52 protein-coding genes, 1 tRNA gene and 1 riboswitch (1 of these 54 only partly in view) are annotated in these 55,980 nt (G+C 71.2%); of the genes, 30 read left to right on the top strand and 23 right to left on the bottom strand.

What is annotated here, in order from left to right:
• The 3 genes in view from ACFY3J_RS33660 to ACFY3J_RS33650 are tightly spaced (at most 17 nt apart) and all read left to right on the top strand, a layout consistent with a single transcriptional unit that may run on beyond the window.
• On the top strand, positions 1-1,521 hold the 3' portion of the coding sequence (locus tag ACFY3J_RS33660; RefSeq protein WP_390842414.1) for a TerD family protein. It extends 183 nt beyond the left edge of the window; 1,521 of the gene's 1,704 nt are visible here — the last part of the coding sequence; its start codon lies off the left edge, out of view; the stop codon is at positions 1,519-1,521.
• 11 nt (positions 1,522-1,532) lie between these two features.
• Positions 1,533-2,213, top strand: a complete 681-nt coding sequence (locus tag ACFY3J_RS33655; RefSeq protein WP_141358583.1) for an AIM24 family protein — start codon at positions 1,533-1,535, stop codon at positions 2,211-2,213.
• A gap of 17 nt (positions 2,214-2,230) precedes the next feature.
• Positions 2,231-2,986: an AIM24 family protein gene (locus tag ACFY3J_RS33650; protein ID WP_384171623.1), complete on the top strand. Its 756-nt coding sequence runs from the start codon at positions 2,231-2,233 to the stop codon at positions 2,984-2,986.
• 61 nt (positions 2,987-3,047) lie between these two features.
• Here the strand turns inward: ACFY3J_RS33650 and ACFY3J_RS33645 are convergent, their stop codons facing one another.
• Both ACFY3J_RS33645 and ACFY3J_RS33640 read right to left on the bottom strand, forming a co-directional pair.
• Positions 3,048-3,563 (bottom strand): NUDIX hydrolase, encoded by a 516-nt coding sequence (locus ACFY3J_RS33645; RefSeq protein ID WP_384171620.1) that lies wholly within the window; start codon positions 3,561-3,563, stop codon positions 3,048-3,050.
• Entirely contained in the window at positions 3,560-5,017 is a 1,458-nt protein-coding gene (locus ACFY3J_RS33640; RefSeq protein ID WP_384171617.1) for a zinc-dependent metalloprotease, read from the bottom strand. The genes ACFY3J_RS33645 and ACFY3J_RS33640 overlap by 4 nt, the downstream gene beginning before the upstream one ends.
• A gap of 193 nt (positions 5,018-5,210) precedes the next feature.
• On the opposite strand from ACFY3J_RS33640, the gene ACFY3J_RS33635 reads away from it, so the two are divergent.
• The 4 genes from ACFY3J_RS33635 to ACFY3J_RS33620 all read left to right on the top strand — a co-directional run bounded on the left by ACFY3J_RS33635 (position 5,211) and on the right by ACFY3J_RS33620 (position 8,450).
• Positions 5,211-6,320, top strand: coding sequence for an SDR family oxidoreductase (locus ACFY3J_RS33635; RefSeq protein ID WP_384171614.1), 1,110 nt, complete (start codon positions 5,211-5,213; stop codon positions 6,318-6,320).
• 178 nt (positions 6,321-6,498) lie between these two features.
• The gene (locus tag ACFY3J_RS33630) at positions 6,499-6,957 is read left to right on the top strand and encodes a molybdenum cofactor biosynthesis protein MoaE (protein WP_384171611.1); all 459 of its coding nucleotides are present in this window, start codon (positions 6,499-6,501) and stop codon (positions 6,955-6,957) included.
• A 180-nt stretch (positions 6,958-7,137) separates the two neighbouring features.
• Positions 7,138-7,302, top strand: coding sequence for a hypothetical protein (locus ACFY3J_RS33625; protein WP_390842413.1), 165 nt, complete (start codon positions 7,138-7,140; stop codon positions 7,300-7,302).
• A 50-nt stretch (positions 7,303-7,352) separates the two neighbouring features.
• Positions 7,353-8,450: a PDZ domain-containing protein gene (locus tag ACFY3J_RS33620; protein ID WP_390842412.1), complete on the top strand. Its 1,098-nt coding sequence runs from the start codon at positions 7,353-7,355 to the stop codon at positions 8,448-8,450.
• Between the two features lie 51 nt (positions 8,451-8,501).
• Here ACFY3J_RS33620 and ACFY3J_RS33615 read toward each other — a convergent pair whose 3' ends face one another.
• Positions 8,502-9,044: a PPA1309 family protein gene (locus ACFY3J_RS33615; protein WP_384171605.1), complete on the bottom strand. Its 543-nt coding sequence runs from the start codon at positions 9,042-9,044 to the stop codon at positions 8,502-8,504.
• Between the two features lie 156 nt (positions 9,045-9,200).
• On the opposite strand from ACFY3J_RS33615, the gene ACFY3J_RS33610 reads away from it, so the two are divergent.
• From ACFY3J_RS33610 to ACFY3J_RS33600, 3 genes are all read left to right on the top strand, one after another.
• Positions 9,201-12,212: a UPF0182 family protein gene (locus ACFY3J_RS33610; protein WP_390842411.1), complete on the top strand. Its 3,012-nt coding sequence runs from the start codon at positions 9,201-9,203 to the stop codon at positions 12,210-12,212.
• A gap of 218 nt (positions 12,213-12,430) precedes the next feature.
• Positions 12,431-14,269: a tetratricopeptide repeat protein gene (locus ACFY3J_RS33605; RefSeq protein WP_384171600.1), complete on the top strand. Its 1,839-nt coding sequence runs from the start codon at positions 12,431-12,433 to the stop codon at positions 14,267-14,269.
• Between the two features lie 71 nt (positions 14,270-14,340).
• Positions 14,341-14,414, top strand: a tRNA-Met gene (locus ACFY3J_RS33600).
• Between the two features lie 139 nt (positions 14,415-14,553).
• On the opposite strand, the gene ACFY3J_RS33595 is transcribed toward ACFY3J_RS33600, so the two are convergent.
• Positions 14,554-14,970 (bottom strand): Fur family transcriptional regulator, encoded by a 417-nt coding sequence (locus ACFY3J_RS33595; protein ID WP_141358564.1) that lies wholly within the window; start codon positions 14,968-14,970, stop codon positions 14,554-14,556.
• Between the two features lie 143 nt (positions 14,971-15,113).
• On the opposite strand from ACFY3J_RS33595, the gene ACFY3J_RS33590 reads away from it, so the two are divergent.
• Positions 15,114-16,565: a catalase gene (locus ACFY3J_RS33590; RefSeq protein ID WP_384171595.1), complete on the top strand. Its 1,452-nt coding sequence runs from the start codon at positions 15,114-15,116 to the stop codon at positions 16,563-16,565.
• Between the two features lie 72 nt (positions 16,566-16,637).
• Here ACFY3J_RS33590 and ACFY3J_RS33585 read toward each other — a convergent pair whose 3' ends face one another.
• Together ACFY3J_RS33585 and hisN are read right to left on the bottom strand one after the other, a co-directional pair.
• Complete coding sequence (locus ACFY3J_RS33585; RefSeq protein ID WP_141358560.1) at positions 16,638-17,048, bottom strand: cyclic nucleotide-binding/CBS domain-containing protein; 411 nt, start codon at positions 17,046-17,048, stop codon at positions 16,638-16,640.
• 176 nt (positions 17,049-17,224) lie between these two features.
• Complete coding sequence (hisN, locus tag ACFY3J_RS33580) at positions 17,225-18,022, bottom strand: histidinol-phosphatase (RefSeq protein ID WP_384171591.1); 798 nt, start codon at positions 18,020-18,022, stop codon at positions 17,225-17,227.
• A gap of 204 nt (positions 18,023-18,226) precedes the next feature.
• Here hisN and ACFY3J_RS33575 point away from each other — a divergent pair, with 204 nt between their 5' ends.
• Positions 18,227-18,835: a TetR/AcrR family transcriptional regulator gene (locus tag ACFY3J_RS33575; protein WP_390842410.1), complete on the top strand. Its 609-nt coding sequence runs from the start codon at positions 18,227-18,229 to the stop codon at positions 18,833-18,835.
• Positions 18,836-18,860: 25 nt separating this feature from the next.
• On the opposite strand, the gene ACFY3J_RS33570 is transcribed toward ACFY3J_RS33575, so the two are convergent.
• From ACFY3J_RS33570 to ACFY3J_RS33555, 4 genes are all read right to left on the bottom strand, one after another.
• Positions 18,861-19,184: a multidrug efflux SMR transporter gene (locus tag ACFY3J_RS33570; RefSeq protein ID WP_100568156.1), complete on the bottom strand. Its 324-nt coding sequence runs from the start codon at positions 19,182-19,184 to the stop codon at positions 18,861-18,863.
• Between the two features lie 120 nt (positions 19,185-19,304).
• A complete protein-coding gene (gene rsgA, locus ACFY3J_RS33565) occupies positions 19,305-20,315 on the bottom strand; it encodes a ribosome small subunit-dependent GTPase A (RefSeq protein WP_384171585.1) in 1,011 nt (336 codons plus the stop codon).
• 18 nt (positions 20,316-20,333) lie between these two features.
• The gene (aroA, locus tag ACFY3J_RS33560) at positions 20,334-21,650 is read right to left on the bottom strand and encodes a 3-phosphoshikimate 1-carboxyvinyltransferase (protein WP_384171582.1); all 1,317 of its coding nucleotides are present in this window, start codon (positions 21,648-21,650) and stop codon (positions 20,334-20,336) included.
• A 159-nt stretch (positions 21,651-21,809) separates the two neighbouring features.
• Entirely contained in the window at positions 21,810-22,532 is a 723-nt protein-coding gene (locus ACFY3J_RS33555; protein ID WP_384171580.1) for a M50 family metallopeptidase, read from the bottom strand.
• Between the two features lie 50 nt (positions 22,533-22,582).
• On the opposite strand from ACFY3J_RS33555, the gene ACFY3J_RS33550 reads away from it, so the two are divergent.
• From ACFY3J_RS33550 to ACFY3J_RS33505, 10 genes are all read left to right on the top strand, one after another.
• A complete protein-coding gene (locus ACFY3J_RS33550) occupies positions 22,583-23,398 on the top strand; it encodes an SOS response-associated peptidase (RefSeq protein WP_384171577.1) in 816 nt (271 codons plus the stop codon).
• A gap of 28 nt (positions 23,399-23,426) precedes the next feature.
• Complete coding sequence (locus tag ACFY3J_RS33545; RefSeq protein WP_384172593.1) at positions 23,427-24,077, top strand: alpha/beta family hydrolase; 651 nt, start codon at positions 23,427-23,429, stop codon at positions 24,075-24,077.
• Between the two features lie 255 nt (positions 24,078-24,332).
• Complete coding sequence (gene sigR / locus ACFY3J_RS33540) at positions 24,333-25,028, top strand: RNA polymerase sigma factor SigR (protein WP_384171574.1); 696 nt, start codon at positions 24,333-24,335, stop codon at positions 25,026-25,028.
• Positions 25,025-25,336, top strand: a complete 312-nt coding sequence (gene rsrA / locus ACFY3J_RS33535; protein ID WP_384171571.1) for a mycothiol system anti-sigma-R factor — start codon at positions 25,025-25,027, stop codon at positions 25,334-25,336. Before sigR ends, rsrA begins: the two co-directional genes overlap by 4 nt.
• 249 nt (positions 25,337-25,585) lie before the next feature.
• Complete coding sequence (locus tag ACFY3J_RS33530; RefSeq protein ID WP_384171568.1) at positions 25,586-27,016, top strand: HD-GYP domain-containing protein; 1,431 nt, start codon at positions 25,586-25,588, stop codon at positions 27,014-27,016.
• Positions 27,013-28,251 (top strand): HD-GYP domain-containing protein, encoded by a 1,239-nt coding sequence (locus ACFY3J_RS33525; RefSeq protein ID WP_384171565.1) that lies wholly within the window; start codon positions 27,013-27,015, stop codon positions 28,249-28,251. The genes ACFY3J_RS33530 and ACFY3J_RS33525 overlap by 4 nt, the downstream gene beginning before the upstream one ends.
• Before the next feature lie 105 nt (positions 28,252-28,356).
• Positions 28,357-29,337, top strand: coding sequence for a tetratricopeptide repeat protein (locus tag ACFY3J_RS33520; RefSeq protein WP_384171562.1), 981 nt, complete (start codon positions 28,357-28,359; stop codon positions 29,335-29,337).
• A 163-nt stretch (positions 29,338-29,500) separates the two neighbouring features.
• The gene (def, locus tag ACFY3J_RS33515; protein ID WP_384171559.1) at positions 29,501-30,151 is read left to right on the top strand and encodes a peptide deformylase; all 651 of its coding nucleotides are present in this window, start codon (positions 29,501-29,503) and stop codon (positions 30,149-30,151) included.
• A gap of 290 nt (positions 30,152-30,441) precedes the next feature.
• Positions 30,442-31,527: an epi-isozizaene synthase gene (gene cyc1, locus ACFY3J_RS33510; RefSeq protein WP_384171556.1), complete on the top strand. Its 1,086-nt coding sequence runs from the start codon at positions 30,442-30,444 to the stop codon at positions 31,525-31,527.
• On the top strand, positions 31,524-32,897 hold the full coding sequence (locus ACFY3J_RS33505; protein ID WP_384171553.1) for a cytochrome P450: 1,374 nt from the start codon (positions 31,524-31,526) through the stop codon (positions 32,895-32,897). The genes cyc1 and ACFY3J_RS33505 overlap by 4 nt, the downstream gene beginning before the upstream one ends.
• A 21-nt stretch (positions 32,898-32,918) precedes the next feature.
• On the opposite strand, the gene ACFY3J_RS33500 is transcribed toward ACFY3J_RS33505, so the two are convergent.
• Positions 32,919-33,884: a helix-turn-helix domain-containing protein gene (locus ACFY3J_RS33500; protein ID WP_384171550.1), complete on the bottom strand. Its 966-nt coding sequence runs from the start codon at positions 33,882-33,884 to the stop codon at positions 32,919-32,921.
• Positions 33,885-33,977: 93 nt separating this feature from the next.
• Here ACFY3J_RS33500 and ACFY3J_RS33495 point away from each other — a divergent pair, with 93 nt between their 5' ends.
• Positions 33,978-34,232 (top strand): hypothetical protein, encoded by a 255-nt coding sequence (locus ACFY3J_RS33495; protein WP_384171547.1) that lies wholly within the window; start codon positions 33,978-33,980, stop codon positions 34,230-34,232.
• Here the strand turns inward: ACFY3J_RS33495 and ACFY3J_RS33490 are convergent.
• The 6 genes from ACFY3J_RS33490 to ACFY3J_RS33465 all read right to left on the bottom strand — a co-directional run bounded on the left by ACFY3J_RS33490 (position 34,145) and on the right by ACFY3J_RS33465 (position 41,243).
• The gene (locus tag ACFY3J_RS33490; protein ID WP_384171545.1) at positions 34,145-35,164 is read right to left on the bottom strand and encodes a ribonucleotide-diphosphate reductase subunit beta; all 1,020 of its coding nucleotides are present in this window, start codon (positions 35,162-35,164) and stop codon (positions 34,145-34,147) included. The genes ACFY3J_RS33495 and ACFY3J_RS33490 overlap by 88 nt on opposite strands.
• Complete coding sequence (locus tag ACFY3J_RS33485; RefSeq protein WP_384171542.1) at positions 35,164-37,530, bottom strand: ribonucleoside-diphosphate reductase subunit alpha; 2,367 nt, start codon at positions 37,528-37,530, stop codon at positions 35,164-35,166. The genes ACFY3J_RS33490 and ACFY3J_RS33485 overlap by 1 nt, the downstream gene beginning before the upstream one ends.
• A 122-nt stretch (positions 37,531-37,652) precedes the next feature.
• Positions 37,653-37,807: riboswitch (cobalamin riboswitch) on the bottom strand.
• 45 nt (positions 37,808-37,852) lie between these two features.
• Positions 37,853-38,359, bottom strand: a complete 507-nt coding sequence (locus tag ACFY3J_RS33480) for a GNAT family N-acetyltransferase (protein WP_384171539.1) — start codon at positions 38,357-38,359, stop codon at positions 37,853-37,855.
• 78 nt (positions 38,360-38,437) lie between these two features.
• The gene (gene mctP / locus ACFY3J_RS33475) at positions 38,438-40,048 is read right to left on the bottom strand and encodes a monocarboxylate uptake permease MctP (RefSeq protein ID WP_384171536.1); all 1,611 of its coding nucleotides are present in this window, start codon (positions 40,046-40,048) and stop codon (positions 38,438-38,440) included.
• Entirely contained in the window at positions 40,045-40,335 is a 291-nt protein-coding gene (locus ACFY3J_RS33470) for a DUF3311 domain-containing protein (RefSeq protein ID WP_384171533.1), read from the bottom strand. Before ACFY3J_RS33470 ends, mctP begins: the two co-directional genes overlap by 4 nt.
• 143 nt (positions 40,336-40,478) lie before the next feature.
• On the bottom strand, positions 40,479-41,243 hold the full coding sequence (locus ACFY3J_RS33465) for a GntR family transcriptional regulator (RefSeq protein WP_141358515.1): 765 nt from the start codon (positions 41,241-41,243) through the stop codon (positions 40,479-40,481).
• A 462-nt stretch (positions 41,244-41,705) separates the two neighbouring features.
• On the opposite strand from ACFY3J_RS33465, the gene ACFY3J_RS33460 reads away from it, so the two are divergent.
• The 4 genes from ACFY3J_RS33460 (at position 41,706) to ACFY3J_RS33445 (ending at position 46,412) form a co-directional block, all read left to right on the top strand.
• A complete protein-coding gene (locus ACFY3J_RS33460) occupies positions 41,706-42,989 on the top strand; it encodes an extracellular solute-binding protein (protein WP_384171529.1) in 1,284 nt (427 codons plus the stop codon).
• Between the two features lie 109 nt (positions 42,990-43,098).
• A complete protein-coding gene (locus tag ACFY3J_RS33455; RefSeq protein ID WP_384171526.1) occupies positions 43,099-44,085 on the top strand; it encodes a carbohydrate ABC transporter permease in 987 nt (328 codons plus the stop codon).
• Positions 44,082-44,912 (top strand): carbohydrate ABC transporter permease, encoded by an 831-nt coding sequence (locus ACFY3J_RS33450; protein WP_384171522.1) that lies wholly within the window; start codon positions 44,082-44,084, stop codon positions 44,910-44,912. The genes ACFY3J_RS33455 and ACFY3J_RS33450 overlap by 4 nt, the downstream gene beginning before the upstream one ends.
• A gap of 9 nt (positions 44,913-44,921) precedes the next feature.
• Positions 44,922-46,412 (top strand): glycoside hydrolase family 3 protein, encoded by a 1,491-nt coding sequence (locus ACFY3J_RS33445; RefSeq protein WP_390842409.1) that lies wholly within the window; start codon positions 44,922-44,924, stop codon positions 46,410-46,412.
• 1,118 nt (positions 46,413-47,530) lie between these two features.
• Here the strand turns inward: ACFY3J_RS33445 and nagB are convergent.
• On the bottom strand, positions 47,531-48,316 hold the full coding sequence (gene nagB, locus ACFY3J_RS33440) for a glucosamine-6-phosphate deaminase (protein ID WP_384171516.1): 786 nt from the start codon (positions 48,314-48,316) through the stop codon (positions 47,531-47,533).
• A gap of 698 nt (positions 48,317-49,014) precedes the next feature.
• On the opposite strand from nagB, the gene ACFY3J_RS33435 reads away from it, so the two are divergent.
• Positions 49,015-50,481, top strand: coding sequence for a sensor histidine kinase (locus tag ACFY3J_RS33435; protein WP_384172590.1), 1,467 nt, complete (start codon positions 49,015-49,017; stop codon positions 50,479-50,481).
• Positions 50,482-50,641: 160 nt separating this feature from the next.
• Here ACFY3J_RS33435 and ACFY3J_RS33430 read toward each other — a convergent pair whose 3' ends face one another.
• Together ACFY3J_RS33430 and ACFY3J_RS33425 are read right to left on the bottom strand one after the other, a co-directional pair.
• Positions 50,642-50,899, bottom strand: a complete 258-nt coding sequence (locus tag ACFY3J_RS33430; RefSeq protein WP_016639615.1) for a WhiB family transcriptional regulator — start codon at positions 50,897-50,899, stop codon at positions 50,642-50,644.
• Between the two features lie 316 nt (positions 50,900-51,215).
• On the bottom strand, positions 51,216-52,184 hold the full coding sequence (locus ACFY3J_RS33425) for a diacylglycerol/lipid kinase family protein (protein WP_384171513.1): 969 nt from the start codon (positions 52,182-52,184) through the stop codon (positions 51,216-51,218).
• Positions 52,185-52,300: 116 nt separating this feature from the next.
• Between ACFY3J_RS33425 and ACFY3J_RS33420 the strand changes: the two genes are divergently transcribed.
• Positions 52,301-52,777, top strand: a complete 477-nt coding sequence (locus ACFY3J_RS33420) for a hypothetical protein (RefSeq protein WP_384171510.1) — start codon at positions 52,301-52,303, stop codon at positions 52,775-52,777.
• A gap of 50 nt (positions 52,778-52,827) precedes the next feature.
• Here the strand turns inward: ACFY3J_RS33420 and ACFY3J_RS33415 are convergent, their stop codons facing one another.
• The 3 genes from ACFY3J_RS33415 to ACFY3J_RS33405 form a co-directional block, all read right to left on the bottom strand.
• The gene (locus ACFY3J_RS33415) at positions 52,828-54,021 is read right to left on the bottom strand and encodes an RNA polymerase sigma factor SigF (RefSeq protein ID WP_384171507.1); all 1,194 of its coding nucleotides are present in this window, start codon (positions 54,019-54,021) and stop codon (positions 52,828-52,830) included.
• Positions 54,018-54,434 (bottom strand): anti-sigma regulatory factor, encoded by a 417-nt coding sequence (locus tag ACFY3J_RS33410; protein ID WP_137301875.1) that lies wholly within the window; start codon positions 54,432-54,434, stop codon positions 54,018-54,020. Before ACFY3J_RS33410 ends, ACFY3J_RS33415 begins: the two co-directional genes overlap by 4 nt.
• A gap of 250 nt (positions 54,435-54,684) precedes the next feature.
• Positions 54,685-54,945, bottom strand: a complete 261-nt coding sequence (locus ACFY3J_RS33405; RefSeq protein WP_384171504.1) for a UBP-type zinc finger domain-containing protein — start codon at positions 54,943-54,945, stop codon at positions 54,685-54,687.
• Positions 54,946-55,022: 77 nt separating this feature from the next.
• Here ACFY3J_RS33405 and ACFY3J_RS33400 point away from each other — a divergent pair.
• Positions 55,023-55,980: cation:proton antiporter (locus ACFY3J_RS33400; RefSeq protein WP_390842408.1), on the top strand; the 958-nt coding region annotated here is incomplete at its 3' end.

Below are 55,980 nucleotides of genomic sequence, written 5' to 3'. Positions count from 1 at the left end.
TCCCCCGAGGAGGCCATCCAGCTGCTGGGCGCTCAGGCAGGCGACACGGAGTCCTTCCGGGTCACGCTGGAGAAGATCCCGCCGCGCATCCGGAAGCTGTCGTTCACGGCCGCCATCGACGGTGCCGGGCAGATGTCGCAGCTCGACTCCGGGTACCTGCGCATCGTGGCGGGCGGGGAGGAGGTGGCCCGGTACGCGTTCGACGGCTCGGAGTTCTCCACCGAACGGGCCGTGATGCTGGGCGACTTCTACCTCAAGGACGTGTGGCGTTTCGCGGCTGTCGGCCAGGGCTTCGACGGGGGCCTCGAGGCGTTGCTGAAGAACTTCGGCGGCGAGGTCCTGGAAGAGGAGGAGGACACCGCCGCGGGCCAGGACCCGCAGCCCGGTGCCGCTCCGGGCTTCGCCCCGCCCGCCCAGGCCACCGCGCCCCCGGAATTCGCCGTCCCCTCCGGGCCGGCCGCACCGGCCCCTGCCACTGCCGCGCCCGCCGCCCCTGCTCCACCCCCGGCCGCCCCCGCGCCGCCACCCGCCGCGCACGGCTTCACACCGCCCCCGGGAGCCACGCCGCCGCCCCCGCCCCCGGCGCCGGGCCCTGCGCCCTCGGTGCACGCGGCGCCGACCATCATCGCCCCCCTGACCCCGCCCGGTGGCCCGGTCCCGCCGCCCGCCCCGGCGCCCGCGCCCTACGGGCAGCCGTCGTACGGCCAGGCGCACGGTCGGACCCCGCCCCCGCCGCCCGCCCAGTACCAGGCGCCGCAGGCGCCGCCCCCGCCTCCCGGCTACGGTCATCAGCCGCCGTTCGGCCAGGTCCCCGGCCAGTCCGCGCCGTACGCGGCGCCGCAGGCCGCTCCCCAGGCCGCCGGGGTGTCCGCCGCGCTGAACCTGTACAAGGAGGCGCCCACCGGCCGGCGCTGGACCCTGCAGAACAGCAAGCTGATCCGCGCCGACCTCGGCACGGAGGGGGGCCGGCCCGTGCTGGCCCGGCAGGGCAGCATGGTGCTCTACCAGGGCAAGGTCGACTTCACCTACAAGGGCGCCGGTTTCGCGGGCCGGATCACGGGCAACGTCACGGGCCAGGAGATGCAGCTGATGCGCTGCACCGGCCAGGGCCAGGTGTTCTTCGCCGAGAACTCCACCCACCTGCACCCCGTCGAGCTCCAGGGCGACGCGATCTGCGTCTCCGCCGAGAACGTGCTCGCCTTCGACGAGAGCCTGGAGTACGAGGTCCGTCGCGTCGAGGGGCACGGCATCCCCGGCGGCGCCCTGTTCACGATGCAGTTCCAGGGCACCGGCACGATCGTCGTCAAGACGCACGGCACACCGGTCGTCCTGCCCGTGACGCCGACGACGTTCGTCGACTCCAACGCCGTGGTCGCCTGGTCGGCCGCAGCCCAGGTGATCGTCTCCAGCCAGGTGCGGATGCGCCGCAACGCCTACCCGGGCGACACCGGAGAGGGCGTCAACCTCCAGTTCCGCGCCGCCCCCGGCAACTTCGTCGTCGTCCAGCCCTACGAGGTCTGAGGGAGCCCGTCATGAACCAGCCGCTCGCGGGTTACGCCCCCGCACCCGTCACCGCCCGTATGGAGAACCACGGCAGCCACATGCTGAAGGTCGCCATGCAGACCGGGAACGACCTCTTCGCGCGCGTGGGGTCGATGGTCGCCTACGAAGGCTTCATCCAGTACGAGCCCAGCCCGTCGGCCGTGCGCCAGATCGCGCGCGACTGGGTCACCGGCGAGGGCGCCCCCCTGATGAAGTGCACCGGCGACGGGCTGCTCTACCTCGCCGACTACGGCGCCAACGTCGTCGTCATCAACCTCGGCGGTGACGCGATCTCCGTCAACGCCACCAACCTGCTGGCCTTCGACGCCGGCCTGACCTGGGGCGTCGAGCGGGTCAAGGGGCTGGCGAAGTTCGCCGGGCAGGGCCTGTGGAACACCAGGATCTCCGGACAGGGCTGGGTGGCGCTGACCTCCCGGGGCGAGCCGATCGTCGTCGACTGCGGCGAGGGCGAGAACGAGACCTACGTCGACCCGGACGCGCTCGTCGCCTGGTCGCCGAACCTGAAGGTCAAGGGAAAGCGCAGCTTCAGGGCGCAGTCCCTGATCGGCCGGGGCAGCGGAGAGGCCTACCAGATGGCCTTCTCCGGTCAGGGCATCGTCGTCGTACAGCCCAGCGAGGACAGCACCGACCGCCTGCGGATGCGCGGCTGAGGGGGAGACAGGAGACCATGCAGAGCCCGCTTTTCGCCTTCAACGAAGCTCAGACGCAGGAGCGCTGGAGCCTGCAGAACAAGCAGATGCTGCGCGTCACCCTGGAGGGCCACGACGACATCCTCGCCCGCAAGGGCACGATGGTCGCCTACCAGGGCATGATCGAGTTCGAGGCCGAGTACCAGACCGGCAGCCAGGCACGCACGCGCGCGTACACCGGCGAGGGCCTGGACCTGATGCGCTGCCACGGACAGGGCACGGTCTACCTCGCCAACCTCGCCCAGTACGTGCACATCATGGACGTCGAACAGGACGGCCTGACCGTCGACAGCAGCTATGTGCTGGCGATGGACTCCTCGCTGTACCACGAGGCCGTCGCCGTCGACAGCATGTACGGCATCTCCGGCTCGGGGAAGTACCAGCTGAACATCACCGGCCGCGGCAGGGTCGCCCTGATGACCTCCGGCGCGCCGCTGCTGATGCAGGTGACGCCGGACAAGTACGTCAACTGCGACGCCGACGCGATCGTCGCCTGGTCCACCGGACTGCGCGTACAGATGCAGGCCCAGACGCACTCCTCCGGCGTGTGGAGGCGCCGCGGCAACACCGGCGAGGGCTGGGAGCTCAGCTTCATGGGCAGCGGTTACGCGCTCGTCCAGCCCAGCGAGTTGCTGCCGCCGCAGAACGCGGTGATCGGGCAGGGCCTCGCCGCACAGTTCGGCATGGGGCAGCAGGGGGCGCGGGGACAGAACCAGGGGAACGTCTGGGGCTGAGCCGAGGCCATGGGCAGGGGCGACCACCACGGTGGTCGCCCCTCGCACGGTCGGAGCACGGTCAGAGCCTGGCGCGCGTCGCCTCCAGCAGGCGGACGACCGACTTGTCCGCCACGTCCGGTACGTCGTCGTAGGCGAACCAGCGCAGGTCCAGGGACTCGTCGCTGATGGCCGCCACCGCCCCGCTCGGCGCGAGCGCGGCGTACTGGACGTCGAGATGCCAGGCGCACGGCGTGTGGTGGCGGTCGAGGCGGACGGGACCGCCGGGCAGCAGGGTCAGCCCCTCGATGCCCGACTCCTCGGTCGCCTCGCGCAGCGCGGCGTCCGCCAGTGTGGCGTCCTCCGGTTCGCAGTGGCCGCCCATCTGGAGCCACATGCGCAGCTTCCTGTGGAGGGTCAGCAGCACCCGGCCGTGCTCCGGGTCGATCACCAGGGCGCTCGCCGTGATGTGCCCGTCCGCGCAGGCCTTCCACATGCCGTCCGGACGCGTCCGGAGGTGCTCCAGGTAGAGCGGGCGCAGATCCTCCTGGTCCCCGTACTCCCGCAGGACGAGGACCGCGTCGTCATGGAGGCTCACTCGGCGTCGTCGCCCTTGTCGGCCTGGTCGTCCTTGTCGTTCTCGGCCTTCTTGCGCAGGTCCGGCTTCGGCGCGGAACCGCCCGCCGCCTCGCCGAGCATCCTGTCCAGCTCGGAGAAGTCCATCTGCTCGCGGTGCACGAAGCCGTCCGGGTCGTCCAGGTCGGCGGCGGTGGGCAGCATGTCCGGGTGCGCCCACAGGCCGTCGCGGCCCTCCACCCCGCGCGCGTCGGTGAGCGAGGCCCACAGACGGGAGGCGTCCCGCAGCCGGCGCGGGCGCAGCTCCAGGCCGATCAGCGTGGCGAACGTCTGCTCGGCCGGGCCGCCCGAGGCCCGGCGGCGGCGCAGCGTCTCGCGCAGCGCGTCGGCGGACGACAGGCGCGGCTTGGCCGCCGCGTGCACCACGGCGTCCACCCAGCCCTCGACGAGGGCCAGAGCGGTCTCCAGGCGGGCCAGGGCGGCCTTCTGCTCCGGGGTGTCCTCCGGCTGGAACATGCCCTGCTGGAGGGCGTCCTGCAACTGCTCGGGGTTCTGCGGGTCGAACTGGCCGACCACGTCCTCCAGCTTGGCGGTGTCGACCTTGATCCCGCGCGCGTACCCGTCGACCGCGCCGAACAGGTGCGAGCGCAGCCACGGCACGTGCGAGAACAGGCGCTGGTGGGCGGCCTCGCGCAGGGCCAGGTACAGCCGCACCTCCTCCTTGGGCACACCCAGGTCCTTGCCGAACGCCTCGATGTTCACCGGCAGCAGCGCGGCCTTGCCGGCCGGGCCGAGCGGCAGACCGATGTCGGTCGAGCCGACGACCTCGCCGGCCAGCACGCCGACGGCCTGGCCGATCTGCGTGCCGAACATGGCGCCGCCCATGGACCGCATCATGCCGATCAGTGGGCCGGCCATGGCCTGCATCTCCTCCGGCAGCACGTCGCCCATGGCGGTGCCGACCCGCTCGGCGACCGGGTCGACGAGCTCCTGCCACGCCGGCAGGGTGGCCTCGACCCACTCCGCGCGGGACCACGCCACCGCGGAGCCGGCGCCCGACGGCAGGGACGTCACGTCGTCCAGCCACAGGTCGGCGAGCCGGACGGCGTCCTGCACCGCGGTGCGCTCGGTGGGGCCGACGCTGGCGTCCTTGGTGCCGTCGGAGGTGCCCTGGGAGACCGTCTGGCGGGCGATCTGCTTGGCCATGTCCCAGTTCACCGGCCCGCCCTCGTAGGAGAGCATCTGGCCGAGCTGCTGGAACGCCGCGCCCAGGTCGGTGGGGTTCAGCGAACCGAACATGGCTGCGAGCGGATTGTCGGCGCCGGGCCCGCCAAAGCCTCCGGCTCCGGGCAGTCCGAAACCGAACGGGTTGGCCGGTCCCTGCTCACCGCCGCTCTGCTGGTCCTTCTTCTTGCCCTCGTCGCCGTCGTCCGGCTCCTCCGGCGGAAGGCCGAATCCGAATGGGGTGTCACTCACGGGGTTCCTCGGCTGGTAAGGCCACCGGTTCTCTCCGGCGGCGCGGCTGCCCGACAACACCACCCAGCGTAGACACCGTGAGCGGTTCGGGCCTCGGTGCTTCGCCGACAGAACGCCTGCGGCAGGATGGATGCCACCTGGTACGTACGCGTCATTCGCGCCCGTATGTGAAAACAACCGCTGGAGACGCCCGGTGAGTTCCCCAGATCCACAGGTTCGCGCAGCGCGAAACCACGAGAGCACTCCCGCCGTGCGCGGGCCGGTCGTCGCGGTCACCGGAGCCGCCCGCGGGGTCGGCGCGCTGCTCACCGAGCGGCTGGCCGAGTCCGCCGAGGTCAGGCAGGTCATCGCCATCGACGAGCGGCGCGGGGAGTGCGCGGCGGCGCAGTGGCACATCCTCGACGTGCGGGATCCGGCGATCGCGGAGAAGCTGCGCGGCGCGGACGTCGTGGTGCACCTGGCGCTCGACCTCGACCTGGAGACCGATTCGGCCGCCCGGACGGCGTACAACGTACGGGGGACGCAGACCGTGCTGACCGCGGCGGCCGCGGCCGGGGTGCACCGCGTGGTGCTGTGCACCTCCGCGATGGTCTACGGAGCGCTGCCGGACAACGAACTGCCGCTGTCGGAGGACGCGGAGCTGCGGGCGACCGCCGAGGCGACCGGGGTCGGTGACCTGCTGGAGATCGAGCGGCTGGCGCGGCGCGCGCCGCGGGCGCACCCCGGGCTGAACGTCTCCGTGGTCCGGCCCGCGGTGCTGGTCGGGGGTACGGACACCGCGCTGACCAGGTACTTCGAGTCGCCGCGCCTGTTGGTCGTGGCCGGGTCGCGGCCCGCGTGGCAGTTCTGCCACGTGGAGGACCTGTGCAGCGCCCTGGAGTACGCCGTGCTGGAGAAGGTCGACGGGGAGCTGGCCGTCGGGTGCGACGGGTGGCTGGAGCAGGAGGAGGTCGAGGAGCTCAGCGGGATCCGCCGGATGGAACTGCCGTCGGCGGTCGCGCTGGGGGCGGCGGCCCGGCTGCACCGGATCGGGCTCACGCCGTCTCCGGCGGGGGACCTGGCGTACACGATGTACCCGTGGGTGGTGAGCGGCAGCCGGCTGCACGACGCCGGGTGGCGGCCGCGGTGGACCAACGAGGAGGTCCTCGAGGCGCTGCTGGAGGAGGTGTCCGGGCGGCACACGGTCGCCGGGCGGCGCCTGGGCCGCAAGGACGCGACGGCGGCGGGGGCGGCCGGAGCGACGGTGGCCCTGCTGGGCGCGGCGGCGGTGGTGCGGCGGGCCCGGAAGGCACGCCGGCGCTGAGAGGCGGGCCGCGGGGCACTTCGGACGCGGCACGTCCCTGTCCGAGGCGGTGCCTGTACGAGGGGCCGAGGCAGTCCCTGGACGAGGCACCCCCTGTACGAGACTCCGAACCCGCACGCGCGCGTGCCGGGTGATCGCGCTATTCCCCGGCCTTCCGCGTGTGCGGCACGATGGACACATGGCAGCCACCAACGATCATCCCGGCGAGTACGCCGCCGAGGACCCCATCAAGCTGATCGGCGTCAGGGAGACCCCGCTCTCCCTGGACGAGGTGTTCGAGGCGCTCGGGGACGACGCCGCCGGCGGGACCGCGCTGTTCGTGGGGACCGTGCGGAACCACGACGGGGGCGCCGGTGTCGACGCGCTCGGGTACTCCTGCCATCCCAGCGCGGAGGCGGAGATGCGCCGGGTCGCCGAGAAGGTCGCCGCCGGGTACCCCGTCCGGGCGCTGGCGGCCGTCCACCGTGTGGGGGACCTGAGGGTGGGGGACCTCGCCGTCGTCGTCGGGGTGTCGTGTCCGCACCGGGGCGAGGCCTTCGAGGCCTGCCGGAAGCTGATCGACGACCTCAAGCACGAGGTGCCGATCTGGAAGCACCAGAGGTTCTCGGACGGCACCGAGGAGTGGGTCGGCGCCTAGTGCCCCGACAGGCAACGTTCGCCCCGTCGCGACGCCAGTCTCGCCGGCGCCCAGCGCTTGGAACCTCATGGCCGCAGCTCCGGTTGCGTAACCGAACCCCTGGCGTGAGCGTTGTCAGTGCGGATGGTTAATCTGCTGATCAGTCAGTTGCGGTCGCTCATTTGGGGTTGGGAGGTCGGCATGGCGGCGCTCGCCTGGTTGCTGATTCCGTTGATGGCTGCGATAGGCGCCGGACTGTGGGGGAGCTGGGCGAACCGGACCCGCAGGGCGCGCAGCGACGGACCCGAGCTGGACGGTTACGCCCGTTTCCGTGAGGCCATGGAGAGGTCCCACTCCGGTACGTGAGCGTTCCGCCCTGACGGTGCGCCGACAGAACCGTCCCGTACTGTCGAGTCATGCCACGCCGCACCGCGACGATGCTCGCCTCCACCCTGATGCTGATCGCGCTCCTGTGCGCGGGAGTCCTGTTCCCCGTGCCCTATTCGGAGATGTCACCGGGGCCGACGGTCAACACCCTGGGCGAGCACGGCGGCGAGCCGGTGCTGCAGATCTCCGGCCGCAAGACCTACCCGGCGGACGGCCACCTCAACATGACCACCGTCCGGGTCACCAGTGCCGGCTACCGCATGAACCTCGTCGAGGCCGTCTACGGCTGGCTGGCGCACGACAGCAAGATCGTCCCGCACGACACGCTCTACCCCGACGGCAAGACGGAGGAGCAGTCGACCCAGGAGAACGCCGAGGAGTTCACCCTCTCCCAGGAGAGCGCCAAGGTCGCCGCCCTGAAGGAACTCCGTATCCCGGTGCGGTCCTGGGTGATCGTCTCCACGGTCGTCAAGGACACCCCGGCGCAGGGCAAGCTGCACGCGGGCGACGTCATCAGGGCCGTCGACGGCACGCTGGTCAAGCAGCCCTCCGACGTCTCCAAGCTGGTCACCAAGCACGAGCCCGGGCAGAACGTGGTCTTCACGATCGTGCCGGCCAAGGAGCAGGCCGACGCCGCGAAGCGGCACAGGACGGCGACCGTCACCAAGGACGTCACCATCACCACCACGCAGTCCGCCGACACCGGGGCCAAGCGGGCCATCGTCGGGATCTCCGCCGGGACCGATCACACGTTCCCGTTCACGATCGACATCAAGCTCGCCGACGTCGGCGGCCCGAGCGCGGGGCTGATGTTCGCGCTCGGCATCTACGACAAGCTCACGCCGGGCAGCCTGACCGGCGGGAAGTTCGTGGCCGGCACCGGGACGATAGACGACGACGGCAAGGTCGGCCCCATCGGCGGGATCGAGATGAAGACCGTCGGCGCGCGCAGCAAGGGTGCCCGGTTCTTCCTCACCCCCGCCGAGAACTGCGCGGCCGCCGCCAAGGACACCCCCTCGGGACTCACCCTCGTCAAGGTGCACACGCTCGGTGACGCGCTCACCGCACTGACGGACATCCGCGGCGGCAAGACCGCCGATCTGCCGAAGTGCACGGCCAAGGGCTGACGGGCAGCGCCCCGGCCGTGTACCGGACGGGTACCGAAGGGTGGGCGGAACTCAGTCCTCGAAGGTCGCGGCCAGGGCCTCGGCGAGCCCCGGCACCAGGTCGGCGCCGGTGAGGACCTCCGTGGCGGAGTCCTTCTCACGCAGGCGAAGGGCCGACTCCCGGGCGCCGTCGCGCAGGACCGCGACCGTCATGCGGACCTCCTGGCGCTCGGGGTGGCCGGCCACCCACTTCGCCAGCTTCGGCCCGTCCAGACCCTGCGGGACCTGCGCCTCGGCGGACGGGGGCAGCATCAGGCGCTCCACGGTCAGCGCGCAGCCGGCCACCGCCCCGGGCCAGGCGATCGTGGCGAGGAACTCGTCGAGGGGCCGGTCGGCCGGGACCTCGTCCTGCTCGACCGGGGTGAGACCGGAGGTCTCCTGCTCGTCCTCCAGGCCGAGCTGGGCCGCGAGGGCGGGTTCCTGGGCCCGCAGCTGCGCGGTGTCTACGAGGGCGAAGAGGCGAGCGGGCTGGTCCCAGCCGAGGCCGGAGGCGTACTCGTCGATTTCGAGTACCGCCCGGGTGAGCGGGTTCGCTGCCATGGGAGTGTTGGACATGGTCACAATCCTGCCTCGTTCCTGGGCGGAATCGGGAACCGAGTAAACGGTGAGTAAGTTGCATAGGTGTGGGCCCACGATTTCCGGGGGCCCACCGTACGGTCCACGGACTCGGGGGCCTGACGCAACGAAACCGAATCAACAGCGATTTTCGAGGTGCACACCTTGGCTTTCCAGATGCCGGACCGCGGCGGAGGCCCGACAGGGCCGCGGATGAGAGTGGGCCGTCCGTCCCGGCGTGCCAGGACCCTGCTCATGACACTGGGCGTCCTCGCCGTCCTCGGCATGGTCTTCGCCATGTTCGCGGGCTTCTGGACGGACTGGCTGTGGTACCGGTCGGTGCACTACTCGTCCGTGTTCACCACCACACTGTGGACCAAGATCGGACTGTTCTTCGTCTTCGGCCTGCTGATGGCGGCCGCGGTCGGCCTGAACATCTGGCTGGCGCACCGGCTGCGGCCGCCGCTGAGCGCCATGTCGATGGAGCAGCAGAGCCTGGACCGCTACCGGATGAGCATCGCGCCGTACAAGAAGTGGCTGCTGTGCGGCATCACGGCGCTCGTCGGGCTGATCGCCGGTGCCTCCGCCGCGAGCGAGTGGCGGACCTGGCTGATGTGGGTCAACGGCGTGCCGTTCGGCAAGCAGGACCCGCAGTTCCACCTGGACGTCTCCTTCTACGCCTTCGACCTGCCCTGGTACCGCTTCCTGCTGGGCTTCGGCTTCGCCGCCACGATCCTGTCCCTGATCGCCGCGGTGCTCACGCACTACCTGTACGGCGGGCTGCGCGTCACCAGCCCCGGCGCGCGTGCCACGGCCGCGGCGACCGGGCACCTGTCGGTGCTCCTCGGCGTCTTCGTGACGCTGAAGGCGGTGGCCTACTGGCTCGACCGGTACGGACTGGCGGTGAAGTCGAGCGACTTCAAGGCGACCGGCAACTGGACGGGCCTGAGGTACGTCGACGCCAACGCCTATCTGCCGGCCAAGACGATCCTGTTCTGCATCGCGGTCATCTGCGCGCTGCTGTTCTTCGCCACCCTGTGGCGGCGCACCTGGCAGCTGCCGGTCATCGGCTTCGGCCTGATGGTGCTCTCGGCCATACTCATCGGCGGCCTGTACCCGGCGATCGTGCAGAAGTTCCAGGTCGAGCCCAACGAGCAGGCCAAGGAAGCCCCGTACGTCCAGAAGAACCTCAAGGCGACCCGTGAGGCGTACGGCATCGACGACTCCAAGGTCGCCGACTACGCGGGCACGAGCAGTACCCAGGACAAGGCGAAGCTGCGGGACGCGGCCGCCGACGCGGCCAGTTACCGGCTGATGGACCCGAACATCGTCTCGCCGACGTTCGAGCAGCTCCAGCAGGTGCGCAACTACTACGGGTTCCCGTCCAACCTGGCCGTCGACCGGTACAGGACCAAGGACGGCAAGGTCCAGGACACTGTCATCGGCCTGCGCGAGCTGAACCTCGCCGGGATCCCGAAGAACAACTGGATCAACGACCACTTCCGCTACACCCACGGCTACGGCGTGGTCGCGGCCAAGGGCACCGAGGCCGACTCCGAGGGCCGCCCGGTGTTCACCGAGTACAACCTGCCGTCCACGGGCGACCTCCCGCGGTACCAGCAGCGGATCTACTACGGCGAGAAGACCACCACCTACTCCATCGTCGGCGGTCCCCAGAAGGAGATCGACTACTCCGACGACAGCGGTGAGAAGACCACCAGCTACAAGGGGAACAGCGGTGTCAGCCTCTCCAACCCGCTGAACAGGGCCGCGTACGCGATGGCGTTCAGCGAGCCGCAGATCCTCTACTCCGGCGCGATCGGCGACGGTTCGCGGATCCTGTACAACCGCACGCCCAAGCAGCGCGTCGAGGCGGTCGCCCCGTGGCTGACGATCGACGGCGTCTCGTACCCGGCGGTGGTCGACGGGCGCGTCCAGTGGATCGTCGACGCCTACACGACCACCAACGGCTATCCGTACTCCTCGCGCACCACCCTCGGGGACACGACGCTGGACTCGCTGACCGCCGCCAACAACCAGCGGGTGGTGGCTCAGCAGAACCAGGTCAACTACATCCGCAACTCGGTCAAGGCGACCGTCGACGCCTACACGGGCGAGGTCAGGCTGTACCAGTGGGACACCAAGGACCCGGTCCTGAAGACCTGGATGAAGGCGTTCCCGGGCACGGTCGAGCCGAAGAAGGACATCTCTCCGGAGCTGATGTCCCACATCCGGTATCCGCAGGACCTGTTCAAGGTGCAGCGCGAGCTGCTCACGCGCTACCACGTCACGGACGCGCAGACCTTCCTCAGCGGCAGCGAGGTGTGGCAGATCCCCAACGACCCGACCAACAAGTCGGGCGACGCGGTGCCGCCGTACTACCTGAGCCTCAAGATGCCCGGTGAGTCGTCCCAGACGTTCTCGCTGACGACGACGATGACGCCGAACGGCCGTGACAACCTGAGCGCGTTCATGACGGTCAACGCCGACGCGAACACGAGCGACTACGGCAAGATCAGCATCCTGAAGCTGCCCACGGGCAAGACGATCGACGGCCCCAAGCGGGTGCAGAGCCAGTTCAACTCCGAGCCCTCCATCGCCGAGTCCATCCGGCTGCTGAAGGGCGGCGACTCGGAGGTCGAGTACGGCAACCTGCTGACGGTGCCGCTCGACGGCGGACTGCTCTACGTGGAGCCGGTCTACCTGCGCGGTGGCGGCCTCAAGTACCCGTTGCTGCGCAAGGTCCTGGTGACGTACGGCGGGAACACCGCGTTCGAGGACACGCTCGACAAGGCGCTCAACAAGGTCTTCGGCACGGAGGGTTCGACCACCGAGCCACCCGGCTCCGAGACCGGCGGCGGTGGCACCGGCAGCGGCAAGACCAACCCGCCGCCGTCGAACAACCCGACGGTCCAGGAGGCGTTGAAGGACGCCCAGAAGGCCTTCGACGACGGTCAGACCGCCCTGAAGAACGGCGACTGGCAGGCGTACGGCCAGGCGCAGAAGGACCTTCAGGACGCGCTGAAGCGGGCCGAGGACGCGCAGGCGCAGGCGGAGAAGGCCGGCGGCAGCGGCAAGAACGGCGACGGCAAGGGCGGCGCGAGCCCGGGTGCGAGCGCCAGTCCGACACCGGACAGCAGTCCGAGCGGTAGCCCGAGCGGGGGCTGATCGCTCCCCGTCGAGCCCAAGGGCCCGGATCCGTACCGCGGATCCGGGCCCTTCGCCGTGGGCGAACGCATGTGCCGACATGCCCGGCGGCCGTGCCGCCGTGGGGAGTTGGGCGATCTGTGTTTGACTTGTCTCTCTGTGGGCATGTCGACAAAACGCTGAAGTGACCTCACTGGCTGGGGTATTACAGATGTACCCGGGTTGCAGGTGGTGCGACGATGGACGTTATGGGGGACAAGGCAACTCTGTTCGAGACGGGGCGATTTGTGCAGGCTTCCGACTCCGAGGAGACCGGAGGCGAAGCCCGGGACGAGACCCGGGACGAGTCGGTGGCGGCCGCCGACGAGGCCGCGGAGCTGGCGCGCCGTCGCCTCGCCGCGGAGGCGGGCGACGTCGAGGCCATGAGCGTCCTCGGGGCCATGCTGCTGCGCCGCGGCGACCTCGACGGAGCCGAACCCCATCTGCGCTCCGCCACCGCGGGCGGTGACCGCGCCGCGGCCAACAACCTGGGAGTCCTGCTCCACCAGCGCGGATACGCCGACGAGGCCGCCGGGTGGTGGCGTATCGCCGCCGTCGCCGGATCCGCGGCGGCCGCGCACGCGCTCGGGCGGCACCACCGCGAGCGCGGCGACGAGCCCGCCGCCGAATACTGGCTGCGCCAGTCCGCCGAGCAGGGGCACGTCCTCGGCGCCTACGTCCTCGCCGACCTCCTGGAGCACCGCGGGGACACCGGGGCCGAGCGCTGGATGCGGGTCGCCGCGGAGCGGGGGCACCGGGAGGCGGAGTACCGGCTGGCGCGGGCGCTGGACCGGCGGGCCGGGAGGCCCGGCGGTGACGGTGCCGGGCTGATGGCGGAGGCCGAGCAGTGGTACCGCCAGGCCGCGGCGCGCGGACACCGGCGGGCCGCCCTGCACCTGGGCGCCATCCTGGAGCGGCGCGGCGACCTCAAGGAGGCCGGCCGCTGGTACCTGACGTCCGCCAAGGACGGCGAGGCCAGGGCCGCCTGCGCCCTCGGGTTCCTGCTGCGGGACGCCGGAGACGCGGAGAGCGCCGCCCTGTGGTGGCTGAGAGCCGCGCAGGACGGCGACGGCAACGCGGCGAACGCGCTGGGCGCGCTGCACGCCGAGCGCGGTGAGACGCAGACCGCCGAGCGGTGGTACCGGGCGGCGATGGACGCGGGCGACATCAACGGCGCCTACAACCTCGGGCTGCTCTGCGCCGAGCAGGGCCGTACCGCGCAGGCCGAGCAGTGGTACCGGCGCGCGGCCTACGCCGGGCACCGGGAGGCGTCGAACGCGCTGGCCGTCCTGCTGCTCCAGGGCGGGGACACCGGCGGGGCCGAGCCGTGGTTCTCCAAGGCGGCGGAGGCCGGGAGCGTCGACGCCGCGTTCAACCTGGGGATCCTCTACGCCGGGCGGAACCTGGACGCCCAGGCCCTGCGGTGGTACGAGCGGGCGGCGGCGGCCGGGCACACGGAGGCCGCGTTGCAGGTGGGGATCGCCCGGCTGCGGGCGGGCGACGAGCGGGCGGCCGAGCGGCACCTGCGGTGCGCGGCCGGCGGCGGGAGCGCGGAGGCCGCGTACCGGCTGGCCACCGTGCTCGACGCCCGGCGGCCGCCGGCGCCCGCGCACGGGCTCGGGGAGCCGGCGATCCAGGAGAAGACCGAGTGCGAGGAGTGGTACGAGCGGGCGGCCGGCCAGGGGCACCGGCGGGCGCAGGTGCGGGTCGGGATGCTGGCCGCGGCCCGTGGGGACGCGGTCGAGGCGGCGCGGTGGTACCGCAGGGCGGCGGAGTCCGGGTCCCGCAACGGCGCCTTCAACCTGGGACTGCTGCTCGCCCGGGAGGGCAGTGAGCCCGAGGCGGCCGTGTGGTGGGCGCGGGCGGCCGACGCCGGGCACGGGCGGGCGGCGCTGCGGCTCGCCCTGGTGCACGCGCGGCGCGGCGAGCTGGCCGAGGGGCAGGGGTGGGCCGACCGGGCCGTGGCGCTGGGACCGGCGGAGGTCGCCCAGCGGGCCGCCCGACTGCGGGACGCGCTGCGCGAGGAACTGTCGGCCTGACGTGGATCACCGTCGTCCCTGTAAACGATTTGCTTCTCGGTCCGCCGTTCACGTAATGTTGCATTCACCGACGCGGGGTGGAGCAGCTCGGTAGCTCGCTGGGCTCATAACCCAGAGGTCGCAGGTTCAAATCCTGTCCCCGCTACTGAAGGCCGAGGGCCGGAATCCGATCAAGGATTCCGGCCCTCGGTGTTTCCGGAGGCGCGCTTCCCGGGACGGATCACGAAAGAAGGACCCCCGGCACCGTCGAGGTGCCGGGGGTCCTTCTTTCACGAGTGTGACCGTCAGGCCGCCGCGCAGTTCGGGCAGAGGCCGCGGTAGGTGACCTCCACGTCCGAGACCGTGAAGCCGAAGCGCTCCGAGTCGGGCAGGTCGGCCAGCGGGTTGCCGCTCGGATGGACGTCGCGGATCGCGCCGCAGCCGGCGCAGACCAGGTGGTGGTGCGGCTGGTGCGCGTTGGGGTCGTACCGCTTGGCGCGCTTGTCCGTGGCGACTTCCAGGACCTCACCGAGGGAGACCAACTCGCCCAGCGTGTTGTAGACGGTCGCCCGGGAGATCTCGGGCAGCTTGGCGACAGCCCGGGCGTGGACCTCGTCGGCCGTCAGGTGAACGTGTTCGCCGTCGAGGACCTCGGCCACCACACGCCGCTGCGCGGTCATCCGCCATCCGCGTCCGCGCAGCCGTTCCAGAAGGTCACTCATACCGACCAGCCTAACAGCAAGGGGAAATAGTTCCCGAACCAGTGTGACTTTGGAGCTCCACTTGACTTGGACTAAGTCCATTGTAGGATCGAGACTGGCTTTGGCCAAGAGACAGGCGCGATGGAAATGACCCAGGAGGCGACGTGACCCAGGGGCCGCTCACGACGGAGGCCGGTGCTCCGGTTGCCGACAACCAGAACAGCGAGACGGCGGGCGTCGGCGGCCCGGTGCTCGTCCAGGACCAGCTCCTGCTGGAGAAGCTCGCCCACTTCAACCGCGAGCGCATCCCGGAGCGCGTGGTGCACGCCCGTGGCGCCGGCGCCTACGGCACCTTCACGGTCACGGCCGACGTCACCCAGTACACGCGCGCCAAGTTCCTCTCCGAGGTCGGCAAGCAGACGGAGACCTTCCTCCGCTTCTCGACCGTGGCGGGCAACCTCGGCGCCGCCGACGCGGTCCGCGACCCCCGCGGTTTCGCGCTGAAGTTCTACACCGAGGAGGGCAACTACGACCTCGTCGGCAACAACACCCCGGTGTTCTTCATCAAGGACGCCATCAAGTTCCCCGACTTCATCCACACCCAGAAGCGCGACCCCTACACGGGCAGCCAGGAGGCGGACAACGTCTGGGACTTCTGGGGCCTGTCTCCGGAGTCGACGCACCAGGTGACCTGGCTGTTCGGCGACCGCGGCATCCCGGCGTCGTACCGGCACATGAACGGCTACGGCTCCCACACCTACCAGTGGAGCAACGGGGCCGGCGAGGTCTTCTGGGTCAAGTACCACTTCAAGACCGACCAAGGGATCAAGAGCCTCACCGCCGAGGAGGCCGCCCGGCTCGCCGGTGAGGACCCCGACTCCCACCAGCGCGACCTGCGTGAGGCCATCGAGCGCGGCGAGTACCCGACCTGGACCGTGCAGGTGCAGATCATGCCGGCGGCCGACGCGGCGACCTACCGCTTCAACCCGTTCGACCTCACCAAGGTGTGGCCGCACGAGGACTACCCGCCGATCGAGATCGGCAAGCTGGAGCTCAACCGCAACCCGGAGAACATCTTCGCCGAGGTCGAGCAGTCGATCTTCAGCCCCGCCCACTTCGTGCCGGGCATCGGTCCCTCCCCGGACAAGATGCTCCAGGGCCGCCTCTTCGCGTACGGCGACGCTCACCGCTACCGCGTCGGCATCAACGCCGACCACCTGCCGGTGAACCGTCCGCACGCCACCGAGGCGCGCACCAACTCCCGTGACGGCTACCTGTACGACGGCCGCCACAAGGGTGCGAAGAACTACGAGCCGAACAGCTTCGGCGGGCCGTTCCAGACGGACCGGCCGCTGTGGCAGCCCGTGACGGTCTCCGGCGTCACCGGTGACCACGAGGCGGCGGTCCACGCCGAGGACAACGACTTCGTCCAGGCCGGCAACCTCTACCGTCTGATGTCGGACGAGGAGAAGGAGCGCCTGATCGGCAACCTGGCGGGCGCGATCTCGCAGGTCTCGCGCGAGGACATCGCCGAGCGCGCGATCGGCAACTTCCGTCAGGCGGACGAGGACTTCGGCAAGCGGCTGGAGGCCGCGGTCCAGGCCCTGCGCGGCTGATCTCCAGCACTGGAACGCTTGTCGTGGACGGCGGGCCGGGTCCCTTCGGGGGTGCGGCCCGCCGGCGTGCGCTCAGGCCGTGCCCGCACCCGCGGCCGCAGCGTGCTGCCGGACCGGCGCCCAGCAGCGGATGATGTCGCGGACCGAGACGATGCCCGCAGGCTCGTCGTGGTCCAGGACGATGAGGTGCCGGAAGCCGCCGCGGGTCATGGCCCGGGCCGCCTCCTCCAGGGTCCAGGACGGCGCGGCGAACACGACGTCGGTGGTGGTGTGCGCGTGTACGCGCTCCGTGTCCGGGTTCTGTCCCAGGCCCACGGAGTTGAGGACGTCGCGTTCGGTGAGGATGCCGATGCCGCCTGCGTCCGGGTCGTGGACGACGGCGGCGCCGACGTGGCGCGCGGACATCAGGGCCGCCGCCTGTCGGAGGGTGTGTGCGGGACCGATGGTGAGGACCACCGTGCTCATGGCGTCGCGGACGAGCATGGGATGGAGCCACCTCCTCGGGGAATCCGGCTGATGCGTGCCAGGCGCCGAAGGCGTCTGTTGAGCACTGCACAAGTTCACAAGTGGGGGAACTCCCAGAGTCTCAGGCAAAACGGGGGTCAACAAGGGGGCGTGCGCGGCCGGCCGGGGGCGTGCGCAGGCGTTCCCCCCTCGCGTCAGCGCTGGTTGAGATACCCCAGCATCTCGTCGTGCAGCAGACCGTTGGACGCGGCGGCGTTGCCGCTGTGCGGGCCGGGGCGGCCGTCGAGGCCGGTGAAGGTGCCGCCGGCCTCGGTCACGATGATCGCGTTCGCGGCCATGTCCCACAGGGACAGCTCCGGCTCGGCGCAGAAGTCGACCGAGCCCTCGGCGACCATCATGTACGGCCAGAAGTCGCCGTAGGCACGGGTACGCCAGACCGCGCGGGTCAGGTCGAGGAAGCCGTCCAGGCGGCCCTGCTCCTCCCAGCCGCCGAGCGAGGAGTACGCGAAGGAGGCGTCCGCGAGTTCCCCCACGCGGGACACCTGGAGCCTGCTCGCCTGCGCCAGGCTGCGGCCCGTGAAGGCGCCGTGGCCCTTGGCGGCCCACCAGCGGCGGCCCAGGGCGGGGGCGGAGACGACGCCCACGACGGGCTGGTAGCCGCCCGCGCCGGCCTCCATCAGGGAGATGAGCGTGGCCCAGACCGGGACGCCGCGCACGTAGTTCTTGGTGCCGTCGATGGGGTCGACGACCCAGCGGCGGGGGCCGGTGCCCTCGATGCCGTACTCCTCGCCGAGGACCGCGTCGCGGGGGCGGGCGCGTTGCAACTGGCCGCGGATGAGTTCTTCCGCCGCCTTGTCCGCTTCGCTGACCGGGGTCATGTCCGGCTTCGTCTCGACCTTGAGGTCGAGGGCCTTGAAACGGTCCATGGTGGCGGCGTCGGCGGCGTCCGCGAGGACGTGGGCCAGGCGCAGATCGTCCAGGTAGTCCGGCATGCGAGAACCGTATCCGCCTGGGGCGACACGGGGCTACGGGGGGCGGGGTGGCCCGGTGTGCGGAAGTGCCGCGCGACCCGGGAGAGGCCCAAAGGTCGCGGTGGCGCGTGCGCCCGCGGTGGCGCGCACATGCTGTCACGGACCCTTGACAGTGCGTTCCGGGGCGTCAAATCTGGGCGCAGAGCCGCTCGCCCCGGGGAGGCGATGATGTCTGCAGCGCGGGAATCCCTGCTGGACGCCGCCTACACGGCGCTGACACGGCGGCCGTGGGCCGCGGTACGGATGATCGACGTGGCCGCGGCGGCCGGGGTCTCCCGGCAGACGCTGTACAACGAGTTCGGCAGCAAGGAGGGGTTCGCGCGGGCCCTGGTCAGGCGGGAGGCGGACGGCTATCTCATCGGCGTCGAACGAGCCCTGACCACCCCCGCCGACCCGCGCGAGCGGCTCACCGCCGCCGCCGAGTGGACCGTGTCCGCCGCGCGGGGCAACGCGCTGGTGAAGGCGATGCTCACCGGCTGCTGGAGCGACCGGCTGCCCTCGCCGACGCTGTCGGCGGTGCCGTCCTCCAGCGCGGTTCCGGCCCAGCGCCGGGCCGACGGCCCGCTGCCCTCGCCCGGCGACTTCGTGGCGATCGTCCGCGACCGCGCCGTGACCCTGCTCTCCGCCCCCGGCGCACCCAGGGCGGACACCGCCGAGCTGGCCCGCGCCTGCGAGCTGGTGATCCGCCTCGCCCTGTCGTGCGTGGCGGCGCCGCCGGGCCGGGGCGGGGTCGCCGAACTGGTACGCGGCGCACTCTCGCGCCAACCGGGCTGACCCGTCCGCCCTCCGCACCGCCGCGTCAGTGCGCGGAACCGGACAGCTGGAGCCCGATCACCCCGATGATCACCAGGCTGATCGACACGATCTTCAGCGTGGAGACCAGGTCGCCGAGGAAGACCATGCCGTAGATCGCGGTGCCCGCCGCGCCGATGCCGGTCCACACCGCGTACGCGGGGCCGACGTCGAGCTTCTTCAGGGACAGGGTGAGCAGACCGAAACTGCCCAGGGCGAAGCAGCAGAAGGCGATGGTCGGCCAGAGCCGGGTGAAGCCGTGCGACAGCTTCAGGCACACGGCGAAGCCGGTCTCGAGCAACCCGGCAACGATGACCAGCAGCCACGCCATGTGCTGTCCTCCCGTGGGTCCGCATGCCGTGACCGCTTGGTCGTGCTTGGGGCAGGTCATGATCCGGCTCCGTGCGATTATGCACTTGCCGGACCGCACCGCACCCAAACAACGCGGAGGTCAGTCGCCTTCCTTGCGCTCCCGCGTGGCCAGCAGCCGGCGCAGCGAGTACAGCCGGGCCGGGTCCGCGTGCCCCTCGGCGACCCACGCGTCCAGCGCGCAGTCCGGCTCGTCGTGGCTGCACGCGCGCGGGCAGCCCTCGGTGCCCTGTTCCAGCTCGGGGAAGGCGTGGATGACCCGGAACGGATCGATGTGCGCGAGCCCGAACGACCGTACGCCCGGGGTGTCCACGACCCAGCCGGCCGCGCCCGCCAGCGGCAGCGCGAGCGCGGAGGTGGTGGTGTGCCGGCCCCGGCCGGTCACCGCGTTCACACGTCCCGTCACCCGCCGCCGCTCCGCCGGCACCAGCGCGTTGACGAGTGTCGTCTTGCCCACGCCGGAGTGGCCGACGAACGCCGTGACCTTCCCGTCGAGTTGCTCGCGCACCCGGTCCGCGGCGGCGCCGGCGTCCAGCTCCGCACGGCTGGTGACGACGTAGGGGATGTCCAGATCCCCGTACAGCTCCAGGAGTTTGTCCGGCGGGGCCAGGTCCGACTTCGTCAGGACCAGCAGCGGCTCCAGACCGCCGTCGTACGCCGCGACCAGGCAGCGGTCGATCAGCCGGGGGCGCGGTTCGGGATCGGCGAGCGCGGTGACGATGGCCAGTTGGTCGGCGTTCGCGACGACCACGCGCTCGTAGGGGTCGTCGTCGTCCGCGGTGCGGCGCAGGACCGAGCCGCGCTCCTCGATGCGGACGATGCGCGCGAGGGTGTCCTTCGCCCCGGACAGGTCACCGACGAGGGCCACCCGGTCGCCCACGACGGCGGCCTTGCGGCCGAGCTCGCGGGCCTTCATGGCGACGACCGCGCGGCCGTCGACGAGGCACGTCAGCCGTCCCCGGTCGACGGTGAGGACCATGCCCTCGGCGGCGTCCTCGTGCTTGGGGCGGATGTTCGTGCGCGGCCGGTTGCCCCTGCGGTTGGGGCGGCTGCGGATGTCGTCCTCGTCGGTGTGCTTGCCGTAGCGGCGCATGGCGTGATCCCCGCGTCCCTACGCCCCGAGCATCCCGGTCCACAGATCGGGGAAGTCCGGCAGTGTCTTCGCCGTCGTCGCCACGTCCTCGATCTGCACGCCCTCGACCGCCAGGCCGATGATCGCGCCGGCCGTCGCCATGCGGTGGTCCTCGTAGGTGTGGAAGACCCCGCCGTGCAGGCGGCGCGGGCGGATGCTCAGGCCGTCGGCCGTCTCGGTCACGTCACCGCCGAGTTCGTTGATCTCCTTGGTCAGCGCGGCCAGACGGTCGGTCTCGTGCAGCCGCAGATGGGCCACGCCCCGCAGGGTCGAGGGCGAGTCCGCGAGCGCGGCGACGGCCGCGATGCCCGGGGTCAGCTCGCCGACCTCGCCGAGGTCCACGTCGATGCCGTGCACGGCACCCGAACCGGTGAACACCAGGCCGTAGTCCGTGAGTTCGCAGGAACCCCCCATCTCGGTGAAGATCTGCCGCAGCCGGTCACCCGGCTGGGTCGTCCGGGCCGGCCAGTCCGGGATGACGACCTTGCCGCCGGTCACCAGCGCCGCCGCGAGGAAGGGCTGGGCGTTGGACAGGTCGGGCTCCACGACCAGGTCCCGGCCGAGCAGGGCGCCCGGGGTGACCCGCCAGACGTTCGGCTCGCCGCCCGACTCGGGGGTGTCCACCTGCGCGCCGACCGCCCGCAGCATGTCGACCGTCATCCGGATGTGCGGCAGCGACGGCAGCGACGACCCGGTGTGCCGGACCTCCACGCCCTGGTTGAAGCGCGGTCCGGACAGCAGCAGGGCGCTGACGAACTGGGACGAGGAGGAGGCGTCGATCTCCACCGGCCCGCCGTCCAGCGCGCCGCTGCCGTGCACGGTCATCGGCAGCGCGCCGCGGCCGTCGTCGTCGATCCGGGCGCCGAGGACGCGCAGCGCGTCGATGACGCCGTCCAGCGGACGCTCGTACGACCGCGGGTCGCCGTCGAAGCGGATGGGGCCGTCTGCCAGCGCGGCGACCGGCGGCAGGAAGCGCATCACCGTGCCGGCGTTGCCGACGTCGACCGTGGCCGGGCCGTGCAGCCCGGCGGGGATCACGCGCCAGGCCTCCCCGGTGCCGTCCGGCCCCACGCCCTCGTCGATGCCGACGCCCATGGCCCGCAGCGCGCCGGCCATCAGCAGCGTGTCGCGGGAGCGCAGCGGGCGGCGCAGCCAGCCCGGCTCGGAGGCGAGGGCGGCGAGCACCAGGGCGCGGTTGGTGACGGACTTCGACCCCGGCACGTGGACCGTCGCGTCGACGGCTCCGCTCGCGTGCGGGGCGGGCCAGAGGGCGGTGTGCGTGGGGTTCGGGGCCATGGTCCCCACCTTAGGGCCTGTTCCGAGTTCCCTGCCTGCGCCCCGACGCCCTGGCACGCACGCTCGGCGCACGGCACCGCAGGACAGTGGCTCCGCCACGTGACCTGCGACACCGCGCCCGGCGACGAGGGACGGACGAGGGAGAGCGGAGGGACCGCCTCACCCCGTCAGCAGCCACCGCCCGCCGCCGATCAGCGAGCACAGCGACACCGCGTGGAACAGGAACAGCCACAGCGCCGCCGGGACGTGCGTCAGCCGCGACAACTGGTCCGCGTCCGAGTCACCGGCGCCCCCGCGCGCCCGCTTGGCCTGGAGCTCGAAGGCCGGGCGCACCCCGCCGAGCAGCAGGAACCACACCACCGCGTACGCGAACGCGGCCTGTACCTGGGGCCCGGTCAGCCAGGACACCAGCAGGAACGTGCCGCCGGTGAGGAGCACGGTGAGCGCCCCGTAGGCGTTGCGGATCATCACCAGCATCGCGACCAGCAGCGCCGTGGCCACCCACAGCAGCAGCGTGATGCGACCGGTGGCGAGCAGGGCCGCGCCGCCCAGGCCCAGCAGCGGGGGAGCGGTGTAGCCGGCCGCCGCCGTGAGGATCATGCCGATGCCGTGCGGCTTGCCCCGGCTGACGGTCAGGCCGCTGGTGTCGGAGTGCAGGCGTATGCCGGTCAGCGTGCGTCCGGTGAGCAGCGCCACCAGCCCGTGACCGCCCTCGTGCGCGATGGTGATCGCGTTGCGCGAGACGCGCCACAGGCCGTGCGGGACGACCACCGCGAGCGCGGCGGCCGCGGTGGCGAGCACCACCCACACGTCGGGATCGGGCTGGGTGCCGACGAGCCGGTCCCAGAGATCGGGCAGCGCGGTGGCGGCGAGGCTGTCCATGTTTCCGAGTGGCTCCCTGTCCGTGTGCGCGGTCTGGCAGTGTTGCACGTATGTGTGGACGGTATGCAGCGAGTCGCGGCCCCGAGGACCTCGCGGGAGTCTTCGAGATCCAGAAGTGGGACCCGGAGGAGACCCTGGAGCCCGACTACAACGTGGCCCCGACCAAGGAGGTCCACGTCGTCCTGGACCGTCCCTTGAAGGACGCCGACGACCGTCGCCCGGTTCGCCAGTTGCGGAAGCTGAGGTGGGGACTCGTCCCGTCCTGGTCGAAGTCCCCCGAGGGCGCCGCCCGGATGATCAACGCGCGCGCGGAGACCGTGCACGAGAAGCCGTCGTACCGCCGCGCCTTCGCCACCCGGCGCTGTGTCGTGCCCGCCGACGGCTACTACGAGTGGGTCACCGGCACCCAGGAGCGGGATCTGGAGGTCGAGGGCAGGCGCAAGCGGCCGCGCAAGCAGCCCTACTTCGTGACCCCGGCCGACGGATCGGTCTTCGCGATGGCCGGGCTCTACGAGTTCTGGCGGGACCGGACACTGCCCGACGACCACCCGCGGGCCTGGTGGGCGACCTGCTCGGTGATCACCACGGACGCCGAGCAGACCCCGCTGGCGGTGGCCCCGGCCGAGGGCCCGCGCTCGCTGGCCGACATCCACCCCCGGATGCCGCTGATGCTGACCCCCGACCGCTGGGACGCCTGGCTGGACCCGGCCCGCACCGACCCGGACGACCTGCGCGCGCTGCTCACCCCGCCGGCCCCCGGCCTGATGCGCGCCTACCCGGTGTCCACGGCCGTCAGCAACGTCCGCAACAACGGACCGGAGCTGCTCGAGGAGCTCGCGGCACCGGAAGAGGGCACACTCTTCTGACTTCGGCGGCGTGGGCGGCGTGAGCAACATGAACGACATGGACATGAGCGACGTGAGCGAGATCGTCGAGACGGAAGCGGGCGCGGCGCGGATCACCTGGCACCGGGCCCACGGGGCACGCCTGGTGCTCGCCGTGGGCCACGGAGCCGGCGGCGGTGTGGAGGCCCGCGACCTCCAGGCCCTGGCGCGCGCACTCCCGGCGCACGGGGTCACCGTCGCACTGGTCGAGCAGCCCTGGCGGGTGGCCGGCCGGAAGGTGGCACCCGCGCCGCGGACGCTGGACGCCGGCTGGCGCGGCCTGTGGCCCGCCCTCACCGGGCCGGGGCTGCCGGTGGTCGCGGGCGGCCGGAGCGCCGGGGCGCGCGTCGCCTGCCGTACGGCGGCCGAGCTGGGCGGGCACGCCGTGCTCGCCCTCAGCTTCCCGCTGCACCCGCCGGGCAGGCCCGAGAAGTCCCGCGCCGACGAGCTGCTCGGCGCGGGGGTGCCCACGCTCGTCGTCCAGGGCGGCAACGACCCGTTCGGCAGGCCCGGGGAGTTCCCGGAGGGTTCCTACCGGCTCGTCGAGGTGCCGTACGGCGATCACGGCTTCGCCGTGCCGAAGCGGGCGGGGATCACGCAGGAGCAGGTCCTGGAGATCATCACCGAGGGCGTCGCCCAGTGGACCGCGTCACTCCCGTGACCCCCGGGAATGCCTGGCGGACCGCCGCTGTTGAGCCGGACAGTAGTGCCGCTCAGCGGCGCCGACGTCACACGAGAGGAAGTCCGCCGCATGGGTTCGACCGTTTGCCCGAGCCGCAGCAGCCGCACTGACCTGGACTGGACGGTGCTGCACGCGGCGAGGACCGCTCCAGTTCGAGCGGCGGCAGGCACGGGTCGTCGTCTATCCTCCGATTCGAGTGGAACCGCATTCGGTGCCACGACATCGCTTGAGGAGGTGGGTCCGGTTCCCGGTACCGACGCAGGGACCGACAACGGCCAGGCGGAGCAGCCCGAGGGCCGGGGCACGGGCGTGGGCGCATCCGCGGAGTCGACGGCCCAGCGCAGCGCGCGCTTCGAGCGGGACGCGCTGGAATTCCTCGACCAGATGTACTCGGCCGCCCTGCGCATGACGCGCAACCCGGCCGACGCCGAGGACCTGGTGCAGGAGACGTACGCCAAGGCGTACGCGTCCTTCCACCAGTTCCGTGAGGGCACCAACCTCAAGGCGTGGCTGTACCGGATCCTCACCAACACCTTCATCAACTCCTACCGCAAGAAGCAGCGCGAGCCGCAGCGCAGTGCCGCCGAGGAGATCGAGGACTGGCAGCTCGCGCGTGCCGAGTCGCACATGTCGACCGGTCTGCGCTCCGCCGAGTCGCAGGCGCTCGACCACCTGCCCGACTCGGACGTGAAGGAAGCGCTTCAGGCGATCCCCGAGGAATTCCGCATCGCCGTCTACCTCGCGGACGTAGAAGGCTTTGCGTACAAGGAGATCGCGGACATCATGGGGACACCCATCGGGACGGTGATGTCCCGGCTGCACCGGGGCCGCCGTCAACTGCGCGGCATGCTCGAGGACTACGCCCGCGAGCGCGGACTGGTCCCGGCCGGCGCCGGAGAGTCGAACGAAGCGAAAGGCTCGGGCTCATGAGCTGCGGAGACCCGCACGAGACGGACTGCAGTGAGGTACTCGACCACCTCTACGAGTTCCTCGACAGTGAGATGCCGGACATCGATCGCACCAAGTTCGAGCACCACTTCGAGGAGTGCTCGCCGTGCCTTGAGAAGTACGGCCTGGAGCAGGCCGTGAAGAAGCTGGTCAAGCGGTGCTGCGGACATGACGACGTCCCCGCCGACCTGCGCGCCAAGGTCATGGGGCGGCTCGATCTGATCCGCTCCGGCCAGGCCGTCCCCGAGCACGACGTGACCGCGGCACCGGTGACTCAGCAGGAGTCCTGACCCGCCGCGCGCGGACACCCGCGCGTCGCCCCGTCGGCTCCCTTCGCGCCTGCCGCCCGCACCCGGCACCGCCCGCACCCGGCGCTCGCACAGACGTCGGACGCGCCTCGGAGATGCTTGCGGACCCGTTTCGGGCACCCACCCGGACGCTCTTCACCCGAACGTGCTAATCCCCGGGTCTTCGGCCCGTGGACTCCCGGCTGTGCGCCCTACGCTCCCAGGGGAGAGGCATGACGGGGGAGGGGCGGCATGGAGGCGGTTCCACCGCGGGCCCGTGCGTACGTCGCCTGTGCCGCCCTTGGTGCCGTGGCCTGTCTGCTGCCGCTGCCGGTGACGCACACCCCCTGGTGGGCGGTCGCCCTGCTCACCGCGGTGTACGCCGGGTGCAGGCAGTTCGCCCGGTGCGGCTTCGCCGGACCCTTCTACCCCGTACTGCTCGCGGCGGCCTTCCTGCTGCCGCCGCCCGTCGCCGCGCTCGTCCCGCTGCCCGGCGTCCTGCTCGCCCGCGCCGGACGGCGGCCCGAGGGGCTGCGCCGGATCTGGCGCGCCGCGCAGCTCGCCCTCGCGGTGTGGGCGGCCGCCCGGGTGCACGGGGCGCTGGGCGGCCGGGACGCCGTCGACGGGTGCGACTTCCCCTACGTCCTCCTCCCCGCGGGTGCCGCCGTGCTCGCCTTCTGCCTGGCGCTGACGGCGCTGGACGGCGGGGTCCTCGCGCTCGCCGAGCACGTGCCGGTACGGCGGGCCTGGCAGGGGCTGTTCGCCCGGTCGCCGGCGCCCATCGCGGTGCACGGGCTCGCGGGACTGATGATGGCCGTGCTGTGGCGCAGCCCCTACGGGCCGGTCGCCGCGCTGCTCGTGCTGCTGCCGATGTGCGTGTCCGGCTGGGTGTACGCCCAGTACCACCGGGAGCGGTCCGCGCACCGGGCCACCATCCGCGCGCTGGTGCAGGCCGTCGACATCAAGGACGGCTACACGCGTGGGCACAGCGAGCGGGTGGGCCAGGCCTCCATGATGATCGCGCGCGAGCTCGGCATGGACGACGAGCGGGTCGAGGTGCTGCGGTTCGCCGGCATCCTGCACGACGTGGGCAAGCTGGGCGTCCCCACCCGGCTGCTGCGCAAGGACGGGCCGCTGACCCCCGAGGAGCGGCGCGTGATCGAGCTGCACCCCGAGTACGGGCACGAGATGGTGCGCGGGATCTCCTTCCTGGGCGAGGCGCGCTCGGCGATCCTGCACCACCACGAACGGCTCGACGGAGGCGGCTACCCGTACGGACTGATGGGTGGTCAGATCCCGGAGAGCGCACGTGTGGTGGCCGTCGCGGACGCCTTCGACGCGATGACGTCCACCCGGTCCTACCGGCGGGCCCGGCCGGTGCCCGCCGCGCTGGCGGAGCTGGAGCGCTGCGCGGGGAGCCAGTTCGACCCGCGGATGGTCACGGCGCTGGTCCGGGCCCTGGACCGGTACGGCTGGCACCCGGCGGTCACCGCGCAGGACGGTACGCCCGTCGCCCCGCCGGCACCGTTTTGTGCCGTCCCCGGCACCACGGGCCCGGCGGCGGCTCCCGGCGGCGCGGAGGACACGCCCGTCGTTCCGGCGGCGGGCGCCGCCGCCGGGGACGGCGGCCCCGGCGGTGCGCCGGAGCGGTCCGCGGGCGGCCGGCCGGAAGCCCGTCGATGAGCCGGTCCCTCCTGCTGCTCCTCATCCGCGGCTCGGCGGTCCTGGTCGCCCTGCTGTCCCTCGCCGTCACCCTGTGGACCGGCCTCGAGGAACGCGGGGCCGCCCTCGCCTTCGGGCTGCTGGTCCTCGTCGGTGAACTCGCCCGGTGGACCGGGTCGGAGGCCCGGGAGGCCGCGCCGCTCGGCGCCGCCGGGGCGCTGTCGTACGCCCTGCTGGGCGAGGACGCCGGCCGATCCAGCCACCACGGCGCCTTCCAGGTCGTCGCCGTGGTGCTCGCCGCCTGCCTCCTGGGCGGTGTGCCGCACATCGCGCGCGGGTGCGGGCGGACGCTCGACCACCTCGTGCGGCGGATCCTCACCGTCGCCTTCGCCGCCGTCTGCTTCCAACCCCTCTACGGCAAAGGGGTGTTCCGGGGGTGGGTCGGTCCGGCGTACGCCCTGCTGCTGCTCGCGCTCCTGGTGCTCACCGCGCTGTGCGGCGCCGTTCTCGCCGCCGCGCAGGCGCACTGCCGCACCCGGTGGCCGTTCGGCCCGCTGCTGCGGGAGGAGCTGCGAAGCCTGCTCGGGATCGGCTCGGCGGTGTGCGCGACCGGCGCGGTCATGGCCCTCGCCGTCGCCGTGGCCGGACTGTGGGCGCTGCCCGTGTTCTCGCTGCCGCTGCTGCTCACCCAGCTGTCCCTCCGACGGTACGCGGCGGTGCGGAGGACCTACCGGCAGACCATCGCCTCCCTGGCCCGGGCCACCGAGGTCGCCGGGTACACCCCGGCCGGGCACGCCCGGCGGGTGGCCGCGCTCAGCCGGGCCGTGGGCCGGGACCTGGGCCTGATCGAACCGGAGCTGACCGTGCTGGAGCACGCGGCCCTGATGCACGACATCGGGCAGCTCAGCCTGGTCGACCCGGTGCCCGCCGGGGCCACCGCGGGGCTGCCCGCCGAGGAGCAGCGGCGGATCGCGCTGCTCGGCGGGGCCGTGGTGCGGCAGACCGGGGTCGACTCCCGGGTCGCGGTGGTGGTGGAGCGGCAGGCCGACCCCTGCCGGGAGCAGCCACTGCCCGCGCGGATCGTGCGGGCGGTCAACGCCTACGAGGAGAAGGCGCGCGACGCCGGGCCCGGCGGCCCGCTCAGGGCGCTGGAGGAACTGCGGCTGGCGGGGGCCGGCGCATACGCCCCCGAGGTGGTGGAGTCACTGGGCCGGGTACTGTCGCGGGACCGCCTGACGCTTCCCGCCGGGGGGTAACCCATGGGTAATGAGCGTCCCTCCAGTCGTACGTGGTTGGATGCGAATGAGAGGGTGTCCGGGGGCAGAAGCCGACCCACTCGACGGAACTGGCAGGCGGGAATCGTGAGGATCTTCGGCAAGGGACGGCACCGGCCCTCCGCCTCCTGGCGGCAGGCCACCGACCGGGCGTTCACGCTGATAGGCGACGGCCGGTACGAGGACGCGGGCGCGCTGCTGACACGCGCCGCCGACCTGGAGCCCTGGCTGGCCGAGTCCTGGTTCAACCTCGCCCTGCTGCACAAGTTCCGGCACGACTGGGAGCAGGCGAGGGCGGCGGGCCTGCGGGCCGTGGCCCTGCTGGAGAAGGAGACCGGCGCGCCCGACTGGTGGAACGTCGGCATCGCCGCCACCGCCCTCCAGGACTGGCCTCTGGCCCGGCGGGCCTGGCAGGCGTACGGACTGAAGGTGCCCGGAGGCGCGGCCGCCGCCGGGGAGCCGATGGGCATGGAACTGGGCAGCGCGGCCGTGCGGCTGTCGCCGGAGGGCGAGGCCGAGGTGGTCTGGGGCCGGCGCCTGGATCCGGCCCGGATCGAGGTGCTGTCCATCCCGCTGCCCTCCTCGGGGCGGCGCTGGGGCGAGGTCGTACTGCACGACGGCGTGCCCCACGGGGAGCGGACCACCGCGGCCGGCCACACCTACCCCGTGTTCGACGAGATCGAGTTGTGGGCGCCCTCGCCGGTGCCCACCTGGGTGGTCCTGCTGGAGGCCGCCACCGAGGCCGACCGGGACGCGCTGGAGCAGCTCGCCGCCGACGCCGGCTTCGCTGCCGAGGACTGGTCGTCGTCCGTACGGCTGCTGTGCCGGATGTGCTCGGAGTCGCGGATGCCGTCCGACGAGGGCGACGGCGTGCACCTCGACCCGCACGACCACAGCGAGCCGGGGCACCCCGGACCGCTCGGGCACCGCACCGACGGGCAGCTGTGGGTGCCGGAGCGGGAGTGCGGAGTGGCCGCTCCGGCCGCCCTGGTCCGCGGGCTGCTGGACGGGTGGGTGGCCGACAGCCCGGACTCGCGGGACTGGCGGGATCTGGAAGAGGTCTGTTGAGGACGCCGGTCCGCCTCGGGCCCGCCGGCGGACCCGTTGTGGCCGGCCGTGTCCTCCCGGCACAGTCGCATATCGGACACTCCTGGGCCGGGTCGGGGGCGCGGGCCCCGTACCCTGTATCAGAATTCACTCCCCGTTCTTGTCAGGAAGGCGTACGTCGGTCATGGCGCAGCAGGACACCGATCAGCAGCACGCGGGCGTGCTCCCCGTCGACGACGAGGGATACGTCGTCGACACGGAGGACTGCGAGGAGCGCGAGACGGCCTGGCGTGAGCGCGGCACCTCCCGGCCCATCACGGTCGTCGGGAACCCCGTGCTGCACAAGGAGTGCAAGGACGTCACCGACTTCGGCGAGGAGCTCCAGCAGCTGGTCGCCGACATGTTCGCCAGCCAGCACACCGCCGAGGGCGTGGGCCTGGCCGCCAACCAGATCGGCGTGGACCTGAAGGTCTTCGTCTACGACTGCCCGGACGACGAGGGCGCCCGGCACGTCGGGGTCGTCTGCAACCCCCGGCTGGTCGAACTGCCCGCCGAGCGGCGCCGGCTGGACGACAGCAACGAGGGCTGCCTGTCCGTGCCCACCGCCTACGCTCCGCTCGCCCGCCCCGACTACGCCGAGGTGACCGGGCAGGACGAGCAGGGCAACCCGATCAAGGTGCGGGGCACCGGCTACTTCGCGCGGTGCCTCCAGCACGAGACGGACCACCTCTACGGCTACCTCTACATCGACCGGCTCTCCAAGCGTGAGCGCAAGGACGCGCTGCGGCAGATGGCCGAGAACGAGCCGCGCTACCCCGTGGTCGCCAACGACTGATCCTCTGCCGCCCGTTGGGGCGCCAGTGGCCCGTGCGCACGGCGCCCGACCGGAACGTCCGGTCGGGCGCCGTACTTGTGTCCGTCACACATTCGATCCCTTGTGCGCTTCTGGTGATTCGTAATCAGTCACACAAGGGGAGATTCTCGGCATCCCGAAGTGATGAATGGAGCAAATCCATTCCCAGAACGGTCAGTTGTGGTGCTGAATGGGGGTGCGGGGATACGCGACGGCGTGCGCCCGGCACGGCGGAAGGGCGTGCGCCACCGGCGGCTGAGAGGGGTTTCTTCGTGCCAGCTTTCCCATACAGCACCACACCGACAACGACAGCGGTCGCAGTCCCACCAACGCTCGCGCTTCCGGTGATCGAGGCCGAGTTTCCCAGGCAGTTGCACGGGTATTGGCCCCAACCCCAGGAGAAGACACGCAGCTGGCTGCTGGAAAAGCGGCTCATGTCCGCGGACAAGGTGGAGGAACACGCCGACAGCCTCGGCTACACGGACCTCATGGCGGGGTACTTCATCGGCGCCCCCGACGAGGTGCTCCAGGCGATAGCGGACTTCAGCGCGTGGTTCTTCCTCTGGGACGACCGTCAGGACCGCGACGTCGTCCACGGCCGGCCCGCCGCCTGGGAGCGGCTGTGCCGCGCGCTGCACACGGCCCTGGACTCCCCCCAGGACCACCTGCACCACCAGGACCCCCTGGTCGCGGGGTTCGCGGACACTGTGCTGCGCTTCTACTCGTTCCTGTCGGCGCGATGGAACGCCCGCTTCGCGCGGCACTTCCACGCGGTGATCGACGCCTACGACCGGGAATTCCAGAACCGCATCGCGGACGTTGTGCCCACGGTCGAGGAATACCTCGCGCTACGCCGGTTCACCTTCGCCCACTGGATCTGGACCGACCTGCTGGAGCCGAGCGCCGGCTGTGAACTCCCGGACGCCGTCCGCAAGAATCCCGCGTACCGGCGTCCGGCGCTGCTCAGTCAGGAATTCGCCGCCTGGTACAACGATCTGTGTTCACTGCCCAAGGAAATAGCGGGTGGCGAGGTGCACAATCTCGGTATCAGTCTCGTCAAACACGACGGGCTGAGCCTGGAGGAGGCGACAGCGGAAATGCGCGGGCGCCTCGAGGGATGCGTCTCCGAATTCCTGATCGCGGAACAGGAGGGATTGCGTTTCGCCGACGGCCTCGCGGACGACACGGTACGGGGAAAGGAACTGAGCGCCGCCGTGAGGGCCTGCCTCGGCAATATGCGGAACTGGTTCAGTTCCGTCTACTGGTTCCACCTCGAGTCCGGCCGGTACATGGTCGACAGCTGGGAGGACCCGGCCACACCCCCGTACGTCGACAACGAAGGGGCAGGTGGGAAATGACCGCCGAATCGGTGCGGTCGACAGCCCGGCACAACGCCCCGGGCCCGCAGGAGCCACCGGTGGCCGGGGGCGGGGTGCCGCTTCTCGGCCACGGTCTGAAACTGGTCCGCGATCCGCTGGCCTTCATGTCCCAGCTGCGCGACCACGGCGACGTCGTCCGGCTCAAGCTCGGCCCGAAGACGGTGTACGCCGTCACCACGCCCGCCCTCACCGGCGCGGTGGCCCTCAGCCCCGACTACATCATCTCCGGCCCGCTGTGGGAGTCCTTGGAGGGCCTGGTCGGCAAGGAGGGGGTGGCCACCTCCAACGGCGCGCTGCACCGGCGCCAGCGCCGCACCATCCAGCCCGCCTTCCGGCTCGACGCCATCCCCGCCTACGGGCCGGTCATGGAGGAGGAGGCGCACGCGCTCACCGAGCGCTGGCGGCCCGGGGAGACGATCGACTGCGCCTCGGAGGCCTTCCGGATCGCCGTGCGCATCGCGGCCCGCTGCCTGCTGCGCGGCCAGTACATGGACGAGTGCGCCGACCGGCTGTGCGACGCGCTGGCCACCGTCTTCCGCGGGATGTACCAGCGGATGGTGGTGCCGCTCGGGCCGCTGTACCGGCTGCCGCTGCCGGCCAACCGCGAATTCAACCGCGCGCTGGCCGATCTGCATCTCCTCGTCGACGAGATCATCGCCGAGCGCCGGGCGTCCGGCCGGAATCCGGACGATTTGCTGACGGCATTGCTGACGGCGAAGGACGACAATGGCGAGCCCATCGGGGAACAGGAGATCCACGACCAGGTGGTCGCGATACTCACCCCGGGCAGCGAAACGGTGGGCGCCACGATCATGTGGCTGCTCCGGGTGCTCGCGATACACCCGGAACACGGTGACCGGATCCGTGCGGAGGTCGAATCCGTCACCGGCGGCCGTCCCGTCGGATTCGACGACGTCCGCAAGCTCACGCACACCAACAATGTCATCGTGGAGACGATGCGTTTGCGGCCCGCCGTATGGGTATTGACGCGGCGGGCGGTGACCGAGACCGAACTCGGTGGCTATCGCATTCCGGCCGGGGCGGACATCATCTACAGCCCGTACGCCGTCCAGCGCGATCGGCGCTCGTATCCGGACAACCTGGAGTTCGACCCCGACCGCTGGCTTCCGGAACGCGCCAAGGACGTACCGAAATACGCCATGAGCCCGTTCAGTGTGGGCAACCGCAAGTGTCCCAGCGACCACTTCTCGATGGCGCTTTTGAGCCTGTTCACCGCCGCGGTGGCGACGAAGTTCCGCTTCGAGGAGGTTCCCGGGTCGGACGGCACGCCCCGGGTCGGTATCACCCTGCGCCCGCAGAAGATGCTGGTGCGCCCGGTGCTCAGGTGACGTGAGCGGCACGGCGCGCGTTCAGGCGGCCTGCGGGCCCCGGAACGCGCGCCGGTAGGAGTTCGGGGTGGTGCCCAGCGCGCGGACGAACTGGTGCCGCAGCGCCGCCGCGGTCCCGAACCCCGTACGGTCCGCGATCGTGTCCATGGTCTCGTCCGTCGCCTCCAGCAACCGCTGTGCCAGCAGCACGCGTTGGCGCAGCAGCCAGCGGTACGGAGTGGTTCCCGTCTCCTGCTGGAAGCGGCGGGCGAAGGTCCGCGGCGACATATGGGCGCGGGCGGCGAGCTGTTCGACGGTGACCTCCTGGTCCAGGTGCTCCTCCATCCAGACCAGCACCTCGCCGACCGTGTCGCAGGAGGACTTCGGCAGCGGCCGCTCGATGTACTGGGCCTGCCCGCCGTCGCGGTGCGGGGGCACCACCATCCGCCGGGCGATCTTGTTGGCGACCTCCGGGCCCTGTTCCTTGCGCACGATGTGCAGACAGGCGTCGATACCGGAGGCGGTGCCGGCCGAGGTGATCACCGGGTCCGCGTCCACGTACAGCACGTCCGGCTCGACCATCGCCCGGGGGAAGCGCCGGGCCAGTTCGTCCGCGTGCCTCCAGTGCGCCGCGCAGCGCCGCCCGTCCAGCAGACCGGCGGCACCCAGCACGAAGACGCCCGAGCAGACGCTGAGCACCCGCGCGCCCCGGTCCACCGCCCGGCGCAGCGCGTCCAGCAGCTCGGGCGGGTAGTCGCGCGAGGTGGCGGCGTCGGCGGCCGGCACCGTGATCAGATCGGCCTCCTCCAGCCGGTCCAGGCCGTGCGGTGTCGAGATCGTGAGGCCCGGGACGTGGGTGCTCAGCGCCGGGCCCTCCACGGAGACGACCGCGAAGTCGTACACGGGCAGCCCCTCGTCACTGCGGTCGAGTCCGAACACCTCGCAGACCACGCCGAGCTCGAAGGGGTGCACTCCGTCCAGCAGCACGGTGGCCACGTTCTTCAGCATGGCTCCAGTGTGCCCCCGCGATGGCAGGATTTTGAAGATGTACGGCAGTCCTGCCACTCACGGTAAGGAGCGTCCGGCGCCACAGTGGTGTCCATGACTACGACACAGCTGCAAGGCCTGATCTCGACGCTCGCCGTCCTGGGACTCCTGGTCCTCATGGTCCTGCCGTCGGTGATCGGCATCGTCCACGACCGACGTGCCGACCGCCGGATCCGTCAGGCCCACGAGGACCGGGAGGCCCGCGAGAGCCGCGACGAGGCTCAGAAGTCCTCGTCCAGGTCGACGGTGCCCTCAACCGCCACCTGGTACGCCGACGGGCGCCGCTCGAAGAAGTTGGTCAGCTCCTGAACGCCCTGGAGCTCCATGAAGGAGAAGGGGTTCTCGGAGCCGTACACCGGAGCGAAGCCGAGGCGCGTCAGGCGCTGATCGGCGACGCACTCCAGGTACTGCCGCATCGAGGCGGTGTTCATCCCCGGGAGGCCGTCACCGCACAGGTCGCGCGCGAACTGCAGTTCGGCCTCGACGGCCTCCCGCAGCATGTCGGTGACCTGCCGCTGGAGCTCGTCGTCGAAGAGGTCCGGCTCCTCCTTGCGCACGGTGTCGACCACGTCGAAGGCGAAGGACATGTGCATCGTCTCGTCGCGGAACACCCAGTTGGTGCCGGTGGCCAGACCGTGCAGCAGACCGCGGCTGCGGAACCAGTAGACGTAGGCGAAGGCACCGTAGAAGAACAGGCCCTCGATGCACGCGGCGAAGCAGACGAGGTTGAGCAGGAAGCGCCGGCGGTCCGCCTTCGTCTCCAGCCGGTCCAGCTTCTCCACCGAGTCCATCCACTTGAAGCAGAACTCGGCCTTCTCCCGGATGGAGGGGATGTTCTCCACCGCGTCGAAGGCGGCGGCGCGGTCCTCCGGGTCGGGGAGGTAGGTGTCCAGCAGCGTCAGATAGAACTGGACGTGCACGGCCTCCTCGAACAGCTGCCTGCTCAAGTACAGGCGCGCTTCGGGGGAGTTGATGTGCTTGTAGAGCGTGAGCACCAGGTTGTTGGCGACGATCGAGTCGCCCGTCGCGAAGAACGCGACCAGCCGGCCGATGAGGTGCTGCTCGCCCGGGCTCAGCTTGGCGAGGTCGGCGACGTCCGAGTGGAGGTCGACCTCCTCCACGGTCCAGGTGTTCTTGATGGCGTCCCGGTAGCGCTCGTAGAAGTCGGGGTAGCGCATCGGGCGCAGGGTCAGCTCGAAGCCCGGGTCGAGCAGGTTCTGGCGTCGGTTGGTGCTGGTCATCACTGGCAGGCCTCGCAGGACTCGGGGTTCTCAAGGGAGCAGGCGATCGCGTCGGCGTCCGGTGCCGTCTGCTGGACGGGGACGGTGGCGGGAGCCTGGGCCCGGGCGGCGCGGGCGATGCGGGTCGCCGGGCGGGAACGCAGGTAGTACGTCGTCTTCAGGCCCTGCTTCCAGGCGTAGGCGTACATCGAGGAGAGCTTGCCGATGGTCGGCGTCTCCATGAACAGGTTCAGGGACTGGGACTGGTCCAGGAACGCGGTGCGGGCCGCGGCCATGTCGATCAGGCCGCGCTGCGGGATCTCCCACGCCGTGCGGTACAGCGTCCGCACGTCCTCGGGGATCCAGGCGAAGTCCTGCACCGAGCCGTTCGCCTCGCGCAGCGCCTCGCGGGTGCGGGCGTCCCAGACGCCGAGCGCCTTCAGATCGTTCACCAGGTACGAGTTGACCTGCAAGAACTCCCCGGAGAGCGTCTCACGCTTGAAGAGGTTGGAGACCTGCGGCTCGATGCACTCGTACACGCCCGCGATCGAGGCGATGGTGGCGGTCGGGGCGATGGCGAGCAGCAGCGAGTTGCGCATGCCGACGGCGGCGATCCGCTCGCGCAGGGCCGCCCAGCGCTCCGGCCAGGTCACCTCGACGTCGTAGTGGTCGGGGTGCAGCACCCCCTGGGCCGTACGGGTCTTCTCCCAGGCGGGCAGCGGGCCGTCACGCTCGGCGAGGTCGGCGGACGCCTCGTACGCGGCGAGCATGATCCGCTCGGCGATACGGGTGGACAGGGCCTTCGCCTCCAGGGAGTCGAAGGGCAGCCGCAGCTTGAAGAAGACGTCCTGAAGACCCATGGCGCCCAGGCCCACCGGCCGCCAGCGGGCGTTGGAGCGGCCCGCCTGCTCGGTCGGGTAGAAGTTGATGTCCACCACGCGGTCGAGGAAGGTGACGGCGGTGCGGACGGTCTCGTCCAGCCGCTCCCAGTCGATGTCACCGCCGGCCACGAACGCGCCGAGGTTGACCGAACCCAGGTTGCACACCGCCGTCTCGCCGTCGTCGGTGACCTCCAGGATCTCCGTGCAGAGGTTGGAGGAGTGGACGACGTGGCCCGGCTGCGCGGTCTGGTTGGCGGTGCGGTTGGCGGCGTCCTTGAAGGTCATCCAGCCGTTGCCGGTCTGCGCGAGGGTGCGCATCATGCGGCCGTACAGGTCGCGGGCCGGCATGGTCTTCCTGGCCAGGCCACGCGCCTCCGCGGCGCGGTACGCGGCGTCGAACTCCTCGCCCCACAGGTCGGTCAGCTCCGGCACGTCCGCGGGGGAGAACAGCGACCACTGCCCGTCGGCGTTCACACGGCGCATGAACTCGTCCGGAACCCAGTGCGCGAGGTTGAGGTTGTGCGTCCGGCGGGCGTCCTCACCGGTGTTGTCGCGCAGCTCCAGGAACTCCTCGATGTCCGAGTGCCAGGTCTCCAGGTAGACCGCGGCGGCACCCTTGCGCCGGCCGCCCTGGTTCACGGCGGCCACCGAGGCGTCCAGGGTCTTCAGGAACGGCACGATGCCGTTGGAGTGCCCGTTGGTGCCGCGGATCAGCGAACCGCGGGAGCGGATGCGGGAGTAGGCGATGCCGATGCCGCCGGCGTGCTTGGACAGCCTGGCGACCTGGAGGTAGCGCTCGTAGATCGAGTCCAGCTCGTCCCTGGGGGAGTCGAGCAGGTAGCAGGACGACATCTGGGGGTGGCGCGTACCGGAGTTGAAGAGCGTGGGGGAGGAGGGCAGGTAGTCGAGGCGGCTCATCAGCCCGTAGAGCGCCTCGACCTCGTCGACCGACCGCGCGGTGTCGTCCTGCGCGAGACCCGCCGCGACCCGCAGCATGAAGTGCTGCGGCGTCTCGATCACCTTGCGGGTGATCGGGTGCCGCAGCAGGTACCGGCTGTGCAGGGTGCGCAGGCCGAAGTAGCCGAAGCGGTCGTCGGCGGCCGGGTCGATCAGCGCGTCGAGGCGGTCGGCGTACCGGCGCGCGAACTCGGCGGTCCGGTCGGCGAGAAGGCCCTCGCGGTGGCTGACGGCGACGGAGTCGGTGAAGGACACGACGCCCTGGGAGGCGGCCTCGGCGCGGATGGCGAGGGTCAGCAGCCTGGCCGCGAGCCGGGAGTAGGCGGGGTCCTCGGAGATGAGCCCGGCGGCCGCCTCCGTGGCCAGCTCGCGCAACTCGGCCTCGTCGGCCCGCGCCGACCGGCCGCGCAGCGCGGCGGCGGCGACCCGGCCGGGGTCGGCGTCGGGGAGGTCGGCGGTCAGCTCGGTCAGGGTCCGCAGCAGTACGGCACCTGGACCGTCGGTTTCCGGAGCTGTGGCTGAAACCGGGTCTGCTGGCGCGATGGTCACGTGGAGCTCTCCCTCGCTCGGCACGGGGCCTCGCCGAGGGCAGGGGGCAGCACACGAGCGCACGCGGCGCCGCGTCCACCGGCCCATTCCACGAAGCCCGGACGTCAGGGCACCCGGACCGGACGGCCGGGCGCACTGTCGGCAGGTCCTCGGACTGACGCTCGTGGCGGCCCATGGGGGCATACGCGCACGAGTACACCGTTGCGGGACAGTTCCGGATTCGCACCGGATTCCCCTGCGGCGACAGTGAGCACGAGCATACATCTTGTGCTGAGTGAGTCGGGCACCCCCATATGTTGTGCCGTGTCGCTTCAGGAACGTGTCAGAATGTCAACTCGTAGGTGAGCAGCATGATGTCGTCCAGGTGCGGGAGGGGGTTCCAGTCCCGGCCCGGCGTGCGGACGAAGCCCAGGCGCTCGTAGATGCGGTGGGCGGTGTGCATGGCGCTCTGGGTGGACAGCACCACGCGGACACAGCCCTCCACGGCCCGTGCCCGGTCCAGACAGGCCCGTACGAGGGCCTCGCCGACGCCTCGGCCTCGCGCCGTGTGCGCGACCGCGAGCATCCGTATCTCGGTCTCCCCGGGACCGGCTAGGTCGGCCATGGGGCCCGTGCCGGGGACGAAGGTCACGCCGCCGAGCACCTTCCCGTCCGCCACCGCCACCAGTACCTCGGCCGCGGCCGCCCGCTTGGCCACGTCCCGCAGCTCGCCGAGATACTCGTCGCTCTCACCGAAGTCGAGGAGCCCGTCCCGGAGGTAGGCCTGGGCGGTGATCTCACCGAGGGTGCCGTACTCGCCGGGTTCCACCGGCCGGATCACGATGTCCATGCGCCAGAGTGTGCCGCACGGGCACGGCGGCGGGCCGCCGGATTTCTCCGGCGGCCCGTGGGGTGCCCCTCCCGGTTGTCAGCGCGGGGCCGCCGCCGTGGCCGGCGGGAGTTCCACCTCGACGTCCGGGTCGCCGGCGTCCGCCGTGTAGTCATCCGGCCGGGTCTCGTCCACGCCCTCAGGCGCCTTGACCGCCCTCAGCACGAAGGTCAGGACCACCGCGACGGCCGCGTTGAGCACGAACGCCGTCAGACCGATGTAGCCGATCTCGCCGATGCCCGGGATCTCCTTCGCCGAGCCGCCGAAGTGCTTCTGCGTCGGCGAGGCGACCCCGTAGGCGGCGACCGTGCCGTAGACCATGCCGACCGCCCAGCCCGCCAGCAGCGCCCAGCGGTGGAACCAGCGGGTGAACAGGCCGCCGACCAGGGCCGGGAAGGTCTGCAGGATCCAGATGCCGCCGAGCAGCTGGAAGTTGATGGCGACCGTCTTGTCCATGGTCAGGACGAAGACCAGCGCGCCCACCTTCACCAGCAGCGACACGATCTTGGATACCCGGGTCTCCTCCTTCGGCGTCGCGTGCGGGCGGAGGAAGTCCTTGTAGATGTTGCGGGTGAACAGGTTCGCGGCGGCGATCGACATGATGGCCGCCGGTACCAGCGCGCCGATGGCGATCGCCGCGAACGCCACCCCCGCGAACCAGTCCGGGAACATGTTCTCGAACAGCTGCGGAATGGCCAGCTGGCCGTTCTTCACCTGCACGCCCGCCGCGATCGCCATGAAGCCCAGCAGGGCGAGCAGGCCCAGCATCAGCGAGTACAGCGGCAGGATCGTGGTGTTGCGGCGGATCACCTCGCGGCTGCGCGAGGACAGCGTCGCGGTGATCGAGTGCGGGTACATGAACAGCGCGAGCGCGGAGCCCAGGGCCAGTGTGGCGTACGTCCACTGGCCGGCCGCCGCCGGCACCAGACCGCCCGTCCCCGACTCGCTGAACTTCTGGTCCGCCTTGGCGAACACCTCGCCGAAGCCGCCCAGCTTGATCGGGATGTAGATGATGGCCACCGCGATCACGATGTAGATCAGGGTGTCCTTCACGAACGCGATCAGCGCGGGCGCGCGCAGCCCCGACGAGTAGGTGTACGCCGCCAGCACACCGAAGGCGATCAGCAGCGGCAGGTCCTTCACGAACCAGTGGGTGCTGTCGCCGCCCCCGACGCCCATCACGTCCAGCACGGCCTGGATGCCGACCAGCTGGAGCGCGATGTACGGCATGGTCGCGAGGATGCCGGTGAGCGCCACCGCCAGCGACAGGCTCTTGGAGCCGAACCGGCCGCGGACGAAGTCCGAGGTGGTCACGTATCCGTGCCGGTGGGACACCGACCACAGCCGCGGCAGGAACGTGAAGATCAGCGGGTAGACCAGGATCGTGTACGGCACCGCGAAGAAGCCGGCCGCGCCCGTGGCGTAGACGGCGGCCGGCACGGCCACGAAGGTGTAGGCGGTGTACAGGTCGCCGCCGAGCAGGAACCAGGTCACCCAGGTGCCGAACGACCGGCCGCCCAGGCCCCATTCGTCGAGGCTGTGCTCGTTCTCGGCACGGCGCCAGCGCGCGGCCAGGAAGCCCATGACGGTGACGAGCAGGAAGAAGAAGACACAGACGCCGAGCGCGACGCCGTTGACGCCGTCCTTCACTTCACCGCACCCCCGTCCTCGGCCGTGGCGGTACGGGCCGTCCGGGCGGCTCGGGCGGTGCGCCGGTCACGCAGCCACAGCCGGTACGCGGTCATCGTCAGGGCCGCGGAGACGACCACCCACAGCATCTGGTACCAGTAGAAGAACGGGATCCCGATGAACGCCGGATCCGTCTTCGCGTACGACCCCACCCATAACAGCGCCACGAAGGGGGCGACGAGGCAGAGGGCGATGACGACCCGTAAGGGTGTCACCACCGCTCTGGTGGCTTCCGGGGCATTCGACATGTGGCGACTCCGTCCCCTAGCTGATCACCGGCGAGCGTCCGTGCGGTGCGCAGGCAATCTAGGTCACGGTGTCACACGTGCGGAATCCCTCGTGCGCATCACGCCGCGGACCGCCACGAGATTCTTACGCCATCACAAGACCCTTACTCCTGCGGGCGCTTGAGGCGGGCCACGAACTTGTAGCGGTCCCCGCGGTACACCGACCGCACCCACTCCACCGGCCGGCCCTCGCGGTCCAGGGAGTGCCGGGACAGCAGCAGCATCGGCAGGCCCACGTCGGTGCCGAGCAGGCCTGCCTCGCGCGGAGTGGCCAGCGAGGTCTCGATGGTCTCCTCGGCCTCGGCGAGATGGACGTCGTAGACCTCGGCGAGGGCGGTGTAGAGGGAGGTGTACTTCACCAGGCTGCGCCGCAGCGCCGGGAAGCGCTTGGCCGAAAGATGGGTGGTCTCGATGGCCATCGGCTCGCCGTTGGCCATGCGCAGCCGCTCGATGCGCAGCACGCGCCCCCCGGCGGTGATGTCGAGCAGCTCGGCCAGGCGGTCGTCGGCGGTCACGTAGCCGATGTCCAGCAGCTGCGAGGTCGGCTCCAGGCCCTGGGCGCGCATGTCCTCGGTGTAGGAGGTCAGTTGCAGCGCCTGGGAGACCTTCGGCTTGGCGACGAAGGTGCCCTTGCCCTGGATGCGCTCCAGCCGTCCCTCGACGACGAGTTCCTGGAGTGCCTGCCGCACCGTGGTGCGCGAGGTGTCGAACTCGGCCGCCAGGGTCCGCTCCGGCGGGACCGGAGTGCCGGGCGGCAGCGTCTGGGTGATGTCGAGCAGGTGCTTCTTCAGGCGGTAGTACTTGGGCACGCGCGCGGTACGGACGGTCGCCCCACCCTCGTTCTCCGCACTGCTGACGTCGGTGCTCATGCTCCGCCTTCCCGGCTCCAGTGCCGAAGCGGCCGACGTCCCGTCGGCCCCGGCTCACATCGTGGCACGGCTTCGCGTGCCGGGTGGTCACCCGTACGCTCCGTGATCTCCTCTGTATACCGTCGTGACTCCCGCTGGTCTAGTCCATCACCCCGGCCAGGGTCGGTGGTCCACCTGGCCGGCGCGACCGGCGGGTGACGTACGGTCGCCACTGGTCCAGTGGAACGCGAGCGTCCATTTTGCCGGACGAACAATGAAAGGTCCCTGCATATCGCGGTCCCATAACGGACCACCTGAGCGGGTCGGCGCACTCTTGACAGCCCTATTGGTCTGGGCCAAGCTCCCCGTACTGGTCTACACCATTGGTCCAGGTCCCGGCCCCACGGGCGGTTACGCCGACGCTCGGATGTCGCTCAACCGCGGGGAGGCAGGGGGGTTTGTGGCATCCCTGAGGAGGGTGGCGTGAAGCGCAAGCTGGTAGCCGCGATCGGTATCGCGGGCATGATGGTCTCCATCGCGGCGTGTGGGGGCGGCAAGGGCGACGACGGGGACAAGGCCAAGAGCGGCAAGGACGGCTACGCCGGTCAGACGCTCACCGTGTGGGTGATGGACGGCTCCTCCCCGGACCAGTGGCAGAAGGACGTCGCCGCGGCCTTCGAGGCCAAGACCAAGGCGAAGGTCAAGTTCGAGATCCAGCAGTGGGACGGCATTCAGCAGAAGCTGACCACCGCCCTGTCCGAGGAGAACCCGCCGGACGTCTTCGAGATCGGCAACACCCAGACCCCGGCCTACGCCAAGACCGGCGGCCTCGCCGACCTCGCGGACCTGAAGTCCTCGATCGGCGGCGACTGGACCGAGTCTCTCAACAACTCGTCCGTCTTCGACGGCAAGCAGTACGCGGCACCGTGGTACTTCGCCAACCGCGTCGTCCTCTACAACAAGAAGCTCTGGGCCGACGCCGGCATCAAGGACACCCCCAAGACCCGCGACGAGTTCTACGCCGACCTCAAGAAGGTCGGTGACAAGACCGGCGCCGAGCCGATCTACCTGCCCGGCCAGAACTGGTACCACTTCGTCGGCCTGGTGATCGGAGAGGGCGGCGAACTGGTGAAGAAGGACGGCGACAAGTACGTCTCCAACCTGGCCGACCCGAAGGTCGCCGCCGCCATGGAGACCTACAAGAAGTTCCAGGCCCTGTCCAAGGCGCCCAAGGACAAGGACGAGGCCCACCCGCAGCAGGGCGAGGTCTTCGCCAAGGGCAAGGTCGGCGCCTTCATCGGCATGGGCTGGGAGGCCGGCATCGCGATCAAGGCCAACCCGCAGATCGAGAAGGAGATCGGTTACTTCACGATCCCGGGCGCCACGGCCGACAAGCCCGAGGGTGTCTTCCTCGGCGGTTCCAACCTCGCAGTCGCCGCGGGCAGCAAGAAGCAGGAGCTGGCCAGGGAGTTCCTGAAGATCGCCCTGTCCGACCAGTACGAGGGCCAGCTGGCCAAGGAGAACGGCGTCATCCCGAACAAGGAGTCGCTGCAGAGCAACCTCCAGGGCAACGCCGTCGCCGAGGCCGCCGCCCCGGCCGCCGCGGGCGGTGGCACCACGCCGCTGATCCCGGAGTGGGCCGCGGTGGAGAACGACCCGAACCCGGTCAAGGCCTACATGACCGCCGTGCTGAACGGAAAGTCCACGGCCGAGGCCGCCAAGCAGGTCGAGGGCGAGTTCAACAAGCGCCTGGCGCAGAAGCAGTAGCACCGGGTGGGCCGGGGCGGGGCAGCCGTACGACGGGCGGCCCCGCCCCGGCACCTGTACGCGGGTCGACGTACCTAGGGCCCCTCGGCCGAGAAGAGAGATCGCGAGCATGACCGTGCAGACCGAACGGCCGCCCTCCGGCCCGGTGGACGCCCGCAGGGCGGCCGGCCGGGCATCCGGCGGTCCGACACCGCGAGCCGCCTCGCGCAGCGGCGGGTTCGCCCCCTATCTGTTGCTGCTGCCCGCCTGCGCGGCCACCGTGCTGCTGCTCGGCTGGCCGCTGCTGAAGGACTTCCTGCTGTCGTTCCAGAACCTCAATATGACGCAGCTGATCCAGCACGTCACCGAGTGGAACGGCATCGACAACTACAAGGAGGTCCTCACCGGCGAGGACTTCTGGCGGGTCACCCTCCGCTCGATCCTGTTCACCGCGGTCAACGTCGTCCTGATCATGGTCCTGGGAACGCTGGTCGGCCTGCTGCTCGCCCGTCTCGGCAAGCGCATGCGGGTCACCCTGCTGATCGGCCTCGTGCTGGCCTGGGCGATGCCCGTGGTGGCCGCGACCACCGTGTACCAGTGGCTGTTCGCCCAGCGCTTCGGCGTCGTCAACTGGGTGCTGGACAAGCTCGGCTGGCACTCGATGGCCGACTACAGCTGGACCAGCAGCCAGATGTCGACGTTCTTCGTCGTCACCGTGCTGATCGTGTGGATGTCCATTCCGTTCGTCGCGATCAACCTGTACGCGGCGACCACCACCATCCCCGGCGAGCTGTACGAGGCCGTGTCCCTGGACGGCGCCGGCGTCTGGCGGAGCTTCACCACGGTCACCCTGCCGTTCCTGCGGCCCTTCCTCTACGCCACGACCTTCCTGGAGATCATCTGGGTCTTCAAGGCGTTCGTGCAGGTCTTCACCATCAACGGCGGCGGCCCGGACCGGCTCACCGAGACCCTGCCCGTCTACGCCTACGTCGAGGGCGTGGGCAACCAGCACTACGGCATGGGTGCGGCGATCGCCGTCCTGACCATCCTGATCATGCTCGGCCTGACCGCCCACTACCTCAGGATCGTGCTCAAGCAAGAGGAGGACGAGCTGTGAAGCGCTCGCTCTTCGGCCGCCTGTGGCCCAACGCCACGGCCGTCGTCCTGTTCATCGGCTTCGTCTTCCCCGTGTACTGGATGTTCTCCACGGCCTTCAAGCCGACCGGCGACATCATCTCCGAGGACCCGGTCTGGTTCCCGGTCGACGTCACCTTCGAGCACTTCAGAACGGCGACGGAGGTCGACCTCTTCTGGACGTACGTGGCCAACTCGCTGACCGTCACCGTCCTCGCGGTCGTCTTCTCGCTGATCGTCGCGCTGGCCGGCTCCTTCGCCCTGGCACGGATGCGGTTCAAGGGGCGGCGCGGCTTCGTCATCGGCTTCATGCTGGCCCAGATGGCGCCCTGGGAAGTCATGGTCATCGCCATCTACATGATCGTGCGGGACGCGTCGATGCTGAACAGCCTCGTACCGCTGACGCTCTTCTACACGATGATGATCCTGCCCTTCACCATCCTGACGCTGCGCGGCTTCGTCGCCGCCGTGCCGAAGGAACTGGAGGAGGCGGCCATGGTGGACGGCTGCTCCCGTATGACGGCCTTCCGCCGGGTCATCCTGCCGCTGCTCGCCCCGGGCCTGATGTCGACCTCGATGTTCGGCTTCATCACCGCCTGGAACGAGTTCCCGCTCGTCCTGGTATTGAACAAGAACGCCGAGGCCAAGACGCTGCCGCTGTGGCTGTCGAGCTTCCAGACCCAGTTCGGCGACGACTGGGGCGCGACCATGGCGGCCTCCTCCCTCTTCGCCGTCCCGATCCTGATCCTTTTCCTCTTCCTCCAGCGCAAGGCCGTCGGCGGCCTCACCGCGGGCGCCGTGAAGGGATAACGCCACCCGATGACGACAATCGCCAGCGGCACCGACACACTCACCCGCGACGCGCTGACGGTCCTCCAGCCCGGCTTCACCGGGACCACGGCCCCCGACTGGCTGCTCCGGCGCCTCGGTGAGGGCCTGTCCTCGGTCGGCCTGTTCGGCCGGAACATCGCCTCGCCCGAACAGCTGGCCGCCCTCACCGCCCAGTTGCGCGCCGAACGCGAGGACGTTCTGGTCGCCATCGACGAGGAGGGCGGCGACGTCACCCGTCTGGAGGTGCGCACCGGCTCCAGCTTCCCCGGCAACCACGCGCTGGGCGCGGTGGACGACGTGGAACTGACCCAGGCCGTCGCCCGTGAACTCGGCAGGAGGCTGGCCGAGTGCGGAGTGAACTTCAACTGGGCACCCTCCGCGGACGTCAACTCCAACCCCGGCAACCCGGTCATCGGCGTACGGTCCTTCGGGGCCTCCACCGACCTGGTCGCCCGGCACACCGCCGCCTACGTCACCGGCCTCCAGTCCGCGGGGGTCGCCGCCTGCACCAAGCACTTCCCCGGGCACGGCGACACCGCCGTGGACTCCCACCACGCGATGCCCCGCATCGACGTGGGCGCCGAGGTGCTCCAGGAGCGCGAACTGGCCCCGTTCCGCGCGGCGATCGCCGCCGGCAGCAAGGCCGTGATGAGCGCCCACATCCTGGTGCCGGCCCTGGATCCGGAGCTTCCGGCAACGTTGTCCCGCCGGGTGCTGACCGACCTGCTGCGCGGCGAACTGGGCTACGAGGGCCTGATCGTCACCGACGGCATGGAGATGCGGGCCATCGCGGACAACTACGGCATCCGGCGCGGCAGCGTCCTGGCCATCGCCGCCGGAGCCGACGCGATCTGCGTGGGCGGCGGACTGGCCGACGACGAGACTGTGACCGGTCTGCGCGACGCCCTGGTCGCCGCGGTCCGCTCCGGCGAACTGCCCGAGGAACGGCTGGCGGACGCCGCCGACCGGGTCCGTGCCCTCGCCCGCTGGACCGCCGCGGCCGCGGGCCCGGCCGGGACACGCGGCGACGCCGATCTGGTGGTCGGGCTGCGAGCGGCCCGGCGCGCGCTGCGCGTCACCGCCGCGGAGGGCTTCACGCCGCTCACGGATCCGCCCTACGTCGCCGCCCTCACCCCCGTCGCCAACATCGCCGTCGGCGAGGAGACCCCGTGGGGCGTGGCCGCCGAGCTCTGCCGCCTCCTGCCGGGCACCCGGACGGGCAGCTTCGCCGGCGAGGACGCGGGCCGCGCGGCCCTTCAGGAGGCCGGCACCCGGCGTGTGGTGGCCGTCGTCCGCGACGAGCACCGCCACGCCTGGATGGCGGCCGCCCTGGACACCCTGCTCGCGGCCCGGCCGGACACGGTGATCGTCGAGATGGGCGTCCCCCAGGCGCCCCCGCGAGGCGCCCTCCACCTCGCCACCCACGGCGCGGCCCGCGTCTGCGGCCGGGCAGCGGCGGAGATCATCACGGGCAAGTAGACGCCGACGACCGCCGAGGCCCAGGCCCGGACACCTCCCGGAGGGCCGGGCCCCGCGGGAGGTGTCCGCCCCGGCGGCCCCGGGCGGTCGCCGCTCGGGAGCGGGCCCGGCAGGTGTCCCATGGGGCCATGAGCGGGGAGACGTTCCTGGGGCGGACCCGGGTGGTCGCCGCCTGGGACCAGGTCCGTGCGGCGTCCCGTAGGTCCCGGAGCCGGCAGGGGTTCCTCCGGGCGGTCCCGGGCGGTGGGTGCCTGGGACCGGGTTCGTGATGCTTTCCGCGGGGGCGGGGGCGGGGGCGGGGGCGGGGTGGTGGTCCCGGCGGCCCCGAGTGGTCGCCGCCTGGCGCCAGGCTCGCGTGGCTTCCCGTGGGCCAGGAGCGGGGATGCGTTCGTGTCGGCCGCCCCGGGTGGTCGCCGCTTGGGAGAGCAGGTTCGTGAGGCCTGCCGCAGGGCCAGGAGCGGGGTGGTGTTGGTCCCGGCAAGCCGGGGCGGTCGCCGCCTGGGACCAGGTCCGGGAGGCGACTCCCGCAGAGTCAGGAGTCGGCGGGTGTTCGTCCCGGGCGGTGCCTGGGAGCAGGCCGGGGAGGCGTCCCACAGGGCTGGGAGCAGGGAGGCGTCCTCCCGGCGGACCTGAGTGGTTGCAGCGTGGGACCAGTTCTACGGGGCGTTTCGCGGGGCCGGGAGCCGGGAGGGGGCGTCCTGGCCGAGTCGGGGGCGGGGCGGCGTAGGCCCCGCGGACAGGCATCCACTCGTCGCCACCCGACGGGACGGTTGTCCGGCGCAGCCGCGCCTCGGGGCTGCCTGCCGGCGTCGCCGGCCCGCCGCCACCGGCGCCGCGGCGGCGACGCGCGTGCGTGGCCGGGTTCCGTGTGGAGTCCCACGGCTGTCGACGCGGCGACGCCGGCCGCCCCGTGCGGGGTGGCCGGCGTCGCCGTGGATCGAGCCGCGCGAGTGGCTAGTGCTGTGACCGGAAAGGTTTGCCGGGAAGCTCGCGGCGTCCGGTGCGGTACATCGCAACGCGGAGCATGACCCGCGTACTGGATGTACTCGGGTGATGCGACAACGCGGCGAGGTGCCGTGCCGGGCGTCGCGAGCCGGTGAACCTTTCCGGTCACAGCACTAGATGCCCTGCCAGTCCGGCTTGTTGGTGTACGCGTGGCGGAAGTAGTCGGCGAGCTTCAGCTTGGACGCCGCGGCCTCATCGACGACGACCGTCGCGTGCGGGTGGAGCTGGAGTGCCGAGGCCGGGCAGACGGCCGCCAGCGGGCCCTCGACGGTCGCCGCGATCGCGTCCGCCTTGCCCTCGCCCGTCGCCAGCAGCACCAGGTGCCGCGCCTCCAGGATCGTCCCGATGCCCTGCGTGATGACGTGGTGGGGGACCTGGTCGACGTCGCCGTCGAAGAAGCGGGCGTTGTCGGCGCGGGTCTGCTCGGTCAGGGTCTTGATCCGGGTGCGCGAGGCGAGCGACGAGCACGGCTCGTTGAACCCGATGTGCCCGTCGGTCCCGATCCCGAGCAGTTGCAGGTCGACACCGCCGGCCTCGGCCAGGGCCCGGTCGTAGGCCGCGCAGGCAGACCGGACGTCCTCGGCGGTGCCGTCGGGCCCGAGGAAGGCGTCCATCCCGATGCCGAGGGGCCCCAGCACCTCCCGGCGCAGCACCGAGCGGTAGGACTCGGGGTGGTCGGCGGGCAGCCCCACGTACTCGTCGAGCTGGGCGATCCGCACCCGTGAGATGTCCGCGGCGCCTGAGCGCGCCTTGGCCGCCAGCGCCTCGTACACGGGCAGGGGAGTCGAGCCCGTGGCCACGCCGAGCAGGGCGTCGGGCTTGCGCCGGAGCAGCCGCGCCATCGCCTCGGCGATGAGTTCGCCGCCCGCTCTGGCATCCGGAACGATGACAACTTCCACGCTGGGCCTGCCGATCTGAGGAGGATCTGAAGGGGACGGACCCGGTAACGGGGGTCGTGTGGTTTAGACCAATCCAAGCCCAATCTAACAGAGTCGAGCCCGTCCGTGCGGTGCTCCCCCGCCCACGTGCCCGAAGCGGTGGGGACGCTCGCCCGGGGCGGATCGCGACCGGCCGCGACGGCGTGAGCCGGGGGAAGTCGAGGCGCTCACGGAAATCCGCCTCGCCATCCGGCCCCGCCGCCGAGCCGGGCGGGCTAGGCTGCGGTGAGCGCGCCGGGAGATCCGGTCGGCAGGCCGGCCCGGCTCCGCCCGACCGGTCGTTCGGTGAAGAAAACACAACAACCGCCGTCCCGCACATGGACAGGGCAAGTGGTCTAGTCCAGAATGCTGTGAGACGTCTCGAAGAGCGCACGCGCGCGGCACCGTCCGCGCACGACAGGTGAACGCACGAGCCTCCGTCTTCCCCGCACAGGAAGGCGGACCGAGGACCCGGAGCTCTCTGCCCTGACTGCCCCGGTTCCTCATCCTTCGGCCGACCGGGACCGCACGCCCGAGGCCGATACTGCTCCGGGCTGCGGTGCCGGGAGGGTTGAGGGTCCCTCTCAGGCGCCGCGGCCCGCGGGTGTCCCCGGGGCCCCGCGCCTCCGCTTATTTCAGGACCGTACAAATGCCCGGGTACGCTCGCAGACGTGCCCTCCATGAACGAACTCGTACGCCAGCACACCGCGCTCGACGACTCCGATCTCGAGTGGCTGCACATGCTGGTCTCGGAGTGGCAGCTGCTCTCCGACCTCTCCTTCGCCGACCTGGTCCTGTGGGTCCCCACCCTGGACGGCACCCGGTACGTCTCGGTCGCCCAGATGCGGCCCAACACCGGGCCCACCTCCTACCAGAACGACATGGTCGGCCACCTCGTCCCGCGCGGCCGCCGCCCGATGCTGGACGTCGCCCTCGACGAGGGCCGGATCGTGCGGGAGGGTGACCCCGAGTGGCGCGAGGAGGTCCCGGTCCGCGTCGAGTCCATCCCGGTGCGGCGGGAGGGGCGCGTCCTCGGCGTCATCGCGCGCAACACCAACCTGCTGACCGTGCGCACCCCGAGCCGGCTGGAGCTGACGTATCTGCAGAGCGCCTCGGACCTGGCGCAGATGATCGCGGCCGGTTCGTTCCCGTTCCCGGACCAGCAGGTCGACATGGACGCCTCGCCGCGCGTCGGCGACGGCCTGATCCGGCTGGACGCGGACGGCATCGTCCAGTACGCCTCGCCCAACGCGCTCTCCGCCTACCACCGCCTCGGCCTCGCCGCCGACCTCGTCGGCCATCACCTGGGCGAGACCACCGCCGAACTCGCCCCCTCCCGGGCGCCGGTGGACGAGGCGCTGGTGAAGCTGGCGAGTGGCTGGGCGCCCCGGGAGTTCGAGATCGAGGCCCACGACGGGGTGATCCAGTTCCGGGCGATCCCGCTCAAACCCAAGGGCACGCGCATAGGTTCGCTGGTACTGCTCCGGGATGTGACCGAACTGCGCCGACGTGAGCGGGAGTTGATCACCAAGGACGCGACGATCCGGGAGATCCACCACCGGGTCAAGAACAACCTCCAGACGGTGGCGGCCCTGCTCAGGCTCCAGGCCCGGCGCATCGAGTCGGAGCGCGGCCGGGAGGCCCTGGAGGAGGCGGTTCGCCGGGTCGGGTCGATCGCCATCGTGCATGAGACGCTGTCCCAGAACCTGGACGAGCGCGTGGAGTTCGACGAGATCGCCGACCGGGTGCTGGCGATGGTCGCCGAGATCTCGCCGGGCAAGGTGACCGGGCGGCGCAGCGGCCGCTTCGGGATCCTGGACGCCGAGGTCGCCACCCCGCTGTCGATGGTGCTGACCGAGGTTCTGCAGAACGCCCTGGAACACGGCTTCGGCGAGGGCGAGACGGGGACGGTGGAGGTCTCCGCGGTCCGCGGCGGCACCTCGCGCGAGGCCCGACTCCTCGTCACCGTCCAGGACGACGGCGTGGGTCTGCCCGACGACTTCGACCCGCACAGCTCGGGCAACCTCGGCCTCCAGATCGTACGGACCCTGGTCGAGGGGGAGTTGGGCGGCACCTTCGACATGGTGCCGGCCCCGGAGCGCGGCACCCGGGTAATCCTCGACATTCCCGTGCAAGCGCACAAGTAGCCCGCACAGCAAAGAGCCTCGGACCGAAATCGGTCCGAGGCCAGTCGCTCGTTGCGGCTTGTGTGCGCATCGGGGGTACTGCGCGCTGCGGCTCGGGGGCGGGAGATGCGTACTCGCTGTACGCGCCGCCAAGCTCAGGCTGTCAGCGGGGTGGCTGTGGTCAGGCGGAGGCCTGACGAGCCCGGTTGCGGGCGGCGCGGCGCTTCATCGCGCGGCGCTCGTCCTCGCTGAGACCACCCCAGACGCCGGAGTCCTGACCGGACTCGAGCGCCCACTGCAGGCACTGCTCCATAACCGGGCAGCGACGGCAGACGGCCTTGGCTTCCTCGATCTGCAGCAGCGCAGGACCGGTGTTGCCGATGGGGAAGAACAGCTCGGGGTCTTCCTCGCGGCAAACGGCGTTGTGACGCCAGTCCATGGCTGCTACCTCTCTTGGTGTTACGTGCGGTTGCTTGTGAATGTGAACGCTTTCACGAATCCCTCAACAAGGGAAGGGCCGACTGCCAGGTTCCCTGGCGTGGTCCTGTGATTTGGAGAGGGGTTCCGGTGATCTCTGGGGCCCGTGTGGTGGGCCGCCCCGATCGCCACGTAGAGACTCGCAAACCTCAGCGGCGGATACAACCCCTTCCGGAAAGTTTTTTTTGATTCCTCGGTGTCGACTAGGTCACAGCCGTACTTCCATGGGGTGGATCCTGGCCTAAACGTTCGAGTGAAAGGACTTTGGGCCCTTCTACTCACACAATCACACGCAGTGCACGGCGTACGCCTGTGAACGTCACGCTTCTACGCAGCCCCAGGTGGTCACCGTCCATCTGGAGGGGGAGCGGCACCTTCGAATGCAAGGTGAAGTGGCTCAGATCGTGCAGGGAGGCCGCATGCCTGCCGTAGGGGCCGCGCTCGGGGGACGAAGTGAGCAACTGGGTGCCATACCGGGCAACCGCGGCGGTGGACAGACGGCTGAGACCGAGCACGTCGAGCCCGGTATCGAACGAGGCCTTAGGCGACGTGTACATCGGGCGATTGCCGAGATACGTCCACGGCGAGGTGTTCGAGACTATCGCCACGACCAGTTCGGTGAGCGGGTCCTCCCCGGGCCGCTCCAGGGTGATCGTCCCGTGCCGGCGGCTCGGCTCCCCGAGGAACTGGCGGACCACCTGCCGTACGTACAGGGCGTGCGTGGACTTCTTGCCGCGCTCGCGCTGTTGTTCCACCCGGCCGACCACGCCGGCGTCGAAGCCGAGCCCGGCATTGAAGGTGAACCAGCGCTCCGGCACCGCCGCGTCGTCGGTGCCGGGCGTGCCCGAGGCCAGCCCCAGGCCGACCGTGCGCTCGCCGCCCCGGCGCAGGGCGTCCAGGATCGCGCCGGTGGCCTCCACGGCGTCGTTGGGCAGGCCCAGGGCGCGGGCGAAGACGTTGGTGGAACCGCCGGGCACCACCGCCAGGCGCGGCAGGCGCTCGGGATCCGGGCCGCGGTGCAGCAGGCCGTTGACGACCTCGTTGACCGTGCCGTCGCCGCCGAGGGCCACCACCATGTCGATGTCGTCGCTGTCCGCGGCCTGCCGGCCCAGGTCGCGGGCGTGGCCGCGGTACTCGGTGGTGACCGCGTCCAGCTTCATCTCGCTGGCGAGCGCGTGGATCAGGACGTCGCGCGTACGTGCGCTTGTGGTGGTTGCCGCCGGGTTGACCACGAGTAGTGCACGCATGAGGTGCAGCGTACCTACCGGACAGTACCCGCCCCACCCCGAGGTAGGGATCGGGTAAGAGATGGGGACGTGAGCCTGCACACGGTGATCCGTACCGCGAAGGTTACGCTGCTGGGGTGAGCAGTGACCGCAACCCCACCCCCAGGACCACGGACGGCACGGACGCCCCGGACACAGCGGGTCCGCGCCCGCGGCGGCTGACGTACGCGGCGGCGCTTGCCGCGCTGGAAGGGCTCGTGCTGGCGGCCGGCGGGATCTGGATGCTCGTCGCGGGCATCACCGGCCACGAGGGCGACCGGCAGACCGGAGTCACCGGCGGCATCACGGTGATCGTGCTCGCGCTGCTGCCGCTGCTCGCCACCCGTGGACTGCTGCTGCGCCGCAGCTGGAGCCGGGGACCCGCGGTCATCACGCAGATCATGGCGCTGCCCGTCGCCTACACCCTGCTGCGGACCGACGGCGTGGCCATCCCGGCCGGCATCGCGCTCGCCGTGGTGGCCGTGACGTCGCTGGTGCTGCTCGTGAACCCGGAGACGACCAGGGCCCTCGGCATCAAGGGCCCGGGCCGGGCCGGGGAGACCGGGCAGCGATAGCCCTGCGGCCGGCCTCCGCCCCGGCCGTCCCGGTCCTCGCGGCCCTTCCGCTACTCCTCCACCAGCAGCTTCTCCCGCAGCTGGGCCAGTGTGCGGGCCAGCAGCCGGGAGACGTGCATCTGCGAGATGCCGACCTCCTGCGCGATCTGCGACTGGGTCATGTTGCCGAAGAAGCGCAGCAGCAGGATCCGCTTCTCGCGCGGCGGGAGATCCTCCAGCAGCGGCTTCAGCGACTCCCGGTACTCCACGCCCTCCAGCGCCTCGTCCTCGGCGCCGAGGGTGTCCGCGACCGCGGGGGACTCGTCGTCCGTGTCGGGGACGTCCAGCGACAGCGTGGAGTAGGCGTTGGCCGACTCCAGGCCCTCCAGGACCTCCTCCTCGGAGATGGCGAGCTTCTCGGCCAGTTCGTGCACCGTCGGGGAGCGGCCGTGCAGCTGGGACAGTTCGGCCGTGGCGGTGGTCAGCGCCAGGCGCAGCTCCTGGAGCCGGCGCGGCACGCGCACCGCCCAGCCCTTGTCCCGGAAGTGCCGCTTGATCTCGCCGACGACCGTCGGAGTCGCGTACGTGGAGAACTCCACGCCGCGGTCCGGGTCGAAGCGGTCGACGGACTTGATCAGACCGATGGTGGCGACCTGCGTGAGGTCGTCCAGAGGCTCGCCGCGGTTGCGGAAGCGGCGCGCGAGGTGCTCCACGAGCGGCAGGTGCATGCGGACCAGCTGGTTGCGCAGCTCGGCGTACTGCGGGCTGCCCTCCTTCAGGGAGCGCAGTTCGACGAACATGGCACGCGCGCCACTGCGGTCCTGAGGGTCGTGTCGCGCGTTGCGCACGATCGGTGCGGCCCGCGACCCGTCCTCGGGGTATCGCTCGTGCTCGCTCATCGTCCCGCCCGTTGCCCTTCCCCGAGCCCTCGCCTCCTTCCCCGAGTTCTCGCCGGTCCCGCCGGTCCCGCCGGTCTCGCCGGTCCCGCCGGTCTCACCGTTCTCGCCTTCGCTCGAACAGGGGGAGTCCCCGTGAGGGGGAGGACCGCCGTGGCCCGCGGCCAGCGGCTCGTCCTCCGGGTGCGGCCTGGCCTGCTCGGGGATGCCGTCGATACCGTCCGCCGCGCGCCGGGCCGCGGCCGGACCGCCCCGGGCTGCCCCGCCCGGGGCTCCGGCCCCGTCCGCGCGCGCGGGAGTCCCGTCCTCGGCCGGCATCTCCCGTGTGCCGCGCTCTTCGTCCCGCACCGGCCCGTCCCCGTTCCTCACGCCGGCCCGGGTCCCGCGCCGCGCTGTTTGTAGAGGCTGATCGACACGGTCCTGTCCTCGTCCACGGCGGAGGAGACCTTGCCCGCGAGGGCGGACAGGACGGTCCAGGCGAACGTGTCCCGCGAAGGCGCGTGACCGTCCGTCGTCGGGGCCGAGACGGTGACCTCGAGCGAGTCGTCGACCAGCCGGAAGACACAACTGAGCACCGAGCCGGGCACGGCCTGCTGGAGCAGGATCGCGCAGGCCTCGTCCACCGCGATGCGCAGGTCCTCGATCTCGTCGAGGGTGAAGTCCAAACGGGCCGCGAGACCGGCCGTGGCCGTCCGCAGCACCGACAGGTAGGCACCCGCAGCCGGCAGCCGGACCTCCACGAAGTCCTGGTTCGCCGCGGGCTCGCCTGCGATCTGGGACACCCTCACCTCCAAGGTGGTACAAGCTCTCTCAGGGCCGGGGGCATCCCCCGGGACAACGCGATACATGGTTCTGCGGTGACGCTACCGCGCGCCCGGCCTTCCTGTCCCGGGGCCCCAACCCCATTGCTGTCACTCATAGTAAAGCTACGGATACGCTCCGTGGCTAGGGGTTCCGCGGGCCCAAATGGGAACGGCGGGCGCCGGGTTGACGTACCCAGACGTCAGACGGTCGAACCGTCCCCGATTCCGGTCACACGAGCACGTGGTCCACGAAGCACCAACGCCAGTCCTCGCCGGGCTCGAAGGTCCGCATCACCGGGTGTCCGGTGTCCTTGTGGTGCTTGGTCGCATGCTGTCCCGGCGATGAGTCGCAGCATCCGACGTGGCCACAGGACAGGCACAGCCGCAACTGCACCGGATGCGTGCCCTGCGCCAGGCACTCCGGACACGTCTCGCTCACGGGGCCGGGCTCCGGATGCGGCAGCGTGCCGGCGTGCGTGCACTGTTTCATGATTGCCAGATTACGACGGGCGTGCGGGTGACCGCGCGGAAAGCGGACGGGCGACGAACGATGGGTGGGCGAGGACCATGGACGTAGTGCCGCTGCTGTTCCTGGTGGCGGGCAGTGCCGCGGTGGCCGGGGCCGCCCGGCGCACCCCCGTGCCGGCGCCCCTGCTGCTGGTCGCGGCCGGACTGGCGGTCTCCTACCTCCCCGGAGTCCCCGCCTACGCCCTCGACCCCGGCGTGGTCCTGCCCCTGCTGCTGCCGCCGCTGCTGTACACCTCCGCCATCGACAGCTCCTACCTCGACCTGCGCGCGCAACTGCGGCCCGTGGCGCTGCTCTCCGTCGGGTACGTGCTGTTCGCGACCTTCGTGGTCGGCTGGGCCGTGTACCTGCTCGTGCCGGGACTGCCGCTGACCGCGGCGCTGGTGCTGGGCGCGGTGGTGGCGCCGCCGGACGCGGTCGCGGCGACGGCGGTGGCCCGCCGGGTCGGGCTGCCCTCGCGGATCACCACGATCCTCCAGGGCGAGTCCCTGCTCAACGACGCCACCGCGATCACCGCCTACCGGGTGGCGCTGGCCGCCGCGGTCGGCGAGGGCGCGACCTGGGCCGGCGGCGTGAGCGAGTTCCTGATCGCGGCGATCGGCGGCGTCGGGATCGGGCTGGTGCTGATGGCGCCGCTGCACTGGCTGCGCACCCACCTGAAGGAGGCGCTGCTGCAGAACACGCTCTCCCTGCTGATCCCGTTCGTCGCCTACGGCGTCGCCGAGCAGGTGCACGCCTCCGGCGTCCTGGCCGTCGTCACCGTCGCCCTCTATCTCGGCCACCGCGCGTGGGAGGTCGACTTCGCCACCCGGCTCCAGGAGGACGCGGTGTGGCGGATGGTGGCGTTCGTCCTGGAGTCGTCGGTGTTCGCCCTCATCGGACTTCAGCTGCCGGTCGTCCTCAACTTGAATTTAAAGGTTCCCCCTCGGCCTTCAAGGTCGGGGGGTGTCTTGTTTGTGGGGGTGTTTGCCGACGGGGTGGCGGGGTGCGGGGCTGGTG

It is taken from the genome of Streptomyces sp. NPDC001231 (assembly GCF_042896885.1).
In the GTDB taxonomy this organism is placed as follows: Bacteria; Actinomycetota; Actinomycetes; order Streptomycetales; family Streptomycetaceae; genus Streptomyces.
Note: the sequence above shows the minus strand (reverse complement) of the source record. Positions and strands in the feature narration are given on the sequence as shown.

Excerpts from the sequence above, each read along its gene's own strand:
- ACFY3J_RS33470 (WP_384171533.1), bottom strand. The coding sequence starts at position 40,335 with ATGTCGAATGCCCCGGAAGCCACCAGAGCGGTGGTGACACCCTTACGG.
- ACFY3J_RS33435 (WP_384172590.1), top strand. The coding sequence starts at position 49,015 with ATGAACGAACTCGTACGCCAGCACACCGCGCTCGACGACTCCGATCTC.
- ACFY3J_RS33655 (WP_141358583.1), top strand. The coding sequence starts at position 1,533 with ATGAACCAGCCGCTCGCGGGTTACGCCCCCGCACCCGTCACCGCCCGT.
- ACFY3J_RS33490 (WP_384171545.1), bottom strand. The coding sequence starts at position 35,164 with ATGACCAGCACCAACCGACGCCAGAACCTGCTCGACCCGGGCTTCGAG.
- aroA (WP_384171582.1), bottom strand. The coding sequence starts at position 21,650 with ATGGCCCCGAACCCCACGCACACCGCCCTCTGGCCCGCCCCGCACGCG.
- ACFY3J_RS33430 (WP_016639615.1), bottom strand. The coding sequence starts at position 50,899 with ATGGACTGGCGTCACAACGCCGTTTGCCGCGAGGAAGACCCCGAGCTG.
- ACFY3J_RS33650 (WP_384171623.1), top strand. The coding sequence starts at position 2,231 with ATGCAGAGCCCGCTTTTCGCCTTCAACGAAGCTCAGACGCAGGAGCGC.
- ACFY3J_RS33555 (WP_384171580.1), bottom strand. The coding sequence starts at position 22,532 with ATGGACAGCCTCGCCGCCACCGCGCTGCCCGATCTCTGGGACCGGCTC.
- ACFY3J_RS33615 (WP_384171605.1), bottom strand. The coding sequence starts at position 9,044 with ATGTCCAACACTCCCATGGCAGCGAACCCGCTCACCCGGGCGGTACTC.
- hisN (WP_384171591.1), bottom strand. The coding sequence starts at position 18,022 with ATGCCGGACTACCTGGACGATCTGCGCCTGGCCCACGTCCTCGCGGAC.
- ACFY3J_RS33575 (WP_390842410.1), top strand. The coding sequence starts at position 18,227 with ATGATGTCTGCAGCGCGGGAATCCCTGCTGGACGCCGCCTACACGGCG.
- ACFY3J_RS33480 (WP_384171539.1), bottom strand. The coding sequence starts at position 38,359 with ATGGACATCGTGATCCGGCCGGTGGAACCCGGCGAGTACGGCACCCTC.
- ACFY3J_RS33550 (WP_384171577.1), top strand. The coding sequence starts at position 22,583 with ATGTGTGGACGGTATGCAGCGAGTCGCGGCCCCGAGGACCTCGCGGGA.
- ACFY3J_RS33625 (WP_390842413.1), top strand. The coding sequence starts at position 7,138 with ATGGCGGCGCTCGCCTGGTTGCTGATTCCGTTGATGGCTGCGATAGGC.
- ACFY3J_RS33505 (WP_384171553.1), top strand. The coding sequence starts at position 31,524 with ATGACCGCCGAATCGGTGCGGTCGACAGCCCGGCACAACGCCCCGGGC.
- ACFY3J_RS33595 (WP_141358564.1), bottom strand. The coding sequence starts at position 14,970 with ATGAGTGACCTTCTGGAACGGCTGCGCGGACGCGGATGGCGGATGACC.
- ACFY3J_RS33620 (WP_390842412.1), top strand. The coding sequence starts at position 7,353 with ATGCCACGCCGCACCGCGACGATGCTCGCCTCCACCCTGATGCTGATC.
- ACFY3J_RS33525 (WP_384171565.1), top strand. The coding sequence starts at position 27,013 with ATGAGCCGGTCCCTCCTGCTGCTCCTCATCCGCGGCTCGGCGGTCCTG.
- rsgA (WP_384171585.1), bottom strand. The coding sequence starts at position 20,315 with ATGCGCCGCTACGGCAAGCACACCGACGAGGACGACATCCGCAGCCGC.
- ACFY3J_RS33605 (WP_384171600.1), top strand. The coding sequence starts at position 12,431 with ATGGACGTTATGGGGGACAAGGCAACTCTGTTCGAGACGGGGCGATTT.
- ACFY3J_RS33445 (WP_390842409.1), top strand. The coding sequence starts at position 44,922 with ATGACGACAATCGCCAGCGGCACCGACACACTCACCCGCGACGCGCTG.
- ACFY3J_RS33630 (WP_384171611.1), top strand. The coding sequence starts at position 6,499 with ATGGCAGCCACCAACGATCATCCCGGCGAGTACGCCGCCGAGGACCCC.
- ACFY3J_RS33530 (WP_384171568.1), top strand. The coding sequence starts at position 25,586 with ATGGAGGCGGTTCCACCGCGGGCCCGTGCGTACGTCGCCTGTGCCGCC.
- ACFY3J_RS33545 (WP_384172593.1), top strand. The coding sequence starts at position 23,427 with ATGAACGACATGGACATGAGCGACGTGAGCGAGATCGTCGAGACGGAA.
- ACFY3J_RS33425 (WP_384171513.1), bottom strand. The coding sequence starts at position 52,184 with ATGCGTGCACTACTCGTGGTCAACCCGGCGGCAACCACCACAAGCGCA.
- ACFY3J_RS33495 (WP_384171547.1), top strand. The coding sequence starts at position 33,978 with ATGACTACGACACAGCTGCAAGGCCTGATCTCGACGCTCGCCGTCCTG.
- ACFY3J_RS33405 (WP_384171504.1), bottom strand. The coding sequence starts at position 54,945 with ATGAAACAGTGCACGCACGCCGGCACGCTGCCGCATCCGGAGCCCGGC.
- ACFY3J_RS33465 (WP_141358515.1), bottom strand. The coding sequence starts at position 41,243 with ATGAGCACCGACGTCAGCAGTGCGGAGAACGAGGGTGGGGCGACCGTC.
- ACFY3J_RS33455 (WP_384171526.1), top strand. The coding sequence starts at position 43,099 with ATGACCGTGCAGACCGAACGGCCGCCCTCCGGCCCGGTGGACGCCCGC.
- ACFY3J_RS33500 (WP_384171550.1), bottom strand. The coding sequence starts at position 33,884 with ATGCTGAAGAACGTGGCCACCGTGCTGCTGGACGGAGTGCACCCCTTC.
- rsrA (WP_384171571.1), top strand. The coding sequence starts at position 25,025 with ATGAGCTGCGGAGACCCGCACGAGACGGACTGCAGTGAGGTACTCGAC.
- def (WP_384171559.1), top strand. The coding sequence starts at position 29,501 with ATGGCGCAGCAGGACACCGATCAGCAGCACGCGGGCGTGCTCCCCGTC.
- ACFY3J_RS33570 (WP_100568156.1), bottom strand. The coding sequence starts at position 19,184 with ATGGCGTGGCTGCTGGTCATCGTTGCCGGGTTGCTCGAGACCGGCTTC.
- ACFY3J_RS33585 (WP_141358560.1), bottom strand. The coding sequence starts at position 17,048 with ATGCTCGTCCGCGACGCCATGAGCACGGTGGTCCTCACCATCGGTCCC.